At 40.9% G+C, this 57,671-nt stretch carries 58 protein-coding genes, 1 tRNA gene and 3 pseudogenes (1 of these 62 running past the window's edge); 48 read left to right on the top strand and 14 right to left on the bottom strand.

Annotated features, from left to right (window positions below):
- Both EDD57_RS05405 and EDD57_RS05400 read right to left on the bottom strand, forming a co-directional pair.
- Positions 1 to 163 carry the 5' end (the start) of a cysteine dioxygenase gene (locus EDD57_RS05405; RefSeq protein ID WP_131848462.1) on the bottom strand. 362 nt of this gene lie to the left of the window's left edge, so 163 of the gene's 525 nt are visible here — the first part of the coding sequence; its start codon is at positions 161 to 163; the stop codon falls past the left edge of the window.
- Positions 164 to 380: 217 nt separating this feature from the next.
- Positions 381 to 1,036: pseudogene (locus tag EDD57_RS05400) on the bottom strand (potassium channel family protein).
- Positions 1,037 to 1,075: 39 nt separating this feature from the next.
- Between EDD57_RS05400 and EDD57_RS14765 the strand changes: the two are divergent.
- Positions 1,076 to 1,225, top strand: a pseudogene (locus EDD57_RS14765) (Trk family potassium uptake protein); the annotation flags it as partial.
- A gap of 1 nt (position 1,226) precedes the next feature.
- Here EDD57_RS14765 and EDD57_RS05390 read toward each other — a convergent pair.
- A pseudogene (locus EDD57_RS05390) lies at positions 1,227 to 1,679 on the bottom strand (potassium transporter TrkG); the annotation flags it as partial.
- Between the two features lie 201 nt (positions 1,680 to 1,880).
- On the opposite strand from EDD57_RS05390, the gene EDD57_RS05385 reads away from it, so the two are divergent.
- The 9 genes from EDD57_RS05385 to EDD57_RS05345 all read left to right on the top strand — a co-directional run bounded on the left by EDD57_RS05385 (position 1,881) and on the right by EDD57_RS05345 (position 11,983).
- Positions 1,881 to 2,258: a DUF433 domain-containing protein gene (locus tag EDD57_RS05385; protein WP_131848460.1), complete on the top strand. Its 378-nt coding sequence runs from the start codon at positions 1,881 to 1,883 to the stop codon at positions 2,256 to 2,258.
- A 4-nt stretch (positions 2,259 to 2,262) separates the two neighbouring features.
- Positions 2,263 to 2,670, top strand: coding sequence for a DUF5615 family PIN-like protein (locus EDD57_RS05380; protein ID WP_131848459.1), 408 nt, complete (start codon positions 2,263 to 2,265; stop codon positions 2,668 to 2,670).
- A gap of 507 nt (positions 2,671 to 3,177) precedes the next feature.
- Entirely contained in the window at positions 3,178 to 4,824 is a 1,647-nt protein-coding gene (locus tag EDD57_RS05375; RefSeq protein WP_131848458.1) for a peptide ABC transporter substrate-binding protein, read from the top strand.
- 80 nt (positions 4,825 to 4,904) lie between these two features.
- Positions 4,905 to 5,834 carry an ABC transporter permease gene (locus EDD57_RS05370; RefSeq protein WP_131848457.1) on the top strand — a complete coding sequence of 310 codons (930 nt, stop codon included), beginning with the start codon at positions 4,905 to 4,907 and terminating at the stop codon, positions 5,832 to 5,834.
- A 4-nt stretch (positions 5,835 to 5,838) separates the two neighbouring features.
- Positions 5,839 to 6,768 (top strand): ABC transporter permease, encoded by a 930-nt coding sequence (locus tag EDD57_RS05365; RefSeq protein WP_131848456.1) that lies wholly within the window; start codon positions 5,839 to 5,841, stop codon positions 6,766 to 6,768.
- A gap of 15 nt (positions 6,769 to 6,783) precedes the next feature.
- Entirely contained in the window at positions 6,784 to 7,803 is a 1,020-nt protein-coding gene (locus EDD57_RS05360) for an ABC transporter ATP-binding protein (RefSeq protein WP_131848455.1), read from the top strand.
- The gene (locus EDD57_RS05355) at positions 7,800 to 8,768 is read left to right on the top strand and encodes an ABC transporter ATP-binding protein (protein ID WP_131848454.1); all 969 of its coding nucleotides are present in this window, start codon (positions 7,800 to 7,802) and stop codon (positions 8,766 to 8,768) included. Before EDD57_RS05360 ends, EDD57_RS05355 begins: the two co-directional genes overlap by 4 nt.
- A gap of 187 nt (positions 8,769 to 8,955) precedes the next feature.
- Positions 8,956 to 10,476, top strand: a complete 1,521-nt coding sequence (locus tag EDD57_RS05350; protein WP_131848453.1) for an aldehyde dehydrogenase family protein — start codon at positions 8,956 to 8,958, stop codon at positions 10,474 to 10,476.
- Between the two features lie 178 nt (positions 10,477 to 10,654).
- Positions 10,655 to 11,983 (top strand): amino acid permease, encoded by a 1,329-nt coding sequence (locus EDD57_RS05345; protein WP_131848452.1) that lies wholly within the window; start codon positions 10,655 to 10,657, stop codon positions 11,981 to 11,983.
- Between the two features lie 50 nt (positions 11,984 to 12,033).
- Here EDD57_RS05345 and EDD57_RS05340 read toward each other — a convergent pair whose 3' ends face one another.
- Complete coding sequence (locus tag EDD57_RS05340) at positions 12,034 to 12,570, bottom strand: hypothetical protein (protein ID WP_131848451.1); 537 nt, start codon at positions 12,568 to 12,570, stop codon at positions 12,034 to 12,036.
- A gap of 233 nt (positions 12,571 to 12,803) precedes the next feature.
- Here EDD57_RS05340 and EDD57_RS05335 point away from each other — a divergent pair, with 233 nt between their 5' ends.
- From EDD57_RS05335 to EDD57_RS05320, 4 genes are read left to right on the top strand one after another with little or no spacing between them, the layout of a single operon-like run.
- Positions 12,804 to 13,694, top strand: a complete 891-nt coding sequence (locus tag EDD57_RS05335) for an ABC transporter ATP-binding protein (RefSeq protein WP_131848470.1) — start codon at positions 12,804 to 12,806, stop codon at positions 13,692 to 13,694.
- A complete protein-coding gene (locus EDD57_RS05330; RefSeq protein ID WP_131848450.1) occupies positions 13,694 to 14,434 on the top strand; it encodes an ABC transporter permease in 741 nt (246 codons plus the stop codon). The genes EDD57_RS05335 and EDD57_RS05330 overlap by 1 nt, the downstream gene beginning before the upstream one ends.
- A complete protein-coding gene (locus EDD57_RS05325) occupies positions 14,431 to 15,519 on the top strand; it encodes a sensor histidine kinase (protein ID WP_131848449.1) in 1,089 nt (362 codons plus the stop codon). Before EDD57_RS05330 ends, EDD57_RS05325 begins: the two co-directional genes overlap by 4 nt.
- 7 nt (positions 15,520 to 15,526) lie before the next feature.
- Positions 15,527 to 16,141: a response regulator transcription factor gene (locus tag EDD57_RS05320; RefSeq protein WP_131848448.1), complete on the top strand. Its 615-nt coding sequence runs from the start codon at positions 15,527 to 15,529 to the stop codon at positions 16,139 to 16,141.
- 32 nt (positions 16,142 to 16,173) lie between these two features.
- Here EDD57_RS05320 and EDD57_RS05315 read toward each other — a convergent pair whose 3' ends face one another.
- Genes EDD57_RS05315 through EDD57_RS05295 form a run of 5 tightly spaced genes read right to left on the bottom strand, consistent with a single transcriptional unit; the run spans position 16,174 to position 19,704 of the window.
- Positions 16,174 to 16,491, bottom strand: a complete 318-nt coding sequence (locus EDD57_RS05315) for an antibiotic biosynthesis monooxygenase (RefSeq protein ID WP_131848447.1) — start codon at positions 16,489 to 16,491, stop codon at positions 16,174 to 16,176.
- A gap of 12 nt (positions 16,492 to 16,503) precedes the next feature.
- A complete protein-coding gene (locus tag EDD57_RS05310) occupies positions 16,504 to 16,938 on the bottom strand; it encodes an ankyrin repeat domain-containing protein (protein ID WP_131848446.1) in 435 nt (144 codons plus the stop codon).
- Positions 16,939 to 16,941: 3 nt separating this feature from the next.
- Positions 16,942 to 17,727, bottom strand: coding sequence for an ABC transporter ATP-binding protein (locus EDD57_RS05305; RefSeq protein ID WP_131848445.1), 786 nt, complete (start codon positions 17,725 to 17,727; stop codon positions 16,942 to 16,944).
- The gene (locus EDD57_RS05300; RefSeq protein ID WP_131848444.1) at positions 17,714 to 18,754 is read right to left on the bottom strand and encodes a FecCD family ABC transporter permease; all 1,041 of its coding nucleotides are present in this window, start codon (positions 18,752 to 18,754) and stop codon (positions 17,714 to 17,716) included. Before EDD57_RS05300 ends, EDD57_RS05305 begins: the two co-directional genes overlap by 14 nt.
- On the bottom strand, positions 18,754 to 19,704 hold the full coding sequence (locus EDD57_RS05295) for a helical backbone metal receptor (protein ID WP_243649447.1): 951 nt from the start codon (positions 19,702 to 19,704) through the stop codon (positions 18,754 to 18,756). Before EDD57_RS05295 ends, EDD57_RS05300 begins: the two co-directional genes overlap by 1 nt.
- A gap of 267 nt (positions 19,705 to 19,971) precedes the next feature.
- Here EDD57_RS05295 and EDD57_RS05290 point away from each other — a divergent pair, with 267 nt between their 5' ends.
- The 22 genes from EDD57_RS05290 to EDD57_RS05190 all read left to right on the top strand — a co-directional run bounded on the left by EDD57_RS05290 (position 19,972) and on the right by EDD57_RS05190 (position 40,990).
- Positions 19,972 to 21,162 (top strand): CpaE/TadZ family protein, encoded by a 1,191-nt coding sequence (locus EDD57_RS05290; RefSeq protein ID WP_131848443.1) that lies wholly within the window; start codon positions 19,972 to 19,974, stop codon positions 21,160 to 21,162.
- 18 nt (positions 21,163 to 21,180) lie between these two features.
- Complete coding sequence (locus EDD57_RS05285) at positions 21,181 to 21,639, top strand: prepilin peptidase (RefSeq protein ID WP_131848442.1); 459 nt, start codon at positions 21,181 to 21,183, stop codon at positions 21,637 to 21,639.
- Between the two features lie 83 nt (positions 21,640 to 21,722).
- Positions 21,723 to 22,475, top strand: coding sequence for a Flp pilus assembly protein CpaB (gene cpaB / locus EDD57_RS05280; protein WP_131848441.1), 753 nt, complete (start codon positions 21,723 to 21,725; stop codon positions 22,473 to 22,475).
- A complete protein-coding gene (locus EDD57_RS05275; protein ID WP_131848440.1) occupies positions 22,472 to 23,827 on the top strand; it encodes a TadA family conjugal transfer-associated ATPase in 1,356 nt (451 codons plus the stop codon). The genes cpaB and EDD57_RS05275 overlap by 4 nt, the downstream gene beginning before the upstream one ends.
- Complete coding sequence (locus tag EDD57_RS05270) at positions 23,827 to 24,750, top strand: type II secretion system F family protein (RefSeq protein ID WP_131848439.1); 924 nt, start codon at positions 23,827 to 23,829, stop codon at positions 24,748 to 24,750. The genes EDD57_RS05275 and EDD57_RS05270 overlap by 1 nt, the downstream gene beginning before the upstream one ends.
- 11 nt (positions 24,751 to 24,761) lie before the next feature.
- Complete coding sequence (locus EDD57_RS05265) at positions 24,762 to 25,661, top strand: type II secretion system F family protein (RefSeq protein ID WP_131848438.1); 900 nt, start codon at positions 24,762 to 24,764, stop codon at positions 25,659 to 25,661.
- 94 nt (positions 25,662 to 25,755) lie between these two features.
- Positions 25,756 to 25,980 carry a hypothetical protein gene (locus EDD57_RS05260; RefSeq protein ID WP_131848437.1) on the top strand — a complete coding sequence of 75 codons (225 nt, stop codon included), beginning with the start codon at positions 25,756 to 25,758 and terminating at the stop codon, positions 25,978 to 25,980.
- A 146-nt stretch (positions 25,981 to 26,126) separates the two neighbouring features.
- Positions 26,127 to 27,458, top strand: a complete 1,332-nt coding sequence (locus tag EDD57_RS05255; protein WP_131848436.1) for a VWA domain-containing protein — start codon at positions 26,127 to 26,129, stop codon at positions 27,456 to 27,458.
- A gap of 55 nt (positions 27,459 to 27,513) precedes the next feature.
- Positions 27,514 to 28,551, top strand: coding sequence for a hypothetical protein (locus EDD57_RS05250; protein WP_131848435.1), 1,038 nt, complete (start codon positions 27,514 to 27,516; stop codon positions 28,549 to 28,551).
- A gap of 68 nt (positions 28,552 to 28,619) precedes the next feature.
- Complete coding sequence (locus EDD57_RS05245; RefSeq protein ID WP_131848434.1) at positions 28,620 to 29,543, top strand: hypothetical protein; 924 nt, start codon at positions 28,620 to 28,622, stop codon at positions 29,541 to 29,543.
- A gap of 220 nt (positions 29,544 to 29,763) precedes the next feature.
- Positions 29,764 to 30,441: a DUF7847 domain-containing protein gene (locus EDD57_RS05240; protein ID WP_131848433.1), complete on the top strand. Its 678-nt coding sequence runs from the start codon at positions 29,764 to 29,766 to the stop codon at positions 30,439 to 30,441.
- 15 nt (positions 30,442 to 30,456) lie between these two features.
- Positions 30,457 to 31,011 (top strand): hypothetical protein, encoded by a 555-nt coding sequence (locus tag EDD57_RS05235; protein ID WP_131848432.1) that lies wholly within the window; start codon positions 30,457 to 30,459, stop codon positions 31,009 to 31,011.
- Positions 30,992 to 31,396 (top strand): TadE/TadG family type IV pilus assembly protein, encoded by a 405-nt coding sequence (locus EDD57_RS05230; protein ID WP_131848431.1) that lies wholly within the window; start codon positions 30,992 to 30,994, stop codon positions 31,394 to 31,396. Before EDD57_RS05235 ends, EDD57_RS05230 begins: the two co-directional genes overlap by 20 nt.
- 110 nt (positions 31,397 to 31,506) lie before the next feature.
- Entirely contained in the window at positions 31,507 to 32,322 is an 816-nt protein-coding gene (locus EDD57_RS05225; protein WP_165873680.1) for a VWA domain-containing protein, read from the top strand.
- An 8-nt stretch (positions 32,323 to 32,330) separates the two neighbouring features.
- Entirely contained in the window at positions 32,331 to 33,005 is a 675-nt protein-coding gene (locus EDD57_RS05220) for a hypothetical protein (protein ID WP_131848429.1), read from the top strand.
- A gap of 22 nt (positions 33,006 to 33,027) precedes the next feature.
- Positions 33,028 to 33,708: a VWA domain-containing protein gene (locus tag EDD57_RS14760; RefSeq protein ID WP_243649446.1), complete on the top strand. Its 681-nt coding sequence runs from the start codon at positions 33,028 to 33,030 to the stop codon at positions 33,706 to 33,708.
- Positions 33,677 to 34,276 carry a vWA domain-containing protein gene (locus EDD57_RS14755; protein ID WP_243649445.1) on the top strand — a complete coding sequence of 200 codons (600 nt, stop codon included), beginning with the start codon at positions 33,677 to 33,679 and terminating at the stop codon, positions 34,274 to 34,276. Before EDD57_RS14760 ends, EDD57_RS14755 begins: the two co-directional genes overlap by 32 nt.
- Positions 34,257 to 34,532 carry a hypothetical protein gene (locus EDD57_RS05210; protein ID WP_131848428.1) on the top strand — a complete coding sequence of 92 codons (276 nt, stop codon included), beginning with the start codon at positions 34,257 to 34,259 and terminating at the stop codon, positions 34,530 to 34,532. Before EDD57_RS14755 ends, EDD57_RS05210 begins: the two co-directional genes overlap by 20 nt.
- 40 nt (positions 34,533 to 34,572) lie before the next feature.
- Positions 34,573 to 35,412 (top strand): M23 family metallopeptidase, encoded by an 840-nt coding sequence (locus tag EDD57_RS05205; protein ID WP_131848427.1) that lies wholly within the window; start codon positions 34,573 to 34,575, stop codon positions 35,410 to 35,412.
- A 244-nt stretch (positions 35,413 to 35,656) separates the two neighbouring features.
- Positions 35,657 to 37,801, top strand: a complete 2,145-nt coding sequence (locus EDD57_RS05200) for an LTA synthase family protein (RefSeq protein ID WP_131848426.1) — start codon at positions 35,657 to 35,659, stop codon at positions 37,799 to 37,801.
- A gap of 36 nt (positions 37,802 to 37,837) precedes the next feature.
- Positions 37,838 to 38,725 (top strand): YegS/Rv2252/BmrU family lipid kinase, encoded by an 888-nt coding sequence (locus EDD57_RS05195; protein ID WP_131848425.1) that lies wholly within the window; start codon positions 37,838 to 37,840, stop codon positions 38,723 to 38,725.
- A 174-nt stretch (positions 38,726 to 38,899) separates the two neighbouring features.
- Positions 38,900 to 40,990, top strand: a complete 2,091-nt coding sequence (locus tag EDD57_RS05190) for an LTA synthase family protein (RefSeq protein WP_131848424.1) — start codon at positions 38,900 to 38,902, stop codon at positions 40,988 to 40,990.
- An 84-nt stretch (positions 40,991 to 41,074) separates the two neighbouring features.
- Here EDD57_RS05190 and EDD57_RS05185 read toward each other — a convergent pair whose 3' ends face one another.
- The 4 genes from EDD57_RS05185 to EDD57_RS05170 form a co-directional block, all read right to left on the bottom strand.
- Positions 41,075 to 41,536 carry a hypothetical protein gene (locus EDD57_RS05185; protein ID WP_131848423.1) on the bottom strand — a complete coding sequence of 154 codons (462 nt, stop codon included), beginning with the start codon at positions 41,534 to 41,536 and terminating at the stop codon, positions 41,075 to 41,077.
- A 422-nt stretch (positions 41,537 to 41,958) separates the two neighbouring features.
- A tRNA-Ala gene (locus EDD57_RS05180) sits at positions 41,959 to 42,034 on the bottom strand.
- A gap of 107 nt (positions 42,035 to 42,141) precedes the next feature.
- Entirely contained in the window at positions 42,142 to 43,398 is a 1,257-nt protein-coding gene (locus EDD57_RS05175; protein ID WP_131848422.1) for a dicarboxylate/amino acid:cation symporter, read from the bottom strand.
- Between the two features lie 153 nt (positions 43,399 to 43,551).
- On the bottom strand, positions 43,552 to 44,619 hold the full coding sequence (locus tag EDD57_RS05170; RefSeq protein ID WP_131848421.1) for a nitronate monooxygenase: 1,068 nt from the start codon (positions 44,617 to 44,619) through the stop codon (positions 43,552 to 43,554).
- Positions 44,620 to 44,715: 96 nt separating this feature from the next.
- Between EDD57_RS05170 and EDD57_RS05165 the strand changes: the two genes are divergently transcribed.
- Together EDD57_RS05165 and EDD57_RS05160 are read left to right on the top strand one after the other, a co-directional pair.
- Positions 44,716 to 45,939, top strand: coding sequence for an MDR family MFS transporter (locus EDD57_RS05165; RefSeq protein WP_131848420.1), 1,224 nt, complete (start codon positions 44,716 to 44,718; stop codon positions 45,937 to 45,939).
- 486 nt (positions 45,940 to 46,425) lie between these two features.
- Positions 46,426 to 47,121 carry a zinc metallopeptidase gene (locus tag EDD57_RS05160; RefSeq protein ID WP_131848419.1) on the top strand — a complete coding sequence of 232 codons (696 nt, stop codon included), beginning with the start codon at positions 46,426 to 46,428 and terminating at the stop codon, positions 47,119 to 47,121.
- Here EDD57_RS05160 and EDD57_RS05155 read toward each other — a convergent pair.
- A complete protein-coding gene (locus EDD57_RS05155) occupies positions 47,118 to 47,693 on the bottom strand; it encodes a thermonuclease family protein (RefSeq protein ID WP_131848418.1) in 576 nt (191 codons plus the stop codon). The genes EDD57_RS05160 and EDD57_RS05155 overlap by 4 nt on opposite strands.
- A 522-nt stretch (positions 47,694 to 48,215) precedes the next feature.
- On the opposite strand from EDD57_RS05155, the gene EDD57_RS05150 reads away from it, so the two are divergent.
- The 10 genes from EDD57_RS05150 to sph all read left to right on the top strand — a co-directional run bounded on the left by EDD57_RS05150 (position 48,216) and on the right by sph (position 57,544).
- The gene (locus EDD57_RS05150) at positions 48,216 to 48,542 is read left to right on the top strand and encodes a hypothetical protein (protein ID WP_131848417.1); all 327 of its coding nucleotides are present in this window, start codon (positions 48,216 to 48,218) and stop codon (positions 48,540 to 48,542) included.
- A gap of 312 nt (positions 48,543 to 48,854) precedes the next feature.
- A complete protein-coding gene (locus EDD57_RS05145) occupies positions 48,855 to 49,607 on the top strand; it encodes a DUF6060 domain-containing protein (protein WP_131848416.1) in 753 nt (250 codons plus the stop codon).
- 251 nt (positions 49,608 to 49,858) lie between these two features.
- Complete coding sequence (locus EDD57_RS14935; protein WP_279388938.1) at positions 49,859 to 49,990, top strand: hypothetical protein; 132 nt, start codon at positions 49,859 to 49,861, stop codon at positions 49,988 to 49,990.
- A 193-nt stretch (positions 49,991 to 50,183) separates the two neighbouring features.
- Positions 50,184 to 51,380, top strand: coding sequence for a C1 family peptidase (locus EDD57_RS05140; protein WP_131848415.1), 1,197 nt, complete (start codon positions 50,184 to 50,186; stop codon positions 51,378 to 51,380).
- 130 nt (positions 51,381 to 51,510) lie between these two features.
- Positions 51,511 to 52,677, top strand: coding sequence for a C1 family peptidase (locus EDD57_RS05135; RefSeq protein WP_131848414.1), 1,167 nt, complete (start codon positions 51,511 to 51,513; stop codon positions 52,675 to 52,677).
- A gap of 185 nt (positions 52,678 to 52,862) precedes the next feature.
- Positions 52,863 to 53,393, top strand: a complete 531-nt coding sequence (locus EDD57_RS05130; RefSeq protein ID WP_131848413.1) for an RNA polymerase sigma factor SigX — start codon at positions 52,863 to 52,865, stop codon at positions 53,391 to 53,393.
- The gene (locus EDD57_RS05125) at positions 53,393 to 54,559 is read left to right on the top strand and encodes an anti-sigma factor family protein (protein WP_131848412.1); all 1,167 of its coding nucleotides are present in this window, start codon (positions 53,393 to 53,395) and stop codon (positions 54,557 to 54,559) included. The genes EDD57_RS05130 and EDD57_RS05125 overlap by 1 nt, the downstream gene beginning before the upstream one ends.
- A gap of 79 nt (positions 54,560 to 54,638) precedes the next feature.
- Positions 54,639 to 55,589, top strand: a complete 951-nt coding sequence (locus tag EDD57_RS05120) for an ABC transporter ATP-binding protein (RefSeq protein ID WP_131848411.1) — start codon at positions 54,639 to 54,641, stop codon at positions 55,587 to 55,589.
- Positions 55,573 to 56,430, top strand: coding sequence for an ABC transporter permease subunit (locus EDD57_RS05115; protein ID WP_131848410.1), 858 nt, complete (start codon positions 55,573 to 55,575; stop codon positions 56,428 to 56,430). Before EDD57_RS05120 ends, EDD57_RS05115 begins: the two co-directional genes overlap by 17 nt.
- A 121-nt stretch (positions 56,431 to 56,551) precedes the next feature.
- The gene (sph, locus tag EDD57_RS05110; RefSeq protein ID WP_243649444.1) at positions 56,552 to 57,544 is read left to right on the top strand and encodes a sphingomyelin phosphodiesterase; all 993 of its coding nucleotides are present in this window, start codon (positions 56,552 to 56,554) and stop codon (positions 57,542 to 57,544) included.
- The last annotated feature ends 127 nt before the right edge of the window (positions 57,545 to 57,671 follow it).

Genomic DNA, 57,671 nt, shown 5'->3' with positions numbered 1-57,671 from the left:
GAGCAACAGGTGCAGTTAGATAAGGAGTAATTCGTTCAATCGTACAATTGGATGCTTGAATCAGACGGCACATAGCCTGATAGTAATGCGAAGCATCCTTGCGGGAATCAAGATTTACACCTTCTAAAGTCAAAAGATTTTGGATATGTTTGGCATACTTCATATCGATCTACCCCTTCTACTTGATTATGTTGACTAACATCCTCCCAAGTATCGAACTGACTATGAGACTAATATATGTCAATTTCATTCATTATGCGCACTAAAATCGGCATAACGAAAGGAAAAATTCATAAATTGATAGGTATGATATTAGATCGGAAAAGGGGGATTTAAAGGTGAAAGCATCGAGTAGAGGGGAGCATGCATGTGCTAGAATTCTAAGCCAAATCTGTAAATCTCTCTAAGTCGCTATTTTCTCCGATGACGACTAAGACATCATTTACCCCTAAAACGCGCTCTGGATGGGGTGCAATATCGATCTGGTCGCCTGAACGGATTGCGATCACGTTTAGATTGTACTTGGCACGTAAGTTGATCTCTCGTAAATTTCGATCTGTCATACTTCGAGGGACTTTGATTTCCTCTACGCTATAATCATCGCGAGTTTGAGGAAGTTTAGTACATTGGGAGACATGAGATGATGAGCGACGCGCTCTCCCATATCCCGTTCAGGGAAGACAACCATATCGGCACCTATCTTATAGAGTACTTGGGCGTGGCGTTTATTAAGTGTCTTGGCAACCACTTGCCTAATTCCTAACTCTTTTAAAACGAGTACCGTTAAAATACTCGCTTGAATATCGTCGCCGATCGCTACAATCACGGTATCGAAGTTGCGGATTCCGATCGCTCGAAGGGCTTCTTCATCCGTAGAGTCAGTGATTACCGTGTGCGATACCTGTTCCTTTATCTCATCAATTCGGGGTTCATCTATATCAATGGCTAATACCTCGTTACCCTCTTTATAGAGAGTGGTCGCGATACTAGAACCGAAACGCCCCAGTCCAATTACCGCAAAGTGTTGTTCACGCATCTGATCTACCCCTTTGTTTTTATGATTATCCGATCATCTCTATTGATCCTACTCATGTTTATCGGGGCTTCACCAGGATCCTTTGGGGGCGGGATTAAAACGAGTACATTTGCCGTATTAGTGGGGGCGGTTTGGTCTCAATCACAGGGAAGGCGGATGTTAGCTTTTTTAAGAGGCGGATTCCCTATCGATTTATAGTAAATGGGATGATAAGAAGGATTCCGCCAACTGTCTCGATGACAATCGTAAACATCATAATTCGTTTTACCAGCTTAATGATTCCATCTACAGAGAGATTGTTTAATGATTCTTGTAATAATAGACGATCCTGAAATGAGACTCGTTTTCCGAGCAAAATAGCAAATAAAGTAGCGAAGGTAATAAAGCCTAACCCACCTACTTGAATAAGGAATAAAATAATCATTTGTCCAAAGAGGGAAAAAGAATGACCTGTATCAACTACGACTAATCCGGTTACGCAAGTCGCAGAAGTGGCAGTAAAAAATGCATCGATCCACGGGATTCCCAGCCCGCTCTTGGAAGCAATAGGTAGAGATAGAAGAGAGGAGCCAATTAAAATGATAATGCCGAAACCAATAACGAGAATTGTAGGGGGATTTAAACGCTTACGAGTCCGATTCATGGAAACATCCTACTCTATATCTTAATTATCTAGTATTTCTATCTGACAAGTGTATAAGGAACTGATAAAATAGAACGTGTGGTATGTAGCCGAAAATGATGGATGAAATATGAGTTTATTGCATGTAACCATACTATGCCCAGTTGAACTTATTTTATTTGCTTGATGCTAGTGATGCAATGATGATTGGAGTTGTCACAGATGAAAGAAACCCAAGAGCCCACGTTACCATTCTCGTTGTTAGAATTGCTTGAAGATCCAAAGTGGGGGAAATGCATAAATGATTTCCTACACGACTATAATGGTTACCATCCAAATGACATGGGGATGAACCAGATGAAATCATTTCTACGCATGATTGTCTCTCATCAACCAGGAATTAGCATGGATCAAAAAGTCGTAAGCGAGATGCCTGTCATTCAAGGGACTCGTATTCAAGTGACGATGATTTTGGCATGCTTACGTGACGGGATGACTACAGAGGAGATTTGTGAGGATTACGGATTAACACGTGAACAGATTCAACAAGCACTTAGCTTTGCTATTCGAGTTCTAGATGATCCATTTATGGGGAGCTAAGGGAATGAGATTGTTTCTAGATGAAAATGTGACTCCGCGAGTGAAAGATTTCTTTGACACTCGTGGCTATGATGTAGAGACTGTTAGTTCTGTACAGATGAGGGGATATGATGATGAAGCGGTTTTCCAATACGCAGTAAAGGAGAAGCGAATCTTCCTCACACATAACGGCAAAGATTTCATCATTCAAATCCCTCCTATGGTTCATGGAGTCGTTCATAAGGGAGTGATATGGTTTCGCTTTCAAGTTACGAGGAAGAATGTAGGTCAAGTATGCCATAAGATGCACGATTTTTTTACCTTCTGGAAATCCATAGATAGATCGATATGGGAAGTAAATCAAAAACAAAGTAGTACCCAAATTTGTTTTATTCGATCATACCCCCCTCCTACGGAAGAAATGCATATATAAAGTTATTTTTTGCAAAAAATATCTCTTAATCGCTGTAATTTTTAGTTTATTAAACTAAGATAAAAAATTTAGAATGATATTTCTATATGTAAAATGTGGAAAGGGAAAAGAGGGAATTAAGAGAGATTTTACGAAATTAACTTGTAAGAATTGATGGATGGAATGTGGAGAAATCATAGAAACAACGCGCCTAAAAGACATATTCATTTGCGAAAAAGTATTTTTATGCATTAGAAAAACCAAGCTTCCATTCCTTCCGAAAATGAAAATGAATAAGGAGATGATAAAAAATACTCTTTACAAAATCAACACTTTTAAGTTAAATTTATAGCAATCAATTCCTAATCACAACAGACTGCCTAATGAAATTATCTAAATATATTCAAATCGTTTATTTGGATAAAGATATGCTTTCAGATGAGAGTCTTCAGTTAGCATAGACTGGTGATGTGGGTACAAGCAAAGAAAAATGTAGCTATTATTCTATCATTTTAAGGAGGAAGGTTAATGAAGAAAAGAAAGCTTGTTCCATTTCTTGCGGTTACTCTTGTAGCAAGCCTAGGTGTTACGGCATGTAGCTTTGGTGGAGACAAAGGTGCTAAAGACAAAGGTACGTTGGTTGTTACAGATCGAGCTGAACCACCAAACCTAGATAGTGCTATATCCTCGGACAGTGCATCCCGTAACGTCCTTGCCAACACTCAAGAAGGACTTTACCGTCATTCTAAGGATGGGAAATCAATCGAACCAGCCTTGGCTGAGGGAGAACCAAAGATCAGCCCTGACAAATTAACCTACACCTTCAAACTTCGTGACAGCAAATGGAGCGATGGAAAGCCTGTAACGGCAAAAGATTTTGAATTTGCTTGGAAGCGTGCGTTAGCACCTGAAACGGCTTCTGAGTATGCATTTATCTTGCATGCCCTTAAAAATGGTAAAGGTTATAATGAAAACAAAGGAAAAAAAGCAGAAGAGGTTGGAGTCAAAGCACTTGACGACAAGACTCTAGAAGTAAAACTAGAGCGTGTTACTCCGTACTTCTTAGATTTGGTAGCGTTTCCTAACTATCTACCACAGCGGGAAGATATTGTGAAGCAACACGGCGGCAAAGCCGGCAAATTTGCCAAAGAAGCAAACACAAACGTTTACAGCGGTCCTTTCAAATTGACCGAATGGAAGCATGAACAGAGCTACACGATGGAGAAAAATGATCAATACTGGGATGCAAAATCGGTCAAGCTCAATAAAGTTGTGACCAAGGTCATGAAAGATAGTTCGGCTACCATCAACGCTTATAATACCAATCAAGTCCAAGTTACACTATTGGGCACTGACTACATCCCAAAATATAAAGATAAAAAAGAAGCAGTATCAGTTGCTGAGGGATCATCTTGGTATCTGGAAATGAACCAAAAAAATAAGCTTCTTCAAAACAAGAAGATTCGTCAAGCATTGAATCTAGCGCTAGATAAGAAGGAGTTCCAATCGAACGTCCTGCAAGATAAGTCCGTTCCAGCAGGGGGATTAGTTCCACCAGAGATTAAAGCAAACGGAAACGATGCGAATAAGTTATATCGCGAAGCCTTCCCAGAGGAACCTAAGTTTGATGCAACAAAAGCAAAAGGTCTTTTTGAAGAAGGTTTAAAAGAATTGAAACTTTCTCAAGCTCCTGTTTTAGAGATGGTAACGGATGATACCACAGCTGCTAAACGTCATGGAGAATATGTGAAAGATGCTTACAAGAAAAATCTAGGCTTGGAGATCAAAGTTTCCTCTGTTCCATTTAAGCAACGCTTAGAGCGTGGGAAAAAGGGTGAATTTGACCTTTTAGCTTCTGGATGGCATGCAGACTATAGTGACTCACTAAGCTTTATAGATCTATTTGAGACTGGTGCTCCTTACAACCGTGGTAAATGGTCTAATAAAGAGTATGATGAGCTAGTGAAAAAGATAAGAGAGAATACGACTGGAAATGTTGAAGATCGTCTCCAAAATCAAAGAAAAGCTGAGCAGATCCTTCTAGAGGATGCTGGAATTGTCCCAGAGTACTACCGTTCTGTTTACTACATGGTGAAGCCAGAAGTAAAAGATATGGTATTTAACTCAGCAGGATTTGGTGAAGAGTACAGCTTTAAATGGGCTTACATCGAGTAGGGTGATGACAGAAGGTATATATCTTCCTACGATATATACCTTCTCTTTTTATTCCCCATCAGATGAAAGGAAGTGAAAATGTGGGACGTTATATCCTCAAGAGATTCTCTTTAATGATTGTTACGTTACTAGTCATTATTACAGCTACTTTTTTCCTCATGCATAGTTTGCCGGGTACACCACTCAAAAATGAAGAAAAACTATCCCCTGAGCTTCGGGCACAGATTTTAGAACAATATGGTCTAGATAAACCGGCCTATGTTCAGTACTTTAAGTTTCTGGGTCATCTCGTACAAGGTGATTTAGGGAAATCCCTTAACTATGATGGTCGGGAAGTAACTGATATGTTGATGCAGGGCTTTGGGCCTTCTCTTCTTATTGGATCACAAGCACTTTTATTTGGAGTTTTAATTGGACTTATATTAGGCGTTCTTGCAGCTTTAAAGAGGAATACATGGTTAGATAGTTTTGCTACAGGGGCTTCCATTATGGGTGTCTCGATTCCTAGTTTCGTCTTAGCCGCGCTCTTAGCCTACTTTGTCGGAGTGAAGTTAGGGTGGTTACCTGCTACTGGATATGACACTTATTCGGCCACGATTATGCCTTCCTTCGCGCTCTCTTTTGCGGTTATTGCTCAGATCTCTCGCTATGTACGAACAGAGATGGTAGAGGTATTGGAGCAAGATTATATGCGTACTGCGAAAGCAAAGGGAATCAACCGTTTCGCAATCTTAGTAAGACATGCTTTACGTAATGCATTGATTCCTGCCATTACGGTTATGGGCCCACTTGCTGTTAATATTATTACTGGGTCATTGGTAGTAGAAGGTATCTTTGCGATTCCTGGGATGGGGAAAATGTTTGTAGAATCGATTTTGAATAATGATTATACCGTTATTATGGGAACAACCATTTTTTATAGTGTTCTAATTGTCGTTACCCTTTTTATAGTCGATCTTTTATATGGAATTATCGATCCACGGATTCGTATCACTGGAGCAAAGGAGTGATCCCATGAGTACAGAAAAAACTTATACACCAGATCTTTTTGAACCGATTGGCCAGTTAGACAAACGAGCAGAACAACTAAATCGTAAGCAGGTAGGCGTTTGGAAAGATGCTTGGTTACGATTTAAGCAGAACAAAGGGGCACTCCTTGGATTGTTTCTAGTGTTGGTAATTGGTCTGTTAGCAATTTTTGGCCCGTTGATAAATGAATATGATTGGTCGACTCAAAATGTAACGATCAAGAATCAAGATACAGCGGTGGATGGTCACTATTTTGGTACCGACCATGCAGGTAGAGATTTATGGCAAAGAGTTTGGTATGGAGCGAAAGTCTCACTAATGATCGCTTTTTTAGCCGTTTTCTTAGATGTAATCATCGGAGTTACTATAGGTGGAATATCCGGCTATTTTGGCGGACGGGTGGATGCCATTATCCAACGTTTCATTGAGATTATCTACTCGATTCCAAACTTAATTATTATTATTTTATTGATTATGTTGATGGAGCCTGGAATTTGGGCTATTGCGATTTCCATCGCTATGACAGGCTGGGTACCGATGTCGCGGATTGTTCGGGCGCAAGTGTTAAAATTACGTTCTCAAGAGTATGTGTTGGCTGCTCGTACCTTAGGAGCTAGTCATAAGCGTATCTTACTAAAGCATCTTATTCCGAATGTAATAGGACCTATCATCATTGCGGTTACGTTTTCTATCCCATCTGCTATCTTCTTTGAGGCGTTTCTTAGCTTTATTGGCTTAGGACTTCGTCCACCAGAGGCAAGTTTGGGTGTTTTGATCAGTGAAGGAAATGGCTTTATGCAACTTTCTCCACATAACTTGATTTGGCCAGCTCTTGTTCTATCGATTCTTATGTTCGCGTTTAATATGATTGGTGATGGACTAAGAGATGCACTTGATCCACGAATGAAAAAATAGGAGGTAGAGATAAGGATGAGCAAAATTTTAGATGTACGCGATCTTCACGTCTCTTTCCATACCTATAGTGGTGAGGTTAAAGCAGTACGTGGAGTGAGCTTTGACGTAGAGAAAGGTCAGACCTTAGCGATAGTGGGTGAATCGGGTTGTGGAAAGAGTGTTACTTCACAAGCGATTATGAAATTGATCTTAACTCCTCCTGGGGAATATAAGCACGGAGAGGTTCTCTATAACGGAAAAGATCTTGTTAAGATGAGTGAAAAAGAGATGGAGCAGGTTCGTGGGAAAGAAATCGCGATGATTTTCCAAGACCCGATGACTTCATTAAACCCAACGATGACTGTAGGAAAGCAGATTGTTGAGGGGATTATCAAGCACCAGAAGCTCTCGAAAGCCGAAGCGAAAGAAAAAGCAATTGAGATGCTTAAATTAGTAGGGATTCCTAGTCCTGAATCGAGATTTACTCAATATCCGCATCAATTTTCAGGTGGGATGCGCCAGCGGGCGATGATCGCGATTGCTCTCTCTTGTAATCCAAATGTCCTGATTGCGGATGAGCCAACTACGGCGCTTGATGTAACTATTCAGGCACAGATTATGGACTTGATGAAAGACCTCCAAGCACGACTCGGCACTTCGATTATCCTTATTACTCACGATCTCGGAGTGGTTGCCGAAGCAGCTGATCGTGTCGTGGTGATGTATGCTGGGAAAGTAGTGGAATCGGGTACAATTGACGAGATTTTTGCAGAGCCACGCCATCCGTATACCTGGGGTCTAATGAATTCCATGCCGAAATTGAATCAGGATCGCGCGGAAGAGCTTAGTCCTATTCCAGGTGCGCCACCTGATTTATTGGCTCCTCCTAAGGGATGTGCTTTTGCGGCACGTTGTAAATATGCGATGAAGATCTGTCAAGAAGTTGACCCTGAACTAACGGAGCATAGTAAAGGTCACCGAGTAGCTTGTTGGCTAGAGCATCCGATGGCCGAAGCTTACCGTAGAGAAGCAGTAGAAGGGAGGCAATCGGTATGAGTGCAACAGAGAAAAAAGAGCCAATCCTTAGCGTGAAAAATGTAAAGAAGCACTTTGACGTGGGTGGTAAGAAGATCCTTAAAGCGGTTGACGGTATCAGCTTTGACATCTACCCAGGAGAAACTCTTGGTTTAGTGGGAGAGTCTGGATGCGGTAAATCAACTGTTGGACGTACTTTGATTCGCCTATACAATGCTACTTCTGGAGAAGTGAGCTTTAAAGGAAAGAATGTACACCAACTTAAAGGGAAAGAACTGAAACAATTAAACCGTAGCATGCAAATGATCTTCCAAGATCCTTATGCTTCATTAAACCCACGAATGAAAGTAATGGATATCATTGCTGAGGGAATTGATATTCATGGATTAAATGGGAAGAAGCGCGAAGACCGTGTGATTGAGCTTCTGGAAACAGTAGGTCTGAATAAGAGTCATGCAAGCCGTTTTCCGCATGAGTTTTCGGGTGGACAACGTCAACGGATCGGGATTGCACGTGCTTTAGCTGTAGAACCAGATTTCATCATTGCGGATGAGCCAATCTCTGCGTTGGATGTATCAGTACAAGCTCAAGTAGTAAACTTGATGAAAAAGCTACAGAGAGAACGTGGACTTACCTATCTGTTTATTGCTCATGACCTTTCTATGGTGAAATATATTAGTGACCGTGTAGGAGTTATGTATCTGGGGAATCTAGTGGAGTTGGCAGATAGCGATGAGATGTACGATAATCCACTTCATCCATATACACAGGCACTTCTTTCGGCAGTACCGATTGCGGATCCAAGCCTCAAGAATGAACGTGAGCGGGTTATTCTTAAGGGAGATGTCCCAAGCCCGATTGATCCACCAAGCGGTTGTAAGTTCCGTACTCGTTGTCCACAGGCGATGGATATTTGTGCGAGTACGATTCCGGAGTGGAAAGAGATCAAAGAGAAGCATTTTGTTGCTTGTCATTTATATAACTAGAAGTGAATATAGCAGTACCTCGATGGTTAGATAAAGCTAACAGGAGAGGTACTGTTTTTTTATATATACTTACATACTTATTTCGAGATTAATAGAAGGAATTTTCCTTATTTATGTTAAATATATTAATTGAAAGAATATATATTTTCAATCATTATTTTTATGTAACTAAAGGAGGAGTTCTACCATGAGTGTCTTTGTAAAACCAAATCTAGCTGGAAGTCTGATTCGTTTTAAGTCAAGGTACGAGAATTTTATTGGTGGAGAGTGGATTGTCCCGCTTAATGGACAGTACTTTGATGTGGTTTCTCCGGTGGATGGTCAGGTTTATACTCAAGTAGCACGCTCCCAAAAAGAAGATATAGAGTTAGCATTAACCAAAGCGCATGAAGCTAGAGAAGCATGGGGTTCTCGTTCTGTTGCTGAGCGTAGTAACTGTTTGTTAAAGATTGCCGCTCGTCTGGAAGAAAATATGGAGCAACTTGCATTAGCAGAGACATGGGGGAACGGAAAGCCTGTCCGCGAAACGTTAGCAGCTGATTTGCCACTCGCGGTCGATCACTTCCGATACTTTGCGGGTGTTATACGTGGGGAAGAAGGAGGCATATCTGAATTAGATGCCAAGACCTTATCGATTCAGATGAAGGAGCCTATTGGAGTTGTAGGGCAAATTATTCCTTGGAACTTCCCTCTTCTGATGGCTGCTTGGAAGATTGCACCCGCCTTGGCTGCTGGAAACTGTGTTGTTTTAAAGCCAGCAGAGCAGACACCTGTAACGGTTCTTATTTTCGCTGAGTTGATTTCTGATCTATTGCCTGCCGGGGTCTTAAATATTGTAAATGGTTTTGGCTTAGAGGCTGGACAACCGCTTGCTACCTCTCCTAGAGTTGGAAAGATTGCTTTTACAGGTGAAACCAGTACAGGTCGCCTCATTATGCAATATGCTTCAGAAAACATTAAACCCGTCACGTTAGAGTTAGGCGGTAAGTCCCCTAATATCTTTACTGAGAGTGTTCTACGTGCAAATGATGCTTTTCTGGATAAGGCACTAGAAGGTTTTGCTATGTTTGCTCTAAATCAAGGAGAAGTGTGTACCTGTCCATCTCGAGCTTTAATCCAAGCATCCATCTACGATGAGTTTATGGAGCGAGCCTTAGAACGTGTCAAGAAGATTACACTCGGAGATCCGCTTGACCCTAGCACGATGATGGGGGCCCAAGCATCTCGTGAGCAGTACGAGAAGATTCTTAGCTACCTAGATATCGGAAAAGCAGAAAGTGCCGCTTGTCTAACGGGTGGTAAGCCTTATACAAACGAATATTATCCGGATGGTTTCTACGTTGAGCCAACGGTCTTTGAAGGAAGTAATAAAATGAGAATCTTCCAAGAGGAGATCTTCGGTCCTGTCGTATCAGTAACCAAATTTGAGGACGAACAAGAGCTATTAGAGATCGCCAACAACACACCTTACGGCCTCGGTGCTGGTCTTTGGACTCGTGACATGCATCAAGCCTATGAGGTAGCACGAAAGATCGAAGCAGGACGCGTCTGGATAAACTGTTACCACCTGTATCCTGCCCATGCAGCATTTGGCGGTTATAAACAATCTGGCATTGGCCGAGAGAGCCACAAAATGATGCTCGAACATTATCGCCAAACCAAAAACATGCTAGTATCCTACGACCAAAACCCAATGGGCTTCTTTTAGAGTTTAAATGGATATAAATAAGCACACCAAGAATCAATTCTGATCCTTGGTGTGCTTTTCTTTTTAGTAAAATTTATTAAGATGCGCATAAATCAATTTAAAAAAGAAATACTTACCTCTAGAAAAAAGTGATTGATCGTGGTATGCTGTTATGCAATCGTAGAGGAGTTGAGCAGAGATGAGTCAAGGTTTAGCGCGTTCCTTATCGGCGCGTCAGTTGCGAATGATGGCAATTGGCGGGACGATCGGGGCAGGTATTTTTATGGGGAGTGCAGATACGATTAACCTAGCAGGTCCTGGGATTGTATTTGTATATCTCTTAGCAGGACTTTTGTTGTACGTTGTGATGGGGGCATTAGCTGAAATGGGAAGTGCCTATCCCGATCTCGATGTAAAAGGAATGATCCACCGGGCATTTGGAGGAAAAGTCTCCTTTGTGACTGGATGGTTGTACTATTTCAACTGGGTGCTTGTCTTAGCTGCAGAAGTGGTAGCAGCGGGTACATTTTTACATGTATGGTTCCCTCAGACGCCCATTTGGTTATTAAGCACTCTTTGTGCTTTGTTTATCTTAATTTTGAATTTAGCGAGCGTGAAGCTCTTTGGAGAAATAGAATTCTGGCTTTCGATTATTAAAGTCGTTACCATTTTATTATTTGTCGGATTGGGCGCATATCTTCTATTTGCGAATCAAGAAGTGGGACTATCTAACTTTACGAAGCATGGTGGATTTTTCCCGACTGGATTAGGTGGACTTGCCACTGCGGTGACGGTTGTTATCTTTTCCTTTGGTGGTGCAGAGTTATTAGGCCTTACTCTTCGCGAAACGAAGGATGCACATAAAGTCTTACCAAAAGTGTTACGTGGCGTAGTAGTACGTGTGTCACTCTTTTATATTCTTCCCATTCTCGTGATTGTCGGTTTAGTACCATGGAACCAAATCGGAAGTCAGGGAAGCCCATTTGTAAATGTACTACAAAACATTGGACTTTCCTCAGCAGCTGATGTGATGAATTTCGTTATGCTGGTGGCTGTTATCTCGGCAGCGAATTCGGGAGTATATGCAACTTCGCGAATGTTGTTCTCACTAGCTGGTGATGGAGAAGCGCCAAAGGCATTCCAACGCTTATCGAAAAGCCAGGTGCCAGTTTTAGGAATACTCGTTAGTGCGATCTTCTTATTTGGTGGAGCGGCTGTTGCATACTTCGCGCCTAAGAGTGTCTTTTCGATCTTAATGGGGATTCCAGCGATAACCGTACTGATTATGTGGATTATGATTTGTGCGGCGCAACTGAAACTCCGCCTTACCGATAAGGGATACCATAAACCAGGTCGCTTTTTATTAAAAGGGTTCCCGTATATTTCAGGAGCGACTCTCCTTGCATTTACAGTGATCCTAGCTATTATTTTATTTACTCCTGATAACCTCGCCAAGTCTCTCTTGGCACTGGGTGTGGTGGTTGTCTTATTTATCACCTCCTATATGGTAAAAGGGAAACAGACATAAGGGTTTGAGTAGGATAGAAAGACCAGATGAAGATTCCGTTCATCTGGTCTTTATTTTAGAAAAAATAGGGGTTGGAGAAGATATAGAGAGGGATAACGCTCCTCATTGGAAGTAAGAAGACCTCTAATATGACCAATCTTACTAACAGGATCAATATCCACAATAAGAAAGGAATCATAGTCCCAGTGTAATGGGTAAAGAATGTTTCGTGAATTGAAGACGATGCTCTCTTCCTCAAAGGTAAACAAACGCATTGGATTTTCATTCCAAGTAAATGAATAGCATCGAAAGGAGTTTCCTTGTAGAAGGGTAAGGAAACACTCTTTTCGCAATGAGATTTCAATTCCTGTTACATATCCTTCTGAGTCCAGATCGTTCTGATACTCATGAAGGAACTCTCCATCTCGATATGCATGGCTATAGATTTTCGAAGACTGTTGTAACGTGAGTAGTTTGTCTAAGACGAATTCATCTTGTAAGAAAGGAATTTGGTACTCGCCATTGCCTTCGTAAGAGATTAAATCGTCTTCTCTTGCTCTTAGGAACTTTAGACAATTATGTGGTTTTTGAAGATATATATATCCCATATTTATTGAAGAATCGCAAGTAATAATTATGTCTATCACCTCTGCAATAATAGTAGCTGTTTTATACGATAATGCCTTATATGGAGCCGGTTTTAAGAGTGTTCCCGGTACAAATTCAGATCAAACGTGACAAATGTAATATTAAATGTATGATACTCATTACTAATGATAAATAGGGGAAACCTTTAAGATAGATTGTGAGCCAGGCAATTTTAGAGATGAAGGCGAGAAATGTGGAAATGGCAATCCAATTGTCCGAAGTAACTAAGCAATATTCTGCGAAAAAGGCAGTTGATTATATTAGCTTTACGATTGGAAAAGGAGAGATCGTCTCGATTCTTGGCCCAAACGGTGCAGGGAAGACAACGACTATTTCTATGATGCTAGGACTAAAAAAGCCGACATCTGGATCGATTCAAATTTTAGGGGGCTTTCCGTCAGATCGAAAAGTAAAACAAGAAATTGGAGCGATGCTACAGGAAGTGAGTGTAATGGATACGGTGAAAGTATCAGAACTCATTCAACTGTTTCGTAGCTATTATGATAAATCTCTACCATACGAGTATTTGCTAAAGCTCTCAGGATTGGAGAAAGATGCCGAGGTCATGGCAACAAGCCTTTCTGGAGGGCAAAAGAGACGTTTGGGATTTGCGTTAGCGATGGCAGGTGACCCTTCTGTCCTCTTTCTCGATGAACCAACTGTGGGGATGGACGTTACATCACGATCTGAGTTTTGGGAGATGATTCGCTCACTAAAAGATGCTGGGAAAACAATTATCCTCACCACACACTATCTCGAGGAGGCAGATCGTTTATCTGACCGAATTATCATGATGAACCATGGAAAAATCGTTGCGGATGGGACACCAGAAGAGATTAAGAGTCATTTGACAGTGAAGTATGTAACTGTAACGGCAGATGCTTCCCTTGAACTTGATACACTCCGGACTTTTCCTGGCGTGACTGAGGTAGAGAGAGACGGAGAAAGGATAAAACTTTACGGTGATGATACAGACGCCATTTTAATTCACTTAGTGAGACAAAATATAGCGGTACGAGATTTTGATATTCATAAAGGAAATCTAGACGAAGCCTTTTCCAATTTGATGAAGGAGGGTGTCTGATGATGGGTGCCTATTTAGCGCAGTCTAAGATTGAATTATTACGGACATTTCGTAATCGAAAATCGATCTTTTTTACTCTGTTAATGCCGATTATTTTTTACTTTATTATGTCGCAAAATGGAGCGGAGAAGATGGGTGGAGTTGAGTGGAAGGCCTATTTCTTAATTTCCATGACCGCATATGGACTCATGGGTTCCTCTATCTTTAATCTATCCTTGAGATTGGTTCAGGAGCGTACACAAGGTTGGTCACATCAACTCAAAGTCACACCGCTACCGCCCATCGTTTATTTTATAGCAAAAGTGAGTGTACAGTTACTCGTTAATCTAGGTCAGATTGTCGTGATGTTTTTAGTGGGACACTTCGTTAACAATGTAGAATTAACAGCTGGACAATGGGTTGGTGCTGGTTTTTGGCTCTTGATCGGAAGCTTACCATTCCTCGCCATAGGGACATTATTTGGAACGATGAACAAGATCGAAACCGCGCAAATCATCAACCAGATTGTTACGTTAGGGCTTTCTTTCTTAGGAGGAATCTTCTATCCGATAGAGTTGTTCCCGGAATGGTTGCGTAAGTTTGGAGAATGGACTCCTTCTTATTTAATGGCGAGTGAACCCCGAAATATTCTTGGAAACCAACCGATTGACTGGGGGAACGTGGTGATTCTAGCTGTATACTTCCTCTTATTCACAGGACTTGCATCCTATATTTTAAAGAAGAAAGAAGTATATTCATGAATAGAAAGAAATCACCTTTTATCTATCTTTGGCTGATCTTCTTGTTCTACCCCTTGTATAGTTTTTGGACTCAGACTACCCATGCTATTCTAGGCACTTTTCTCGTTTTAGCTTTGATTATTGCGTTTCTTCTATATACTCGATCTGGAAGACTTATTTATGTCATTGCTCAACTGGCTCTCGCATTTGTTATTTGTTCGTTCCTTTCGTTCCAAGTCATAACGACTTTTTGTTATCCGGCTGCCTCTGTTGGCTTTTTGCCTAATCGAAGAAAATTTTTAATCGGGTATGCCATTTTGCTTAGCTTGGTTATCATAACGTTCTTCTCCTTTTACGATTTAGTTGAGTTGGGTAAAGTAATTTCCTTTGCTTTTCCTTATCTGATATTGCTCTTTACACTTCCTTTTGTGGGTCGGATTCAAGGGAGACGGGATGCGATTCAAAGTCAGCTTCTACTTGCTCAAGAGCAAATTGTAGAGATGGGTAAGAATGACGAGAGACAACGAATTGCGAGAGACTTGCATGATACGCTTGGACATACGCTCTCATTAATTACCTTAAAAGGTCAGCTTGCAGAAAAATTAATCCACAAAGACCCCTCTAGAGCGGAACAAGAGGCAAGAGATATTCAGACAACAGCTCGTAGTGCTTTACAGCAGGTGCGGGAGTTGATTTCAGATATGAATATTGTGAAGTGGAATGATGAAGTGAACCGCTCTAGACAAATATTAGGTGCAGCCGAGATTCAATTTACCTCTAGGGACGGAGGAGTGACACTTACTCCATTTGTGGAAAACATATTTGCGATGTGCCTGCGCGAATTAATTACCAATGTTGTGAAACATAGTAGGGCGACAATGTGTCACCTGCAATCGGGAGAAGAAGAAGGTCATTTCTTTCTTCGTGTGACAGATAATGGAACTGGATTTTCTCCAGAGAACCAGAAAGTAGAGAGCCATGGATTAATTGGGATGAGGCAGAGATTATCGTTGGTTGAGGGGATTTTATTAATCGAATCTACTAATAAAGGAACCATGATTGCCATCCAAATCCCGAAAGTGATCAAACATAAAGAGAGAAAGTAGGAGAGAGATGATCCGGGTTGTGATCGCAGAAGATCAAGGAATGTTGCGTAGTGCGTTGGGGGCTTTATTGGATCTAGAAGAAGATATTACGGTGATTGGGCAAGCAGAAAATGGAAAGGAGGCTTTAGAACTGATCCAGCAACATCAGCCTGACCTTTGCATCGTAGATATAGAGATGCCGATTATGAGCGGTTTGGAAGTAGCAGAACAGCTAAAGGCGAAGAAGCATCCATGTCGGGTGGTCGTCTTAACCACATTTGCTCGTCAGGGTTATTTTCAACGAGCCGTGGCGGCTGGTGTTCAAGGATACTTGTTAAAAGATCGGTCTAGCGATGAATTGACCAATTCACTCCGAAATATCATGTTAGGAAAACGGGAGATTTCCCCTGAATTAATCGAGATTGTATGGGAAGAAAAAAACCCCTTAACCTCAAGGGAGCAAGAGATTCTCTTACTAGCAGAAAAAGGGCTCACAACCAATGAAATAGCAGGGCAACTTTTCCTCTCATCGGGCACGGTTCGTAACTATCTATCGGAAGTAAATAGTAAAATGAGTACCAGTAATCGTTTGGAAGCGATCAAGATTGCCAGGAGCAAAGGATGGATTATCGAAACCCCCTAACCATAAGGCTAGGGGACGTTTGGTATTTCGTATTAAGCTGGCAAATGTTCAACTACAACTTCATACGTATGGAGGCTGTTACCTAAAATGTTGGAAGGCTCGCTGGACTCTCTTCTCTTCGCATGAGCGCCTTTAAACGAATCGCTCTCTACCCACTTATCAAAGAATTCTTTGCCCTCCCAAGTGGTGCTCACCACATATTCCTCATACTCGGTTGTATCTTGCGTCTTTAGTAGTTGCATTCTTACAAATCCAGGGAACTGATGAACCGATTTCGGATTACGGAATCTTTCTTCTAGTTCATGTCCATGTCCAGATTTTACACGAATGGTATTTGTAACGATAAACATAATAATCTCCTCCTAATTTGACTGTCCTTGCTCTTTCTCTAGACTAATCAAGTAATCAAACACGTTTTTTGCTTCTTCTCCACCCATCTGAGCGTGGACGATCAACGGAATTCCATGAGGTCCTTTCGCATGGATCATCTCTGGAAAAGAATCGAGCATCGTTTTCACAATATCTAAGTTACCTAACATGGCCGCTGTAAAGATATCGATACGGGCTCCTTTTTCAATTAAAAAGAGAGCGATATCTTTTCTACCTACATGGCTTGCCGCCCCTAAAGCTGTTTCCCAGTCCTCATTTCCCCAGTTCCATGCGGCATAGAGTAAGCCGGGTTCTTGCTCCAGCATCTCTTTAATTGTATCAAAATCCATATGTGCAGAAGCTACGAAATTCCGTACCATCTCATCAGGAATTCTCACTTTTTCTTTCTTGTTTTCTGCTGTTGTCATCTATTATTTCCTCCCTTGGTCACAGCAAGTTCTCATTGGGATGAAGGTCGGTTTATCGGAATGCTGAATCGATACTTCAATGCCAAACACATCTTGAAACATACTCGGCTGGATTACCTCTTCGGGACTTCCATCCATATGAACCCGGCCATTCTTCATCACCACTAGGCGATCACTATATAAGGTTGCTTGATTAATATCATGTAACACCATTACAACGGTTAGACCAAATTCCTGATTTAGCGTTTTTACGAGCTCCATCACTTCTAATTGGTGAGCAATATCCAAATACGTCGTCGGCTCATCCAGAAGTAGGATGTTCGAACTCTGTGCTAACGTCATCGCAATCCAAGCGCGTTGTCTCTCGCCACCTGATAGGGCAGTGAGTGGACGATCTTGAAAGTCCTCCATCTTCGTCACTTCTAGCGCCCAACGAATGACTTTCTCATCTTCGGATGATAAGCGTTTGTACCACGTTTTATGGGGATGCCTGCCGAACTCCACAAGTTCACGCACGGTCCATTCAATCGAATGATCATGAACTTGTGGCAACATCGCTAATCGCTTGGCGATCTCACACCCGTCCCACTGCGACAAAGGGACTCCATCTAACAAGATTTGACCTGATGTAGGATTCCACAATCTCCCTAGCAAACGAAGTAAAGTTGATTTCCCTGATCCATTTGGACCAATAATACTTAGGATCTCCCCCTGTTTTAGCTGGAGATGAGGAACTTGTAGTTGAAACCTTTGAGAGTGCTGATAGGAAATCTCTTTAGCTAGTAGCATTTTTTCGCATCCCCTTTAGTAGAATGAATAGGAAAAACGGTCCTCCTAAGATGGAGAGGAAAACTCCTACAGGTAGTTCAATTGGATCAAACCAAGTTCTCGCAAAGGCATCTGCTAGCGTTACCAATAATGCCCCGCCTAGTGCAGATGCAGGGAGTAAATACCTTGCATCATTGCCTATTATCATTCGCAGGATATGAGGGATCACTAGGCCTACAAAGCCGATTAATCCCGACACACTTACCGCGATCGCCGCTAATAAACTACTTAGTAGAATCAGAAAGAAACGACTTCTCTCCACACGATGCCCCAGTAGCTTGGCCACCTCATCACCCAAACTGAGAACACGCAGATGATGTGCGGCAAAGAAACTAAGTACGATAGCGATTAAAGCATATCCGACCACCATCTGAAACTGGCTCCAACCGACCCCGCCAATTCCACCCGAAAGCCAAGGAAGTACAGACTGAACTCGGTCGCTAAACAACAACATTAATGAAGATAGAATCGCTCCAATTAATGCGTTAATCGCGACTCCTACTAAAATGATGCGATGGGAGGATGCCCCTTGATTCCATGACAGGAAGTAGATTAATAGAGTTGTCCCAAAAGCACCTACAAAAGCACCAATCGGTAAAAAGGTGGCTGCCGTTGTTGGGAAAATGATTAACATCGTTGTCGCAATGACACCAGCTCCCGAGGAAACGCCGATAATCCCAGGGTCGGATAGAGGATTACGCATCACACCCTGCAAAATAGAGCCAGATAGCGCCAAGCATATTCCTACAATTAAACCAATCAGAATTCGAGGAAGCCGTAAATCCCATACAATTCGCTTTGCCATATTATCTTGTTGATGGAGGACTCCATCGATCAATTCCGTTGATGTGAAGGAGACAGGACCTGCGAAGACCGCATAACACACAGCTCCAAGTAACCCTAAAACTAACAAGATTAAAACAATGACTCTCTTCCTAAATAAAGGATGCGTTGTTCCCTTACTTTCCTGTGCAGACAAACCTTCCATTACGATCCAGTCGCTTTCGCTAGGCTATCCTTTAGGAAATCTAAGCTTTCAATTACTTTTGTTCCTGGATTTGAACCAAATAGGTGAGATGGTAGAACTACGATCTTCCCATTTTTCACAGCGGACAAGTTATTCCAAGCGGAGTTTTTCTTCATCTCTGCTTCAAATGCTTTCTGAACAGCTGCCGGATCACCGTGGGTAATCAGATAAACCACATCTGGGTTGCTTTGCACGATTCTCTCTGTACTTAGTTGCGCATATCCAGGCATTTCTTTGGAAATAGGGAATTCTGCTGCAATATTTTCTCCCCCTACTTTGGATAAGAGATCTCCAGATAGAGACGATGGCAATGCAATCATATACGAGCCCGGTGCTCCGTATACTAGCAGAGCCTTTGCCTTTTTAGTAGGTTGTTCTTTTTGTAGAGATTGTAATTTATCAGCTATTTGTTTGGTCCATTTTTTCGCTTCATCTTGTTTGCCTAACAGAGATCCATAGTTTTCAATAGATTTTTGTATGCCATCCACAGAACTACCTTTTGCGATATAAACTTGAATTCCTTGTTTCTCTAAAGTAGGAATATGTCTTTCAAAGCCACTATTTGCAATTAATACGTCTGGTTTAACTGCGGCTATCTTTTCAAAATTAGGACTGTGTGGATTTCCGATTTCTGTTGCTTTTTGTAGCTCCGGATTGGAAACAGGTGCCTGTGTCGTAGGACGTCCCACAATCTCTCCGCCTAAAGCATGAATGATATCCATATCGCCTGAACTAAGAGCCGCTACCTTCTTTGGTTGTTGTTTAAAAGTAAGAGTCCGATTCGCAGCATCCGTAACAGTTATCTGTGCTGATGATTTTGGAGCAGATGCTTCTGGAGCCTTCGTCTGACAAGCTGTCATAATCCCCAAACAAAGGAATGAAACCCCGATTAACTTAACTACTTTCTTCATAAATAAATCCCCCATATATATGATAATGATAATTAATCTCATTTATACCGTCATTGTAATAGAGAATGATAATTATTGTCAATTAGAAAGTATGAAATAAAAACCATAGTTTTTAATTACTTATATTTACAATATGAAATAATATTTTATACAATTAGTCTTATTGTGTTGGATTTATCATTGTGTACTAATAATCTTATTGTGTATAATTGATCGGAGTTTCATATAAAAACTCCACTAAAACTATTAGAAGAAGGGAGAATATAGATGAAGGATTTAAGTTTGGTAATCGTAACAGAAGAATATATGGTTGCCGAAGATTTAACTCATAGGATGAAGAATGTATTCTCTAGCGTGACGCCAATCCCACCAGGGGAGGTACGAAGAGAAATTTCCCGCCTAGAGCCTGACATTGTTATCTTGCATGAAAGCCAAGGTCAGTCATTGGTACAATTAATTCCCTACATAAAAAAAGAAGTCAAAAAGACAGAGATTTTATATTTGACGGATATAAAAGACTCTGCCCGAATTCGAGATGCTAGCCGAGTTGGTGCATTTGATATTCTATTTTTCCCAGACGAGATTAACGTGCTAGAAGACGCTGTAACCAGAGCGATCAAGGCGCTTCAATCGGAAGGACATGAAAAAGAGGCTGTACACAACAGTGCTTGGGGTAGAGGACAAATTATTACCTTATATAGTGGAAAAGGTGGAGTTGGAAAGAGCCTCATCGCATCTACATTAGCCCAAACTTTGCAACTAGATTCGGATTCAGGTGTTTTACTCATAGACCTTAACCTTCAGTACGGAGGAATCGATACTTACTTAAACGTGGAAAGTGAACGAAATATTTATGATCTTACTCCAGTTCTGAAAGAACTAAATGATAACCATATTCGTAACGTAACGATCATCGAGCCTAAGTCACAGATGAGTGTGTTGCCTAGTCCAGCGAATGTAGAAATTAATGAACAAATAACGGAAGAACATGTAGAAAGATTACTTCGTACTGCCCGACTATACTATGACTTTATCATTGTAGACTTGCCTTCTGAATTAAACACACTTTCTTATATTGCCTTAGAAGAATCCGACAAGATTTTTTATGTATTAAATCCAGACCTTGTCTCACTCCGTACGATGAACCGAGTAATAGGTGCATTTGGAACCATTGGCGTAGATCCAACGGATCGACTTGAAATTATCTTAAATCGTACAAGCCGCAATACGGAGATATCAGCTAAAGAAGTAAAAAAGCGTTTCCCATATGAAGTGATAGCAGAGCTACCTGATGATCCTAAGGCACTCCATAACTATATTAATCGCGGACAAACCATCCGTTCTGGCGGTAAAGAGAAGAGACTGATCCCTCTTGCTAGACAGATCCAAAAGCTAGCGAAAGTCGTCCTCACTTATAAAGGAACATCATCTGTAGAAGAGACGAAGAAGAGGAAGTAATCTAGAAGAGAGGCTTGGTTGACATTGCCCTACCTCGAACACGCATTATATGGGATTCTGCTTATTTTATTGGGATGTGCAACCTATACTGATCTGAAAAAACGGTTGATCTATGACCGATTTATCTTGATAGGGGCATTGGCAGCTATTGGGATCCGTGCGATAGAAAGACCTGAGCCATGGTGGAACTATCTTCTGACATCCATCATTACACTATTTATTTTGCTACTAATTGCGACTGTAACAGGTGAACAATCTATTGGCGGCGGAGATATTAAGCTCTTTGCTATGTTGGGACTAGCGGTTGGATTTCAAACGTTTTTAGTACTCTTCTTTTTATCCCACATACTAGCGGGCTTGTATTTCTTAGTACGGAAGTTGATTAGCTGGAAAGAGACAGGCCGAAAAACAGAAATCCCCTTTGCTCCATTTATTACAGTAGGTTTGATTTTGATCTATATCGGTAAAATACAGTAGAATTGCATGAATAGACATTTAAAATACATTATTCTGTCTTTAAAGAGAATGATTAATTTAGATATGAGGGTGTGAATACAACGATGCAAGAAGCAAAACGGAGGGCACTCCTCTTTATCATGATTGCCTTAGCCTTAGCGACAGTGGCTGGCTATATGTTCTTAGAAAAATTAAGCTCAGTAGATTCAAGATTAGGTCAGATGGTGACTATTTACGTAGCAAAGAAAGATATCGCACAGCGTCAAGCACTGCAACCGGATAACTTTGAAGCGAAGCAAGTTCCCAAGCAGTTCTTGCCTAGTTCGGTCGTTACGGATCTAAATCAGATTAAGTTAAGTGGTAATCGGCCGCTACCGATTCAAGTGCTAACGTCCATCACCCCACTAGCAAAAGGTGATCTATTAACGGCTAACATGTTAAAAGAGAACTCGGATATTAAAGATCCAAACAAACGGATTATCTTAGTGCCAGCTGGTAAAAATACAAGCTTTGATTCCATTTTTACTGCAAACGATCGGGTTGACATCATCGTTTCGCGATCAGATAAAGAAACCAAAAGAATGTGGCAAGATATTTTAGTTGCAGGGGTAGGTAAAGGGGAAGATGGAAGCGTTGGGATGGTCGCTCTCGAGATGACGATTGCTGACGCAGAGAAATTCATTCATGACCAGAACTTTGCTCCAGCGATTCGAATCTTAAAGGCTCCTGCTGTAAAAGACGGAGGATCGCCATCCTCTGAATTAGTATTACCGAAGCAAAAAGAAAAAGATGACAAGAAAAAGCCATCTGATGCTGACAAGAAGGATAAGGCAGATCTCGAGGTTGATCACGAATGACGAATCGATTTTCTACCAATCAAAGACGTTTGCCACGTGCCAAAAGTGAAGCAAAAGAGATTACACGCACCGTTGATCATAATCGGATTAATGAGCTAGCACAGCATTTTAAAGCGAGACTCCTTCGAGAGACAGACTTAGAGAAATTAACGCAGATGCCTTCCGCAGAGCAACGCGTTACGTTAGACCGGATTATCGGAAGATATTTGGCAGAAGAGCAGGTCGTTATCCCGGGACAAGACCGAAATCGCCTTATCTCGCGCATTATTAACGAGTCAGTTGGGTATGGACCGCTTGAGGCTTTGCTAGAAAATGAAGACATTACAGAGATTCTCGTAAATGGACCCTATGAAGTTTTCTATGAAAAAAGAGGGAAGTTGGAAAAAACCGATATTCAATTTCGAGATGAGGAAGCACTGCGTCACGTTATTGATCGCATCGTAGCCCCGATTGGCCGACGAGTCGATGTTAGCTCTCCTATGGTAGATGCACGTCTGCCAGATGGAAGTCGTGTGAATGCCGTGATCCCACCGATTAGTTTGAAAGGCTCATTGCTTTCTATTCGTAAGTTCCGTAAAGAACCGATTTCGATTGACGATTTAATCCAGTTTCAAAGCTTAACCAAAGAGATGGCCCAGTTTCTGACCGCCCTAGTCCAATCGAAGCTCAATCTCATCATCTCAGGTGGTACTGGTTCAGGAAAAACGACCTTGCTCAATGCATTGGCGTGTAAAATCCCTGCTGAGGAACGGATTGTCACGATCGAGGATATGGCAGAGTTGCGTATTAATCATGGGCATGTGGCTGGGATGGAAGCACGTCCTGTCAACGTAGAGGGTAAAGGGGAAGTTAGCATTCGCCAATTAGTGAAAAATGCTTTGCGGATGCGTCCAGACCGGATCATTGTCGGTGAGGTGCGTGGTTCCGAAGCGTTCGACATGCTCCAAGCGATGAACACAGGTCACGAAGGGTCCCTTACCACTGTCCATGCGAACTCGCCGAAAGATGCGATGAGCCGGCTAGAGGGGATGGTGATGATGTCAGGGATGGACCTTCCTTCCACAATCATCCGCCAATATATCGTGTCCGCTGTTGACTACATCGTACAGATCGGTCGTCTTCCTGATGGACAACGTAAGATGCTAGCTATCTCCGAACTGCATGAGAAAGAAGATGGAAGCGTGGAGATGGTCGATATCTTCCGGTTTAACCAAATCAATGTTCAATATGATGGTGCCGTAGAAGGGTATTTTGATGCCACGGGCGTTATTCCATCATCCCTGGCGCGATTACAAGCATTTGGTAATCGGGTTGATAAACGGATCTTCACACCTCGAAAGGGGACGAGCTAATGGGTGCAGGGTTAGTCTTTGGGGGTTCTGTTTTTTGCTTCGTCATAGCCATCTACTTCTGGTTGCGAGCTCGTCAATCGAAAAAAGAAACAAATCAGCAAATCGAAAAATACATGGATGCCATCGTAGAAGAGCGTTGGTCCGATCGTTTGGTAGATCGACTTGACAGGCAGAGCTGGGCGGTTCAGTTGCAACCGTCTCTAGAGCGGGCTAGCATTAGTCTTCGTCCTGGAGAGTATGGCGCATTGTTAGTAGTAGCTGGGGCTGTTGTGATGTTTCTCATCAATCGTATGTTTGGATTACCGCTCTACATAAGTCTGCTCCTAGCAACTAGCCTAGTTCCAGTTGCTTCGAAGTTCTTCCTGAACTCGAGAAGAAGAATTTATATCAAGCGCATGGACGATCAACTAGGGGAGGTTTGCCGGCTCCTTAGCTCTGCTGCCCGTGCGGGTATGTCCATCCATCAAGGATTGGAGCTAGTTGTCAAAGAAATCTCGAATCCCATGCAAAAAGAGCTTGGTGTCGTTGTTCGCGAGATACAGCTGGGCAGGGACTTGGAAGTCTCTCTCTATGAGTTATTAAGAAAAGCAGACAGTAAAGACTTGAGGGTATTTGTTAATGCATTAGTTATCCAGCGCCGAGCGGGTGGGAATCTCTCACAAGCACTTAACGAAATGGCGAGAACGATGGAAGAACGCAAGATTATTAATAAGACTGTTGATGCTACAATTGCCCAATCGCGGATGACGGCTTATATGTTACCGTTTGTGTCTATGGCTGCTATTCTGATGATTAGTCAATTGATGGGAGACTTCAAGCAATTTGCAACTTCAATCTTTGGGATTCTATCTATCCTAGTCTTTGCCGTAATGCAGATTATTGGCTTTATTCTCATTAAGAAAATTTCCGACATTAAAGTATAAGGAGGGAGTATATGGCTCTATTAGTTATTAGCATCTGGTTGTGTTTATTATTTGCTGGAATCTCCTATTATTCTTATGTATCAGAGCACAAACAAGTAGAACAAAAGCTAGATTACTACATCCCTCCGTGGCGGGTGATGAAACGAAAGAGACGGTATGATCGCTTATGGAGCTGGGTTGATCGTTTTGCGGAAACTGGGGAAAAGATTTCCATCCTCAGTGATCCTGTAGAGATTGAGGAGTATCTGACGAAAGCGGGTTATCCCTATGGTCTTAACCTTCGCAGGGTGCATGGTGCAAAGATTTTAGGTGCAATTTCGGGATTTGGAGCAGGATTTTTCTATGTATTTCTCGGTTTACCATTTGGTCCAGCTCTATTTCCAGTTCTAGTTTTTTTAGGCTACTCATATCCGATTCTTTTGCTTCGAGTCAGGGCAAAGCAAAGGCAAGAGCAACTGCGACTCGATCTACCTAATTTTTTGGATATGATGAGTATTACTCTCCAAGCAGGGATGGGGCTAGATGAGGCAATTCGATACTATATCGAGACCAGCGAGGGACCATTAACAGAGGAGCTAGCAAGATTGAATCAGGAAATTCGGTTTGGTGTTCAGCGAGAAGCCGCCTATCGAGCTTTAATTAATCGGACGGATTCTCCTGAACTAGACATACTCGTTCAATCTCTTATCCAAGCCCATATTCTTGGAACTTCGGTTGCAAAGACCTTCACCGAGCAGGCTGATGATATGAGGCAAATGCGGGCTGAACAAGCGAAGGAAAAAGCGGGTAAAGCAACGCCTAAGGTGTCTCTTGTGACAGGAGTCGTTATTTTCCCATCTATTTTACTTTTGATCGGGATGTTTATTATTTATACCAATTTTATCTCGAAGAATATTTTTTCGGGATTCTAGTAGGAGGTGATGAATGCAAAAGTAACTGCAATTGCTGATTTGAAAATTGTCCTTATTTATTTGTAATACGATTTAATATTAGGAGGCTATTTGAATGAATGAATCATTGCTAAAGTTGAGTGCGGAGTATGAAGTTATGAAAGTTAGAATGAAGCGTGCATTTAAAAGTAAAAAAGGATCCCCTACGATGGAGTATGTGATCATAATAGGGATCGGGGCTGTTTTCGCAGGGCTATTAGGATGGGTATTTACCGATGATGGTGCAGCCACGAATATCAAAGATGCTTTTAAAGATAAAGTGATGAAAATATTTGAATAAGATTTAATAATTTTTCTTAAAAACAGTAGATCCAATATAGTAATTTAGAATTCAATTCATATGTAAATTCTGCTCCTTATCTAGTCGTGAGGGGAGATAAGGAGCATTCTATAGTGTTTGAATCTAACCGATAGGATGTGAAGATAGTGTTAAAAAAATCCGTGCTCGCTTGCATAAGTATGTTTTTACTCGTTTTGTCAGCGTGTTCAATTAAAGAAACACCTGCTAAGGAGAGTAAACAGGAAAATGATATAAAGCCTACTACCAAAGAACTTGCTACTGATTTAGATGGTTATCTCAAAGAAGGACCTGGTAAGTATGCAGGGGTAAAGTATGACGAAACCAAGGTGAAGTCAGAACTGGATAAATTGCCAAATGATATATCTGTCAAAGATGCCCAGAAAGCCATTATTGATTTATTAGCTGAGGACTATCAACCAGTGTTAAAGGAGATCGACAACTTTAATACAACCTTACATATTGATGTAGTAGATCCAGAGAATCAGGCTACTGATATACCTAATGAGAAGCAGAAGCCCGTTAATGCCTATATTCTCTTAGATTCTAGCGGAAGCATGGTGGGTAAAGTAGGTGGACGTACCAAGATGGATCTAGCAAAGGCAGCAGTAAATCGCTTCTCTTCTTCACTACCTAAAGGGGTAAATGTTTCGCTACGAGTATATGGAAATAAAGGAAGTAGTGCGGATAAGGATAAAGATGTTTCCTGCAAAAGTACAGAGGAGGTATATCCATTAACAGCCTATGATTCACAAAAATTCGGCCAGTCACTTAATCAGTTTAAACCGACCGGTTGGACACCGATCGGCTTAGCTTTAACACAAGCGAAGAAAGACTTAGAAGAAAAAGGAGCAGATACTGAGAATATTGTTTATGTAGTAAGCGATGGAATCGAAACGTGTGGTGGAGATCCTGTACAAGCAGCAAAAGAACTGAACCAATCTGGGGCGAAAGCAATTGTCAATATTATTGGCTTTGATGTAGATAATGCTGGACAACAAGCTCTTAAGAAAGTAGCTGAAGCAGGTGGAGGAGAGTACAGTACTGTTCAGTCTGAGAAAGATCTCCGGGAGTACTTTGATAAGAAAAATCGAGATATGTATTGGAAATGGAATAGTTGGGGAACAAAAGCTTCCCTTAGCCTGCATTCTCAAAGGCTTAGTAGGAAGGGGGAAAGTGAAAAATTGTTGTTTTCAGTTTCAAGTGGCTTCTGGAAATTAATGAAAAGTGAAGAGAAAAATATGAAGATGGCAAGAGAATACCTAAAGGAAAAAGGGAAGATATCTGAGAAATCCCGCTTGGATATGGGTCAAATATTTTTAAAGAGATACATAGCTTTAGCAGACTATAAAGACAAAAAGTGGTCTGAAATAAATCAGGAAATTGATCGAAATTTCGCTGAACTGAACGAATCAGCTGAACGGAAAGAAAAAGAGATGAAAGGGAAGTATGGAAAATAGAAATTTTGAAGTTAAATCTTCAGATTGAATTTACAAAGGTAGCGAGGGTAGGCAGATGATAAATGGGAATCGTCGAAAGTATTTTGCAATAAGTGTATTGATTATGTTCGCCTTTATCATATTTTCTCCTTACATTGTTTTGGCAAAAGACATAACGACTGGAAGTTCATTTGGACAGTATAGTTTAAGTGTAGGAAAGTTTCCTACACTGGATGCGGAAGATCTTCCTACGCTAGATGCGGAAGATCTTCCAAAATTAGATGAGAAAGACCTCAAGAAGATGGATAAGCTACCAGAGCTTGACAAGATTCCTAAAGGTGATAAACAGCCATCAACCACTTCTAGTAACCCACAACAAGAGGAGCCAAAATGGTATAGTATCGACTCAAGTAGTTATAAAACATTTAAATATGTCCTAAATGACACGTTAAAGGGTTTAGTTAGTAAAGCGGATGGATTGTATCTTGCAGATAATTTGTCTCGTATCACAGCTCCAGAAGGTACAAATCCCAACTTTGTTGGTCTTACTCCCAAGGATGTGGTCAAGGGTTCATATTTTTTAAGTTCTTCACTTGTTCGTGGAGGAATTACCCTTGGTCTTGATGGGATAGTAGATAAAGATCAAAAGGCACTCTATGAGGCGGGATTAGATGGATGGTCTGCAATCGATAATGGATGGCAATCATGGGATTTTTTTAAGAGCACGAGAGATGTTAAACATATTTCGGATTTTTCAGAAAGATCTATACAGGCAGCGGGTCAGTCTGGTTCTTATCTTGGAAAATTGTTCTCCAAAGTAACACCGGTGACTGCAGTAGTTGGTGGATTATTTGCGGGTTATGAGGCAGTTCAAAATGTAGGTAAAATATTTAACGCTAATACTGTTGACGATGGAATAGATGCATCAGGGGATTTAGTGGCTAACGTAGGAGAGATGGCTATGGCAGTAGCTCCGTTTTTAGGGCCTGTCGGTGGGGTTGTTGCGTTAGCAGGGGCCGGTGTATTTGCAGTAGGAAAAGTAGTGCGCCACAGGAAGGCGATTGGTGATGCACTTTCTTCTGGATGGAATAAAGTAAAGGGATGGTTCTCGTGATTTGGAATGGTAAGCTAATCTCAATGATAATCTGTTACCAAAAGTTCGTAATCTAGGAGATTGATTTATTGGAGGGCAAAATAAGGAAAGCAACTGGGATAGCAGTAGAGAAGGAACTAAATGCAACAATTGCAGAAATAGGAAAAGTAGTTGGTTGGCTGGTGATTTGTTTAAGTGATCGATACGAAAAGGAGTCTGGAGAGATGTCAAATGCTGTCGTACCAGAAGCAGTCGTACAATCGGTAGAGTCGAAGAAATTACAAGGTGAGACCTATATAATAGGTTATCGAGCGATTGATGGTGGACAAGTATTTTATTACGCTCTTTATCGTAAACCGATAGAGGGACCAAAGGGTGTTTTAATCACCGATGAGTATGGTGCAATCGTTTCTCTTAAACAAGCTAAAAGAATAGTAGAGCTTACTTTTAGGGTTGATCATGCTTTTGATCGTGTTGAAGCAGGTGAACGACAAAAGTTTATCTATTTGGTTGATGTGTTTAATTTACTCCTATTAAGTAGCTTGGGTCTAGTAGGGAAAAGTAGCCTAGATCCGGAGGAACGTAGATGGTATGAGGAATTTGCGGAATATCCGAGGAATCTTAAAGAAAGCAGAAAGACATTATCTGATAGTGTCAAGTGTGGGAAGAAATTTTTTAAGTCTTTGGTCATACGTCCACTAATAGAAGTAGATTTAGAAAAAGCAATAGTATTTTATGAAATGGGAGAAATTATACATTATCAAATTTGTTATCGCTTTAAAGGTGCCATGGACGTGGAAGAATCAGCGAGGAAATTTATGAAAAGTTATTATGGAGGTAAAAATATCTGGCGGATCTATCGAATCCCGAATCTACTTTTGATGTGGTTCAGTTACTCAGCGCTACTTCCTAAGAAAGAAGATCGATATATGTTTGAGGATTTCGATGAGAAATCAAAAAAAGAGTTTACAGTTGATCATTTGATGCACAGAATTCGAAATCCGAGAGATTAATAGAATTTATCTAAGGGAATGCAAGGGTGATAAGTAATTCTATGTAATCAGAAAAGAGTGAATGAAAATATCCCATTCTTTATAGGTGTTAGCGATTGTATACCAAATGAATGGGAAGGGTTGAAAATGGATCCTCAACGAAAATTTTATAATCTCCCCAGAAAAACTGGGGAATTACGAAATATGATCCTACTGAAAAGAAAGAATAGGAGTTTGCTTCATGGGTATCTCAACATTTCAAATAATAAAAGAGCATTGGCGTAAATTAATCATGATTCAGCTAATTTTATATCTCCCCCTATATATCGGGCTATATTTCGTCGTGAATATTTTTTTAATCCAAGCTAATCTTGCGGGGCTTGGATTCTTAGGGCCTATTTTTAATATGATTTTCACCTTAATAGCTTGGGGAATGGTGCAGATTCCACTAGTCCTGCTGGTGGCAAGTGAGTATAAGGAAGAACAGGTCACAGCAGGCTCTATTTTGATTCGGTCTATTGAAAAGACATTTTATGTGTATTTATTTGCAATTATATTTTCTTTGATGGTGATTTTAGGTATGATGCTGGTTATTCTTCCTGGTCTGATTGCCTTTATCTTCTTTTTCTTCTATCCACAATTTATATTGTTGTACGGGCAAAAGGGATGGCGGGCAATGAAAGAGTCCGCACGTTTTATGCAAAAGAACTTACTTAAATCTCTCGGATACCTAATCATCTTCGCAGTGGTTATTGCGGTGATTGAGGCGATTGCTTTATTTGTTACGTTACAATTTTCTAATGCGGTGTGGGCAGTCGTTCTTGTACAAACACTAATGAATATGACTCTTTCTACCTTATTAGGTATTGCTTTATCTATATTTGTAATTAATAACTCTGATTACGAGGTCGAAGATTGAGCGAGGAGACATCGGATGAACTGGAAGAAATTATCAAATAAAAAGGGCACCATTACCAGTCTATGGTTCAGTAGTCTCCCCATCTATTTTATTCTATTTGGCGCGATTTTGACTCTAGTAGGACTATGGATTAGTATGTCCTCCCTTCGTGTAGCTGGAGACGCGGCGAGTGTTGCTGTTTCTAAGAAGCTAGACGAGCTGTTGCATGATGAAATTGAACGCAAGATGGATGAAGCATTTGATAATGGACATTTCAACAGCTATGAGTATGTACTGGGTACAGAGAAGAAGAAGAGAGACTTGTTACAGGAAGTCATTAAGAACAAAAAGGGCCAACTGACTGCTGCTGCTAAGAAGTATTTAAAGAAAAACAATGCAGCCGAACGTGGAGTATTGATTTTTGATGGTAAGGATGGTCGAGTGAAGGTGCAGGCAAAACGAAGTCTAGATGCACGTGTTTTTGAGGATGCTCTTGAAAAGTTGGATGTGATCGCACTCGGTCGTGGAGCTAAGCGAAGCTATCTAGAGTGGTTGGGGGATGGTGAACCGTTTGAAATTACGTTTCCTTAGAGAGAAGCAAGGAAGTACTACGTTAGAGTTTGTATCCCTTCTACCGATTGTCGCATTGATGAGTATGGTGATCTGGCAGATGGCTGTGTTTACGATGGCAGTGATGGATACGCAATCCTTTGTGAGGGAAGAAGTTCGGGTTGCGGCAGATGATGGAGATGCCAAGAAAGCAGAAAAACGTGGGGAAAAATCATTCCCTCAAACCGATAATGTGAAGCTCGCATCGTATCAGGTGAAGAAAATAGAAAAAGAGGAAAAGAAAGATAAACAAGGGGTAAAAAGGTCCTACATGGAAGTAACGGCCAAGATTAAAGTAAAGATCCTGTTCCTTTCAATCGCTCCCATTGAATATTCCTATAAAGCACAGTCACGGATCATTGATTAAATAGAATAGCTAATGTAAATATATTTAAATCAGTTAAGTTAACGATCATTATAGAAGAAAGGGACTACCATGAATTATAGACATAAATATTTACTTACCTTCTATGCATGATGCTTGTCCTCCCGGGTTGTTCGCTTTTCGGGCAACAAGGAGATAAAGGGGAAAAGAAAGCAGAGAAAAAGCAGGAAGTTACATATCAGCCACCTAAGCCATCGACCAAATGGGAAGAGATTGTAAAAGATGATGGGCAGGGGACCTATGCGGCGAATCGATACGATATGGATGCCGTGTGGAAAGAGCTAGACAAAATGAAAGAAGGATTAACCATCGATGAGTACTACAAAGAGGCGTTGAAGCTGGTAGGGGAATCGTACCATCAAGAAGAGAAGCAATTTGAAGAAGTGAAAGCAAGGAAGTATAGGACGGAGTTGCTGGAGTTAGATCCTGAGTCACCAGAGGCACAGAAGAAAGTCCAAGAATTAAATCAGGTACCGAAGCAAAATGTAGTGATTCTACTTGATGCAAGTGGAAGTATGAATGGTACAGTTGGGAGCCAGAAGAAAATAGATTTGGCGAAATCAGCAGTGAATCGATTTGTGACGAAGCTTTCTCCGAATACGAACCTTTCTTTACGTGTCTACGGTCATAAAGGCTCTAATGATAAGGGTGGAAAAGAAGCATCTTGTCAAGCTACTGAAACCATTTATGGGCCTAAAGCGTATGAATCATCCTTTCAATCTTCGTTAGACAAAGTAAAGCCAGCTGGTTGGACTCCTTTGGCACGTGCGATGCAAGAGGCAGGCAAGGATCTGAGCAGTTCGCAAGATAAAGACGTTGAAAATATTGTCTATATTGTCAGCGATGGACTTGAAACGTGTGGCGGAAATCCTGTATCGAAGCCTACCAATTGCACCAATCTAATGTGAAAGCGGTCGTGAATATTATTGGATTTGATTTAGATGGGAAAAGCAAAGAGGCGCTAGAAAAAGTATCCAAAGCAGGCGGAGGTGCTTTTCAGGCAGTCGATAGTGATAAGGATTTTGATAAAGCATTTGATCATTATATAGAATCTCTGAAAAAGGAAAATGGTCAGTGGTTTAATAGAGAGATAACAAAGTTGAAAAATAACTATAATAGTGATTCTTCGTTAATTGATGATTTACATAAGCAAGTGGTTTTGAAGGTGAAGAAAGAGCATGCTCGTCTGCTAAATGCTTTTGGATACCTATCTGTAACGAAAAAAATTGATAGTAAGAAATGGGTAGAACTCGCACAGAAAGCGGATAGTCGTTGGTCGGATTTGGGCGAACATATGGATAGTCAGTTTAGTAGTGGTGGAGATAACGTAACCGGTCAATGGAATGACTTAGTGAGAGAGTTAGATAGCCAATTCTATAAAAATAAAAGGAAGCTTACCAACTCGTTTCTCAATGGGTATCCCCCAGTCCGTCTACCAGAAAATAATGTATATAGATCCATGGATCTTCAAAAATGGTTTATACTCCCGGCTCGTTTTACCCAATCTCCTCCAGAAACTTTAGAGAAATTGAAAAAAAGTATAAAGTTGGCGAAAAGGAACCAGATAGTGATTCATAATAGTGCTAGATGAAAAAAGTAGGACAGGAGCTACCATGAAACATACATATAAGCTATTTCTTACCTTACTCTGCACAATGCTAGTCCTACCGGGCTGTTCGCTTTTAGGTCAACAGTCGGATAAGCAGAAACCAGAGAAAAAACAGGAAATTACATACAAACCACCTAAGCCATTGACCAAGTGGGAAGAGATTGTGAAAGATGATGGAAAAGGTATCTATGCAGCTGATCGATATGATATGGATGCTGTATGGAAAGAGTTAGACAAAGTGAAAGAAGGCTTAACTGTAGAGGAGTACTATGCGGAGGTTTTAAGACTAGTAGGGGATTCGTACAATCAAGAGGAAAAGCAGTTTGAAGAGATTAAGGCTCGGAAGTATCAAGAGCCGGAGTTACTTACGTTAGATCCTCAATCTCCTGATGCGCAAAAGAAAGTACAAGAGTTGAGTCAGGAACCGAAACAAAATGTAGTAATCCTACTCGATGCAAGTGGAAGTATGAACGGTACTGTTGAAGGCCAGAAGAAAATGGAGTTGGCAAAGTCGGCAGTGAATCGTTTTGTGGCCAAGCTCTCTCCGAATACGAATCTAACTTTACGAGTTTATGGTCATAAGGGTTCAAATGATAAGAATGGAAAGGACGTATCTTGCCAGAGTACAGAGGCTATTTACGGTCCGAAACCCTATGAATCTTCCTTTCAATCTTTCACTAGATAAAGTGAAGCCATCTGGCTGGACACCCCTCGCACGGGCAATAGAGGAATCGACAAAGGACTTAGGATCTGCTCAAGAAGCAGGGGTGAAGAACGTTGTCTATATTGTCAGTGATGGATTAGAAACGTGTGGGGGAAATCCCGTATCGGAAGCTTATAAATTATATCAGTCTAATATGAAAACGATTGTTAATATTATCGGATTTGATCTGGATGCAGAGAGTAAAAAAGAGTTAGAGAAGGTATCCAAAGCAGGTGGGGGTAATTTTCAATCAGTAGATAACAATCATAATTTTGACAAGGTATTTGAATCCTATATAGATTCTTTGAAAGCAGAAAATAGTCAGTGGTTTGATAGAGAGATAGATAAGTTAAAAAAGAGTTACGATAGCGATTCTTTACTAATTGATAATCTGCGCGATCAGGTTGTTGGGAAGGTGGAGAGGGAGTACACTCGTGTGTTGAATGCCATCGGCTACCTAGCTGTAACGAAAAAAATTGATAAGTCTAAGTGGGTGGATTTAGCCACAAAGGCGGATAGCCGTAGAACATATGGACAAGCAGTGGAGTAGAAGTGGTGATAACATAGTAGACCAATGGAATCATTTGGTTGATAGATTGGATCAACAATTTGACAAGAACCGAAAGAATCTCAGTAAAGACAGTCCATTTTATGTAAGTTATTCATTAACTCGTATACCCAAGAACAATATTGGAAGAACGATTATCTCGATGCAACCACATTGGTTAAATCTGAAACAGCGCTTTAGGCAATCCCCTCCTGAAACATTAGAAGAGTTAAAAGGAAAGAAAGAGGAACAAAAGTGACCAATTAGTCAACACGATTCGCAGATGGGAGTCAGTCATCATGAGGTGGTTTCATAAAATCGTTTGCTGGAGTCAATCCAAACGAAAGGGTTCTGCAACCCTTGAGATGGTAAGTATGTTACCCTTATACATTCTTCTCGCTCTACTAATCTGGCAACTAGCAATTGCAGGATTAGCTGTTGTGGATGCACAATCAGCCATGCGGGATGCTCTTCATGTGGCAGCTCAGACAAGAGATGAAGAACAGGCGGAGAAAGATGGAAAGGCTGCATTTGGGGAAGGAAAGCAATATCAGCTAACGAAATTAAGCGTGGATATAAAAGGGGAAGAGGCGACCGCAAAAGCGGAAATCAAAATCCCAATTATCTTTATGGATGATACAAGTCCGATTACGTATGAGTTTGAATCTACTTCTCCTTTAGACCGAGAATTAATAGTAGGAGGGATGGGGCCAGGAGGAATCGCAGGGCTTCCCTTTCTCTCGGGAAGTGGAGATTTTAACCTCCCTATTAAAAGCCCAACGATTAGTTCGGGATTTGGGACTAGGATTCATCCTATTTCGGGTAAGGCTAAGCATCATAACGGAATCGACTTTCCTAAGCCTGTTGGAACCCCGATTTATGCAGCAGAGAGTGGGATTGTCAAAAAAGCGGGTCCTTCTAAAGGCTTTGGGAACCTGATCGTAATCGACCATGGCGGAGGCGTAGAAACGTGGTACGGGCATATGTATTCGAATATGATCTATGTTCGTGAAGGTCAAACTGTAACGAAGGGACAAAACATAGCAGGTGTTGGGAGTGCAGGTGGTTCTACAGGGCCCCATTTACACTTTGAGGTACATATAAATGGAACTCCCGTCAATCCGGCGATTTATTTGTAAGGAATGCAAGATTCGTTTTTTCAATACTGGATAAATATAGGGAAATAGGCTAGAGTATAACTCGTGAATTGCTACATCATTAACATATCCAAAGTGTTGTGGAATATGTTGAATCCTACAATATTTGTTGTAGAGAAAGACTAAATGTGGATAAAGTTGGAACGTATCCAGAATTGCATTCGTGATACAATATTTTAGGTTATAATAGAAAATAATTTTGTAGACGTAGGAGATAATATGATATATGGAACAGAAAAAAGAGCGTTTTTTAAATTATATTAAGTCTCGATATGCTCTGTGGATTTTAACTCTAATCCTTGTATTCATGATAGAGTTATTAAACCGAGGAAAAGTCCAAGACTTAACGAAATGGGTTTTCAAAGAAGAATCATTCTTCCCTGCTTTTGTACTTACGTATGGGATTGTTTATGGGATCCTTTCTTTGTTTATTGCCCTAATCGGACGGGCACAGATTGCTTATTGGACGATAAGTACGGTTTTAGTTCTTATCGCGTTCATTAGTGGGATCAAATGGAAACTGATTGAAGTACCGTTGATGCCTTGGGACGTTACCATGACAGATGAGGCAATGGATCTTTCAGGGTATCTACATGAGGTCCCAATTAAAATGGTGATTGCTATCCTTGCTTTTGTGGCAGTGGGCATTTTACTTTTCAAGAAGTTACCACATGTTCAAAGGAAGTTTAGCTGGAAAGAGAGAGGTCTCTTTCTCGCACTGTCGATTGTTTTGTTAGGAGTGATCACTACAGATAAACCGATCGCGATTAAGAAGCACTTTGGAATTGAGTATTCGAGAACGATACAAGATCTAAATTATAAGAAAAATGGATTTTTGATTTCTACTATTTTAAATGTCGATCAGGCAATTGTGGAAAAGCCAAAGGGATATAGTGAAGAAAAAATTAAATCATTGGTTGGTAGTAACTCGAAAAGTGGAAAAGTAGATCCGAAAGTAAATCCCAATGTGATCGTAATCTTGAGTGAATCCTTATGGGACATGACTAAGATGAAAGATGTAAAGCTTAGTAAAGATCCACTTAGTTTCTATCACTCCCTACAGAAGAAGTATTCGAGTGGTGAGATGTTAAGTCCAGCTTATGGTGGGTGGACAGCGAATGTGGAGTTTGAGGTGTTAACTGGGAATACAGTACGCTTCCTTCCACAAGGTGCGATTCCTTATAATCAGTATATTAACCATGGAGTTGATTCCTTAGCGAGTATCTTAGGAAGACAAGGGTATAACACGACGGCTATTTCTCCAACCCACAGTCGTTTTTATCAGGCTAACAAAGTATATCAAAACTTTGGTTTCTCTCGCTTTATCAGTGGGGAGTTCTTCGAAGATAAGAAAAAAGGGCCCTATATCGCGGATGAGGAAGTAGCGAAAAAGATTATCGAGACAACTGATAAGAGCTCCGGTTCCGACTTTATCTTCGCTAATACGATGGAAAACCATGGATCGTATATCGACAAGTATAAAGATAAGAAGACAGTCAAAGTAGAAGGTCAGATGTCAGCAGAAACAAAAGATATGCTAGAAAATTACGCTACGGGTGCTGCAGATGCGGACGAGATGCTGAAGCAGTTGGTGGAGCATTATCAGAAGAGCAAGGAGCCAACGATTGTTGTGTTCTTTGGTGACCATCTACCGCCTCTAGGAAGAAACTATTCTGCATACAAAGATGCTAAGTATATTGACAAAGATAGTGGTCCAGACTTCCTTCCGTCTGCAAGTACTGACTATGGAGATCAGACAAAGGGAAGTGTGAAGGAGTTAGACTTCCTTAACAAGATGTACCGTACTCCTTTGATGGTATGGAATAACTATCTGCCAGAGCATCAAGACAAATTAGATATCAGCCCTAATTTTATTGGTCCTTATGTGCTAAATTTAGCGCAGAAAGAAGGAACGTACTACACCAACTATCTCTATAATCTGTCGAAGAAATATCCGATGATCCCGCCGCAAGAATACTATTCGCAGATGAAAATCAAGCCGGAGGATTTGGCAGATTATCAGATGATGCAGTACGATGTGATGTTCGGTGAGCAGTATGGCTATGGTAAACTAAAAGATCAGATTGCGACTAAGAAAATGATCTTCGGTTACGGAGATATGACAATTGAAAATGTTGAGTTGCAACTATCTGGTTCGGAGAAAACGATCCACGTTACTGGGAAAAACTTTTCCGGTGGTAGTGAGATTTATCTAGATGGAAAAGCGATCGAAACCAAATACCAATCAGATGGTAGCTTAATCGGTGTCGTGAAGGATGAAGGAAAAGTAGCAACAGCTAAAATTCAAGTGAAAAACGGACCAAAGGGAATTGATCTTGCGGTTTCCAATGTGTACCAGATGAAAAAATAGAGATAGATAGTTTATCGAGGGAAGGGTGGGCTTTTTATGCCACGTGCTCGCCTTATCTATAATCCAACAGCAGGACGAGAATTGGTGGAGAGAAACCTTGCCAAGATTCTCAATCGGTTGGAAGACGCAGGTTATGAGACATCTTGCTTTGCAACCAAGTGTCGATGGAGTGCAGCGGAAGAGGCAAAACTTGTTGCGGAAAGCGGCTTTGATCTAGTAGTCTCTGCGGGTGGAGATGGAACCCTTCATGAAGTAGTAAACGGATTAGCCAGTCATCCGAATCCGCCTAAACTCGCGATACTACCTGCGGGAACTGTGAACGATCTTGCTAGAGCCCTTGAATTACCACGAGATATCTTGGCGGCAAGCGAAGTAGTAAAGATAGGTAAGACCAAGCGAATTGATGTAGGAAAGTATGGAGAACGTTATTTTATTAACGTTGCAGCTGCGGGAAGGATTGCAGAAGTTACCTATGAGGCGCCAAGTAAGCTGAAAACGGTATTGGGACCGCTTGCTTACTATGCGAAGGCAATTGAGAAATTAGGTACTCTAAGCGAGCCTTTCCCGATCCATATCGAGACACCAGAGGGAGAGTGGGAGATTGAAGTCCTACTCTTCCTAATCGCGAATAGTGTTTCAGTAGGTGGGTTTCAAAAAATCGCACCTTCTGCAACTTTGCATGATGGATTACTTGATGTGATTATTGTGCCAAAGACGAAAATTCCAGATCTCTTACATTTAGCTGCCCTAGCGTATCGTGGACAGCATGTACATGACTCACGGGTCATCTATTTTCAAACACAGAGTCTTAATATCAAAACACCAGAACCGCTCAACTTAAATTTAGATGGAGAGTGGGCTACTGGTGAGTTGGCAGGTCGATTTGAGATCCTACCAGGACACTTAGAAGTATTTGTTCCGTAAATAAAAAGCTCCTCTCTGATTGTCAGTTGAAGGTATCAACTGCTATTAGAAAGGAGCTTTTTGCGTCTTTGTTGGATGAAATTGGAGTTCATAAATCATTTCATTTCCATGGTATAATCATTTGGTCTATATTAAATGTCTATACTACATTATATATATGGGAGATATAATTGAATGAAACAAAAGTTAAATTACTTATTAAACTATATGAAATCTCGATATTCTTTATGGATTTTAACGTTGCTTCTCGTTGTGGTGGTAGAGCTACTCAACCGGGGAAGCTTTCGATCGTTAGCAGGATGGCTATTTGATATTCAGGACTTTCCTTCTGTGTTACTCACTTTTTTGATTGTGTATAGCTTGTTGTCTTTTTTGATTGCTCTGATCGGACGGGCACAGATCGCGTATTGGATTATGGGTGCGGCTTTGGTGGTCGTTGCGTTTATTAGTGGTATTAAATGGAGGACGATTGATACTCCTTTGATGCCGTGGGATGTGTTACTTGCAAGCGAAGCGTTTGATCTTAAAGGATATATACAAGAGGTTTCGCTTTATATGATTCTGGTAATACTCGGCTTTGTGATCGTAAGCATCGTGTTAATCAAGAAACTACCTCATTTCCAAAAGAAGTTTTCTTGGTTTGAGAGGGGCTATTTTCTGGTTTTATCGATCCTATTGCTAAATGTGGCTTATACAGATAAGCCTATTCCGATTAAAAAGATGCTAGGAATCTCTCATTCCTCCGTTTATCCAGCCAATAACTACATTCGAAATGGCTTTTTGGTTTCGACCATGTTAAATATTGATCAGGTGTTTATTGAAGCGCCAAAAGGATATAGCGAGGGAAAAATTAAGACTTTGATGGATCGTACCCCGAAAAACGAGAAAGGTATTTCGAAGGTAAATCCGAATATTATAGTGGTTTTAAGCGAGTCTTTGTGGGATCCGACTAAGATGAAAAATGTAAAGTTTAGTAAGGATCCAATGGCATTTTATCATTCGTTACAAAAGAAATACTCGAATGGAGAGATGCTATCCCCTCAATTTGGTGGATGGACAGCGAATGTGGAGTTTGAGGTGTTGACAGGGAATACAGTTCGTTTCCTTCCATCTGGATCAGTCGCGTATAACCAATATGTAAATAGTGGTGTTGATTCTCTCGCAAGTATTTTAGGACGACAAGGATATAACTCTACTGCGATTTCTCCAACTCATAACTGGTATTATCAGGCGAATAAAGTATATCGCAACTTTGGTTTTACTCGTTATATTAGCGGGGAATTTTTCGAACAGAAGAAGAAGGGTCCTCAAATCGCTGATAGTGAAGTGGCGAAGAAAATTATTGAGACAACGGAGAAAAGCTCTGGGTCTGACTTTATCTTCGCTAATACGATGGAGAATCATGGAGCTTATCAAAATAAATTTAAAGAGAACGAAAAGACGGTTACAGTAGAAGGTCAGATGTCAGCAGAAACAAAGGATTTGCTAGAAAATTACGCTACAGGTACTGCTGGTGCCGATGAGATGCTGAAGATGTTGGTAGAGTATTATGAGAAGAGTAAAGAACCGACGATTGTCGTTTTCTTTGGGGATCATTTACCAGCACTTGGGGCTAATTACAAAGCATATAAAGAAATGAACTATATAAGCGGATCAGATGATCCCGATTTTCTTAACAAGATGTATCGTACTCCGCTCATGGTATGGAATAACTATTTACCCGAGCATCAAGATAAGTTAGATATTAGTTCTGCTTTTGTCGGTCCTTACTTGCTAAACTTAGCCCAAAAAGAAGGGACCTACTATACCGATTACCTCTATAATCTGTCGAAGCGTTTTCCTGTTATCCCACCGGAAGATTCCTATAAGAAGGTAGGAGTGAAAGCGGAGGATCTAACGGATTATCGGATGTTACAATATGATATTCTTTTTGGTAAACGTTATGGATACGGTAAGCTAAAAGATCAAATTGCGAGCAAAAAGTATATTTACGGTTACGGTGAAATGTCAATTGATCATGTCGCTCTGCAGGGATCGGGGAAAGAAAAGTCAATCATGGTGACGGGAAAAACCTTCTCAGGTCCAAGTAAGATTTATCTAAACGGAGAAGAGCTGGAGACTACGTACCAACCAGACGGTAGCTTAGTGGGAGTTGTGTCAGAAGAGCAAGCAAAAGGACTCGGAAAAGCAAAGATTCAAGTGAAAAATGTGGATACCAAAGGAATTGACTTAGCAGTTTCAAATGTTTTTCAGATGAAAGATTAAAAGAACGAAAAAGCTCCTCTCAAGTAGGCAGTTGTCACCATAAACTGCTAACTGAGGGGAGCTTTTCTATTGTCGGGCTTCTTATTAACGAACAGGAATTGCGCCTTCAATAAGATGTCCGTGTACTTCATTGATTTGATATTTAGTGTTATCAAAAGAAAGAACTACAAACTCTGGGCTTGGCATTAGCTTTCTTGTTAAGGGATTCAATTCTGCTTGAACCAATAGAGAAAGATTGCCATCTTTAATGACAGAAGTTTTTACATTGAAATCATATACTCCACCTTGAGTGCCGAGTGATAGATATACATATGTTTTTTTACCATGCTTCACCATAGTTGTACCTTCTACTTTAGTATCTACTTGTGCAGACACTACTTGAGGAATAGAAGAATGGTGCTCTACTTTGTAAGCAGCATTTTCCCATTCACCTACAGATACTTTACTAACTTCAGCTGCTTGAGTAGTAGCTGGAGTAGCAAACCCTGCGCCTACTACCATAGCTCCACATGCGATCATTCCTACTACAAAACGTTTTGCGTTCATGAACAACAACCCCTTATTCAAAGTTTATCAAACAATCAAATTGTAACACATAAAAAAATAATTTTATATCTTTTTAATTGTAATTTTAGTTAAAATTTTATTATAAATGTTTCGTATATGTATAGAATGTTGAATTGTAACCATAATGCACATTTCGATTATATATTTTTAGTTAATAATAAAGGGTTTGTGGATCATTTTGTTTTCTGTAGTAAAGTATTGTTGGTTTTAATGAACTTTATTGCTATTTAGTTTCAAAATAAATTCATTTATATTATTTAAAAATATATGATGTGAAGTGTAAAAATAGGGATGGATCTAACTGAATTAGCAGGTTTGACAAAAAGCACTTAACTAGCTCGTTAGGAGCTTAGTTAAGTGCTTTTAACAATAAAAAACCCTCGAATAATCGAGGGTTTGGATGGTGGAGCATAGCGGGCTCGAACCGCTGACCTTCGCACTGCCAGTGCGACACTCTCCCAGCTGAGCTAATGCCCCATAACAAATACATCATACAATGAAACGAATAGAAAGTAAATAATCATTGGCTCATTTTTACAACACCCCATCGGTAGAGAGTGGAGTGCTGTATCATTGGAAGTCTACTAAGATGCTTTCATTTCTGCTAATGCCCGTCTGTTTTGTTCTTCATCAAACTCCCCTTCACTTTTGGCAACTACGACTGTAGCGATTCCGTTGCCGATTAGGTTGGTAATCGCACGTGCTTCGGACATGAAGCGATCGACGCCTAGTAGTAATCCGAGGCCTTCCAGCGGAATTACGTGCAGGGCTGATAGAGTGGAAGCTAGAACGATAAATCCAGAGCCAGTTACTCCGGCGGCTCCTTTAGAAGTAATCATGAGAATTCCGAAGATCGTAATCACTTGCCAGATACTGAGATCGACACTAAATACCTGAGCGAGAAAGAGTACGGCCATCGATAGGTAGATAGAGGTGCCATCTAGGTTAAAGGAGTAACCAGTCGGGATCACAAGGCCGGTAACGGATTTAGAGCAACCAAATTTCTCCATTTTGTTTAACATTCTAGGAAGTACTGTCTCAGAAGAGGAAGTTCCAAGGACAATCAATATCTCATCTTTGATAAACCGCAAAAATTTGAAGATGCTAAACTTATACAGCTTGCAGACGATAGCCAAAACAACGAAGATGAAAATGGCCATGGTCATGTAAACAGAGAGCATGAGCTTACCTAAGGGCATCAAGGTTTTCAGTCCAAAGTTCCCAATCGTATAAGACATCGCACCAAAGGCACCAATCGGAGCGACACGCATAACCATTTGGACAATACGGAAGAAGACATTGGATAGCTTTTCGGATAAGTCGATGATGGGTTTCTTAAAGTCATCGCTAAAGCTAGCAAGCGCAAACCCGAAGAGGACTGCAAATAGAACGACTTGTAGAATATCACCTTTCGCAAAGGCACCTACTACGTTTTCGGGAACGATGTGAATGAAAAAGTCCACCCAATCCATCTTCTCGCCTGCTTTGGTAAATTCGGATACATCCCCTGATTTGATAGATGCCAAACTCACATTTGCCCCAGGTTGAATGAAGTGTGCAACAAGAAGACCAATCAGGAGAGCGATAGTCGTAATAATCTCAAAATAGAGCAAAGCTTTTCCACCAACTCGTCCGACTTTCTTCATACTCCCCATCTTGGCGATCCCCAAGACGATTGTAAGGAAGATGATAGGAGCAATTAACATTTTTACTAAGTTAATAAAAAGTGTTCCTAGAGGCTTCATCTCTTTTGCGACACTTGGCATTAAGAAACCAAATAAAATTCCTAGAAAAATCGCAATGAGGACCTGAAAGGTTAGGTTAGAAAAAAGTTTCTTCATAAATATGAGCCTCTTTCTCTTTGTTTTGATAAGTATCGGTAAAAATGAAATTTAATAATATACTATCTAAAATTATACGAAAAGTAAACGTTTTCTTAAGAAGGATGGCAATAGTAAGAATGATTCTGCCGAAGGGAGATAACCCCTGATTTCTCAAGGGTTTAGGAGTTGAGTATTCAACTCATTTGATTCATTTTCACGGACCTGCTTCATTAGAAGATGGACCAACTCTTCTACAGGGAGTTCTTGTGCGGATTGATAACCTAGTCCTGCCCATAAAGACATACACTCTGGATCGTTTGCTTGCCCAGCAGCCTTGCGAAGATTTTTCGTTACATGGTGCACATGTGGGTATGCATAGGGAGCTGTGTCATTATATTCGAGCATAAAACGATTTACTAAACCTCGGGCACGCCGACCTGTGAAGGCGTGAGTAATGGCGGTAGAAGTGAAATGCGGATTAGTTAGTGCGGCTTTGTGAACAGGATGTGCTCCGCTTTCGGGACAACGAAGAAAAGCGGTACCTAGTTGAGCCGCGCAAGCTCCGGCTGTGAGGGCTGACACGATATCCTTTCCATGCATGATTCCGCCCGCAGCGATTAGAGGTAGGTCTACGACTTTACTGATTAAGCCTAATAGTACTAGCAGAGGAGCATCTTCTTCTTGTGAATGAAGATGATTGTGTAAAAATGTGCCACGATGCCCACCAGCTTCGATTCCTTGTACACTAAGAGCATCCGCACCGGATTCTTTAGCAATCAACGCTTCTTCTGGTGATGTAACGGTGACGATGATGTAGGATCCATTCTGTTTTAATTTGTTTATCACTTCAAACGAAGGGCAACCAAAAGTGAAGCTTACAACCGGTACTCGAAGTTCCGTGATGACGGTTAGTTTGGCTTCCCATTCATCATCGTCTGCCAAAGGCTCTTCTAGTCGGATTCCAAATCGGTCCGCTTCTTTTTGGATCTTTTCTCGATAATCATTTACTTTCTTTAAATCAACCACGTCATTACTTAGTACAAATAGATTGATTCCAAATGGGGATTGAGTTTGTTGATACATAGTGAGGATTTCTCCTCGCATCTCCTCAGCGGTCTTGTAACCCCCTGCAAGAAAGCCAAGGCCGCCTGCTCGGGAGACTGCTAAAGCAAGCAGAGGAGTAGATGCACCGCCCGCCATAGGGGCTTGGATGATTGGAATAGAAAGCGATTGTAGCATTTGGGTCCCTCCTATCTCCTCTATTATTTCATATTATGTTAATATGAAATAATGTTATCTTTAATTGTTCAGACTCTCACAAAAGGAGGACAAAAGATGAAAAATCTAAAAGATATTCATCCAATCGGTTGGACCATCATCATCGGTACGATGTTTGGTCGGTTCTCAACCTCGATGAGTATCCCTTTCCTAGCCATTTATCTGACGAATGTCCTTCATGCAACTCCTTTTGAAGCGGGGCTGGTGATTGCTGCTAGTGCGGGCATCGGGATTCTAGCTAGCTTCTATGGAGGATTTTTAGCAGATAAAATAGGACGAAAAAAGGTTATGTTGGTATCCGTCTTTGGCGGAGCTTTTGTTTTTTTAGGGTTTGCTTTTAGTCACAGTGTCCTTGCATTTTTCCTAGTCAATGCGCTTAATGGCTTGTGTAGATCCATGTTCGAACCTGCGTCTCGGGCGCTTTTATCCGATATAACGGAGGAAAAGAAGCGACTCCTCATTTTTAATCTACGTTACGCGGCTATTAACATAGGTGTTGTTTTCGGACCCTTAGTAGGTGTTGTACTGGGATCATCGAAAACAACGACTCCGTTTCTTTTTGCTTTTGTAGTGTATGGCCTCTATGGCTTGGTGTTAGTCTATCAATCTAAAGCCTACGCGAAACTCTTCCAAAAGCAAGCTTCTTCAGAGTGGATTAGCTTACGGGGAGCTTTTCATGTGACCAGAACGGATACCGTGTTCTTATTCACCATTCTGGGTATTCTCTTTTGTGCATTTGGTTACGGGAGCCTTACTGCGACTTTTCCACAGTACTTCGCGACACTTCCTGGCTTTGAAGATGGAGTAAAGATATCCTATTTAATGTCTCTTAATGCGATTTCTGTGCTGGTATTTCAGTATCCAGTGGTACGGATTGCGCAAAAATTTTCACCCTATACGATTTTAATAGTGGGAAATCTACTAATCTGTATCAGTAATTTGAGCATGGCATTTACGACCCACTTCTTTGCGCTTGGGGTGGTGATCATCCTATTTACCATTGGGGAAATTCTCGTTTTTACGTTGACGGATGCGTTAGTCGATTCCATTGCCAAACCTGAGTTAAAAGGTACTTATTTTGGAGCTATGGGATTTTCACAGCTCGGAAATGTGTTATCCCCTATTGTAGGTGGGTGGTTGTTAGGTTACTTCGGGGCAAAGCAACCTTTGATCGTCTTTGTAGTGCTTGTTCTGGTTACATTAATTGGAATTCCGCTTCTTCTACGGGCAAAATACTCGCTTGCAAGTAAGGAAAAGCATACTATCTCAAAGGTGGCATAGTCGATATTATATAGAAATAGTAAATAAGCAAAGGAAATCTCATCAGAGGTTGTCTTTTTTATTTGAATCAAAAAGGGGTTTTCCAACATAAATTGGATTAATGAATATGCGCTTGAACGGGAGTGGAGAATATGGCATTGGCTTATTCCACTTATCTGGGTGGAAGTGATCAAGACCAAGGTTTAGGGATTTTTGTAGATAAAAGGGCCATGCGTATGTGACAGGATTTACGGTATCTGCTAACTTCCCCGTTACAGTAGGGGCTTTTCAAACGAATCTTGCAGGATTTCAAAATGCCTTTGTTCATAGGGGATGCGACTACTCCTTCTGATCCAGATATAGAAAAAGCGACTGTGTCCATTCAAGTGCTTCCTTCTCGGAAATAAAAGGATATTTAACGAAAAAGTGTTCTCTCTTACTAAAAAAGGGGTACACTTTTTTATATGATATAATTTTTATATAACATAAAAACTCGGAAGGAGTTCCATGCTCGTGAATCTATTACTCATTATGTTATCGCTCGCCGCATTTGCCCTGACTATCTGGGCACAGTTTCGAGTGAAAGGAAGCTTTAAAACATGGTCTAGTTATCAAGCTAGTTCGGGTGCAACGGGTGCAGAGGTGGCCCGTCATATTCTAGATCGTAATGGATTGCGTGATGTTCCTGTTGAGCCTGTTCCGGGTTCGTTATCAGATCACTATGATCCAATCAGTCGTGCGGTTCGATTATCAGAGCCTGTCTACTATGGTCACTCAGTTGCCTCTGTTTCTGTAGCGGCACATGAATGTGGACACGCCTTGCAACACAAGGAGTCATATGGAGCGCTGGTTCTGCGTCATCGCATGTTTCCGGTTGTAAACTTTACATCGGGGGTCGCTCCGTTCCTTCTATTAGCTGGTTTTATATTCAAGGCGATGGGTCTCATGTTAGTTGGGATCATCTTTTTCTCGGTTGCTGTTGCTTTTCAATTGGTTACATTACCAGTTGAGTTTAATGCGAGTAGTCGTGCTAAGCAGATATTGGTAAGTGATGGATTTATTCGCAGTCATGAAGAAGAGCATGGTGTGAACAAAGTATTAAATGCCGCCGCTCTTACGTATGTAGCAGCAGCGCTCTATTCTGTGATGGAGTTACTCCGTTTTGTATTCATGTTCCTCGGTTCTTCTTCGGATGATGATTAATAGCGGGAAGGCTGGCTTTTTGGGATTTGGTTGGTGTCAAAACCATTTGGTTGCACATAACGATCCCATTGCCAGACTCCGGCTTTCTTTTTTTGCGCTTCTTTTTGAATACTCCGAAATTCATATTCGTATCGGATGTTTGGCTCGTATACATAAGCAACTCGGGCTAGGCCGTTTCGGAGCAATGCTTCCTGTAGGCACTTTCCGTCAACGTAGATATAAGCAAGTAATCTTCCGTATTTATCCCGTTTTGACTGATCGTATTCTAGTTCAATCTGTTTGGCTTTTTTTATCTGAAGATGGGTGAAGTGTTTGGCTTCTTCTGCTAGAGGTTGCTTTGCTAGGTTTGGATGATTGGTTTCGGGGGTGTCTATGAGTAGGAGCCGAATGGTCTCTGTTTTTCCTTTTACTTGGGCTTGGATTGTATCCCCGTCGATGGTTGAAACGGAGTGGATGGGGATTTTTTCGGATGGTTCATTTTGTAGGGGTGTATTGTTGGTAGTGTTACAGCTGGTGAGGATGAGGGGGGAAAGGATAGATAGGATCGTGGTATGGATCGTTTTTTGAGACATGTTGGGTAGAACCTCCTAAATAGAATTGGGCAGTGATGGATGGTCGGTGTTGGAAGCAGTCCCGAGGCATGTATCTGACCACAGCTCAATAGTGAGCCTGCGAAGATGTGGGGAGTGTCCGCTACGTTATTCTCCGCTTCGGGCAAGTGGCAAAACTCGCAAAGAACGCTCAAACATTGCCACAAAACGCCCTAGCTTCGAATAACTTCGCTAAGTAAGCTCACTAACATCGCTGTGTTCAGATCCATTGCCTCTATTCTGCTTTCATTTTCCTTTCTCCTTCTCCCTGCTCAGACTCTTGCTAAGGAGAGAAAGTCAAAAGAGGAGGTTGCAGTGATTCAGATGGTGAAACATCATGAATCTGAGATTCATAAGAGTATGAAAGAGTTAGGCTGGATTCGATGAAACATCAAGAGTTAACTTTAACCGGTGATGTAAGAGATGCAAAAAGACAAGAAAAGTTTTTACCTTTCAAGATGGTTCACGTGCCAAGATCGTACTAGGTGAAGCGAAACCGCAAGGATGTGGCTCTGGTTACTGTACGTAACAAGGGAAGTAGCAGGATTTAGCTCATTTCCGACGAATGCTGAGTATATGGCAACATACACTTATGTCAATCAAGGCTATGACATGATTGAAAGTGTGTATAATACGCTCTTTCGAGCTGGAGCAGGCTCTGTAACAGATAAACAAAATGCAGTAGTATCCCAAAGGGTAGAGAATTCCAGTAAATGGGCAAGGGCGTACTGTTCATGGACGTGGGTTTCGTATGGGGGTGCCTTCTCTTATGATCACGTGCTACGATTTTTCGTTGGGAAGGATACCTATTCAGTTAGTTTGGTCTACTAGCATATAGTGACGAGGTGACATGGTTGAATGAAATGAGTTTAGCTTTCTCTGTAATCTTATCATATCTTCAATTATCTCTTATGTTACTATAAACTTGGAGATCTCGTCTGCTTAATTGGCGGGATCTTTTTTACAATAGAATCGGATTAGTTTATTTCTAAAATATATAAATTTAATTAAATAGATTTCATATTTTATTTATAATGTGCAATTTTGCGAAGTGCAAAAATTAGATTCTTAACCTTAATATTAAATAGTATTCTAAATAAAACATCCATTCTAAAGATGTACATATTCAGGAGGAATGAAAAGGTGAAGTTAAAGAAAATTGTTGGGGGATTTTTAGCATTTGCTACAGTGTGCTCCATTAGTTTAGCGCAAGCGCCAATGGCATCTGCTCAAAATGATTCTCCGAAAACGAAAGTAATTGATTTTGCAAGTGAACGTAACTACGATCCGATCAATAAGGTATACGTGGGAGCTGTGTACAAGCCTAATAAGGATGGAGTTTTGGAGAAGGTAGACTTCAAAGAGTACATGGAAGATGTTAAAAAGTCGAAAGAGCAACAGAAAAATTTGCCTCAATCAGGATCATCTGCTCCATCGGCTTCAAATAAGAGTGTAGAAGAGGGAACACCTCCTTATTCAGAATTTGAAAAAACAGGGGAATATACGTTTTCAAAAGGTCTACAAAAGGTTAGTAATACAATCGACTGCCGCAATGTAGTATCTTGTTCGATTGCTCAAAACTGGTCTATTAGTCAATCTTACACAGTTAATATTGGTCTCTCTAGAGAAATGTTTCAAAAGGTAACAGCAAGTGTTGGTTTTTCATGGCAATATTCAGCTTCGGCTTCTTCCATCTATACATTTAACCTCGCATCAGGTACCAGAGGATATATTGCCTTTAACCCTAGATTTGGACAAGTATTAGGATGGGCGAAAACGTGGAAAACGATTGATGGAGATCCTGTAGGGGAACCAACGACACATTGGGTAGATGCTAGATACCCGAAAAAAGTGAATGGACAACTTGATGGATATGTAACATTTGTTCATGAATAAAAAGGATTTACTCTGCTCCCTGTGTGTTAAGGGAGCTTTTTTTTACGGACAAAAAGCTTACTCTGTATCGGTGACAAAGTATGCTTCTTTTTGCATGCAAACTATTTTTTCTATCTAGATTTCGTTCATTTCTTAAAACAAAAATATGCAACTTTGCGAAGTTTATTTTTTTATTAAATAAATTTAAAATAATGTTGTTGGATGTTATTAACTAAATAATTCTTACGAAATGATGACGAGGAGGAAAAATCATGCGTAAATTAATTGCAGGTGCTTTAGTTGCTATGTCCCTATTTTCTTTAACTATCACTGTCACAAGTCACAACTATGATGATAATGAGTGTGCGTTTATGAAATATACAAGACAACCTTGTATACATTAGTCTATGATATTATGAAAGCAAATCAATGAAGGGCCTCGATGGGTATCGGGGCTTTTTTCTATTATGAAAAATCTTACTTTACATATAAAAATAAAAATTTAGTTGTTTTTGTTCATAAAAAACATTGAAAATTTACAATAAAATTCATACAATGTACATGCTAGTCATTTTCAACATAGAGAGGAAGAGATGAATGAAGAGAGCGTTATTATGGATGCTGGCTTTAGTCGTCACGCTAACGAGTACCCTATTTGGGTCAAGTGCTGAGGCGAAACTGGAGCATAAGCCGTTTAATCCAAATGATTTTTCTACATATGGTACAGGTTTGAAAGATGGTCCTAGACCGGAAGGTTTAGAGGAGTATACTCCTGCGAAGAGATTTGTAACGAAGGATGAATTGAAGAAGCAGGGGAAGAATAAACAACAGATTAATCCAGATCAGATTCTTCCGCAAAAGGTAGATCTTCGTCCCTATTTTGCACCAATTCGCAGTCAATCTAAATTTGGCACTTGTGTGGTTTTTGCGACGACTGGCTTGCGTGAATACTATATTGGAAGACATACAGAGGCAAAAGGAAAAGATGTTACGCACTTGTCTCCTTCCTATATCTACTATCCGAGTGGTCCGGATGAAGGATTATCTTTCTATACGGCATTTGAAATATTGAGACGAGAGGGAGTTCCTCCAGAAACCGAGCGCCCGTATGATCCAGATCGTAGTAACACGGATCAGTTTAAAGCTCCGAAAACGGTTCTACAACGGGAAAATGCAGCTCCGTATAAGATTGATTCGTTCCGCTTTATCAGAGATAACAGCAGTATGGTTGATAACGTGAAACGAGCAGTAGCAAACGGAGACCCAGTTATGTTTGGGATTCCGGTATATCCAAACTTTGATGCGACTCCATCTACAGGGATTATCCCAGCCGTAGAAGAGAAGAAGTCTCGTGGTGGACATGCCCTTGTAGTGGTTGGTTATGATGATGAGAATGAGTGGTTCATCATCCGAAACAGTTGGGGAGAGAAGTTTGGAGATAAGGGTTATGCTTATATGGGATATGATATTTTCAAAGAGATGAACGATGATTTTGGATATGTAGCCAATATCCGAAACAACGATTATCCGCCACAAGGCGTGAAGTTATCGGTGTCCGCTTCAACGAGTACGACGATGATGTTGGACGTGTCCGCAATCAATGCAACGAGCTTTGATTTATACCGTGATGGTAAGTTTGTAAAGAGCTTTACTGGAGCTACGGTAAAGGATGAAGGGCTTAAAGCTGACGCTACATATAAATACCATGTAGTGGCGAAAAATGGTCGCGGTGGTACGCGCAGTGTGACAGTTGAGAAAGTAGCTGTAGGTGTGGAACTAGAGAAAGCAAGTTAAGTGATGAAGAGGTTTCCTGTTATAAGGAAATCTCTTTTTCTTATATACTGAAAATAATATTGAAAATATACATAAAAATTAGTATAATAACAATGTTTAAACCATTTTTAGTTTTGAAAGGGAGAGATGGATGAAAAAATCATTGTTATGGGTTTTGGCTTCGGTATTTACATTAACGAGTACCTTAATTGGGACAAGCAGTGCTGGGGCTGAGCCAGCGCAAAAGCCGTTTAACCCAAATGATTTTTCTACGTATGGTACGGGCTTGAAAGATGCTCCGCTACCAAAGGATATGCAAGCATATACGCCTCCAAAGAGATTTTCGCCACAAGCTCTTCCAACCAAAATTGATTTACGTCAATATTTTGCACCTATTCGTAGTCAATCTAAATTTGGCACTTGTGTAGCTTTTGCGACGACTGGCTTACGTGAATACTATATCGGACGATATACAGCTGCAAGAGGTAGCGATGTTACGCACTTGTCGCCTTCTTATATTTATTATCCAAATGGGCCAGAAGATGGGATGTCGTTTTACAGCGCTTTTGACACGTTGATCAAAGAGGGCACGCCCCCAGAAACAGAGCGTCTATATGATCCAAACCGTGAAAATAAGGACCAGTTTAAAGCCCCGATTACGGCATTACAACGGAAAAATGCGGCTCCTTACAAGATTAGCACGTTCCGTTATATCTACAAAAATAGCAACATGGTTGCCAACATTAAGCAATCTGTGGCCAATGGGGACCCTGTCATGATCGGGATTCCAGTGTACCCAAACTTTGATGCGACTCCATCTACAGGGATTATCCCAGCCGTCGGGGAGAAAAAATCTCGTGGTGGACATGCTTTAGTAGTAGCTGGTTATGATGATGAGAATGAGTGGTTTATCGTGCGGAATAGCTGGGGCGATAAATTTGGAGATAAAGGTTATGCATATATGAAGTATGATATCTTCATGGAAATGACCAACTCATATGCATATGTAGCAACAGTGAACAATAATCAATACCCACCACAAGGTGTGAAATTCTCTGTTGCTTCTAAAACAGATACCACCGTTACTCTAACTGCATCTGGACTGCAAGCAGTTAGTTATGACTTATACCGTAATGGTAGGTATACGAAGAGCTTCACAGGTGGTAGTGTAACAGATGTCGGTCTTGAGCCTGGTGCTTCGTATGAGTATTATGTAATGGCTAGAAATTATCGAGGCGATACTCGTAGTTTCAGCGTAACAGAGCAGACTGTACAAAACATACAACCAGTTAAAGTAAAGCTAGATAAAGCTAGTTAATGAGAAAAGGGATTTCCTATTACAGGAAGTCCCTTTTTGTGCATACTTGAAGTAAGTGGAACTATACTCATACATAATATCATCTTCTACATAAAACACCGTCACAAATCGTTCACATATTTACCTGTCACAAAAAGACCCTTTCCGGTGTCTACCTTACAAGACAAGCGGGGAGGAGGTTTTAAATGGAAGAGTTGATATCGATGCAAGATGAACCTGAAAAGGATGACTTCGAGTCTTTATTTAAAAACCACTATCCGATGGTTGTGCGACAAATTATGCGGATCGTTCCATCTGAATCAATTGCGGAAGACATCGCTCAAGATGTTTTCGTCCGCTTTTACCGGATGGATCGGTCAAGCATTGAGCACATACCAGCTTGGCTGATTAAAATGGCGATTCATTCGTCTTATAACTATGTGAGATCTGAGAAGCGGCATTTGGCACGGATTGAAAAACAGTCCCTCCACGTGACAGGAACCATCCCTTCTACAGAAAGCAGATGGCTTGAGAAGGATGAAATTGCTACAGTGAGAAATATCCTTGCCCAGATGGATGAGCGCGAACGGAACTTATTACTTATGAAGTACTCGGGATTTAATTATGACGAACTGGCAGAAGCCGTGAACATAAAAAAGGGATCAGTTGGGACTCTTCTATCTAGAGCCAAAGAGAGATTTCGAAAAAAATACAAGCAGATAAGGGGGGATGACTGATGGTATGTAAAGATGAGATGCTCATGCAGGCTTATTTAGATGGAGAGCTAACTCGTGACGAACGCAAGCAGATTGCTTTGCATATCGAAAAGTGCCCCGAATGCCTCGCGCGGATGAATGAGATGAAGGATTTAGAGGATTGGGCCCGAATCCATATCACAGATAGCTTTCCTCGTGTGGATGAAGCTTTATCTATAGATGTTGATCGAGCTTGGGTTGGCGTCAGTGAGCAGATTGAGATAGAAGAGAAACAGATGAGACAACCAATTCAAATACAAGAAAAAAGTGTGAAAGGGAGATGGACGAACATGAAAAGAAATACAAAACGTTGGATTTCGGGTGTAGCGGCAGCAGCTGTTGTGATTGGAGGGTTTAGTATCCCGCAAGTACAAGCAGCAGCGAGTGATCTACTATCCGTTTTCCGGGTGAACAAAGTGGAAATGGTTAAATTGACTGAGAAAGATCTTCAAGATATGGAGTCTTTCCTTCAGAATAAAGAGCTAGGTAATCTCGATTTAAAAGGAATGGGTAAGATTTGGACGGAAGGTGAGCAAAAGAAAGATCGCGATCGCCAGTACGATACGTATGAGCAGGCAGTGAAAAAAGGTGAGTCCCTGCCAAAGAAACCAGAAGGGTATGAGGTAGAACACATCAACGTAACCGACCCTATGAAGGTTAACTTTCAGTTGAACACAGAGAAGGTAAACAAAGTGCTAAAGCAATTGGGTGCTAAGGTGGACTTGGAAAGCAAACTGAATGGGAAAACGTTTAGTGTAGAAGTTCCTAAAACAACTGAGATGACTCTAAAGGCAAAGAACCACGATTTCCGCTATATGGTAGCAAGTACGCCACAACTTACAGTAGATAAAGATGTGGATGTGGCGAAACTCAGAGATTCCATCCTATCTTTACCGTTTATCCCAACCGATCTGAAAAAGCAATTGATGGCGATTCAGGATTGGCAAAATACACTCCCGATTCCAGTAGTAGAGGGAATGGGGAAAACGACTGAAGTACAGGTTAACGGAACGAAAGGCTTAATGATGAAGGAAGAACGTGGAGCTGCCGTGCTACTCTGGCAGAAGGATGGAAAGATCCATACTCTATCGGTATATCAAAATGGATCGGACCAGTTGATCGAACTAGCTAAAAAATTGGATAAGTAAGCGAATCTAAAGCAGAGTGACCTCGAAAATGAGGTGGCTCTGCTTCCATTTATATGGATAAGTAGAGGAGGAGAATGTAGTGGGGGATTATGTGATTGAGACGAACCAATTAACCAAGTTATATGTGGGGAATAAGGGATGTCAGGATATTACGATTCAAGTACCAAAAGGGAATGTATACGGATTTTTAGGGCCTAATGGAGCGGGAAAAAGTACATTTGTCCGCACACTATTGGGATTGATTAAATCTACCAGCGGGACAGGTACGATTTTAGGTCATCCGATTTCCTCACTTGAGTCAAGGAAGAAAGTAGGATATTTACCCGAATTATTTCGCTATCCAGATTGGATGACAGGGAGACAGTTGCTACAGTTTCACTCGGAAATGTGTCAATTGAATAGTAAACAGCAAAAAGTGCGGATTGAGGAGTTGCTGGACTTAGTCGGTTTACATAATCGAGGGGATGAACGAATTAGTGGTTACTCCAAAGGGATGCAACAGCGAATCGGGATTGCTTGTGCTTTGGTTTCCGATCCGGAAGTGATTTTTCTAGATGAGCCTACTTCGGCCCTCGATCCAATTGGGAGAAAGGAAGTTCGCGAGTTAATTCGTGACTTGCAGATGAAAGGGAAGACGATCTTTTTAAATAGTCATCTGCTGAGTGAAGTGGAAACAATTTGTAACCATGTTGCGATTATTAATAAGGGTCGCTTAATTGTGCAAGGGGACTGGCGCGAGCTTTCTTCGATTGAGACACAAGTGGAGATTACCTTGTCAGGGATTGAAAATCTCTCCTTTGGCTCTATGTCTGAGATGGTGCTGGATAGCGAGAAGATTCGTACCGAAAAGAGCAAGGAAAGTTGGCGGCTAACCTTGAAAGAAGAAGAGAGCATTCCTGAATTAATTTCTGCCCTAACGGCTCAGCAAGGGAAGCTATACCAATTGGTCAGACAAACACAAAATTTAGAGGATATCTTTATGTACTGGATCAATCGTCAGGAGGAAGCGGAACATGTGGCCAATCGCTAGGTTAACGATTAAAGAAATCATCTATAAACGTGTTTTTCTTGTTATTTTCCTGATGTCGCTAGCACTACTTATCTTTTATGGAATCGGAACCTATTATGCGCAAGGTCAAGTGGCTAATATGAATAGAGGTCCTATGGGCGCTTTGGCACAAGGGTTTATGTCTACACAATTTTACGGAATGGGACTATACTTTGCCGCTTTCATTACCTCTTTGTTGGCAATCTTCAGTAGTGTAGGAAGTATATCCAAAGAAATTGAGAGCCGGCAAATTGATCCCATGATGGCAAGGCCTATTTCAAGAGCTTCATTTGTGATGGGGCGATTCGTTGGATTAAGTATCCTAATGGTTTCCTATTCAGCCTTCTTATTCTTAGGGATTACGGCAGTTAACCAATTTCTCGGGAATCAATTAAAAGTAGTCGTGTCGATGTCTCAAATTCTTCAAGCAGGTAGTTTGTTTGTACTGCAATCTATCATTATTGTAGCGGTTGCACTCTTTTTTAGTACCCGTTGGTCTACGTTAAATAGTGGTATTGTTTTGATTATGTTATATGTAACGAGTATGTTAGGTGGATTTATCGAACAACTTGGTGGAATTACCGAGATTAAGCAGATGCTTAATTTTGGAATTGTGACGAGCTTGCTTTTCCCGGTTGATACGATATTCCGCACGATGACAATCAGTTTGTTTGAGTCAGCGGACGATCCTATCTCGATGGCAACGCAAGGGATATTTGGAAGTGCGTCAGCCCCTAGTACGGGGATGTTGATCTATATTGGCTTATATGGCGTAGTAGCCCTTTTATTCGCGATTCGTTCTTTCCAAAAAAGAGATCTCTAAGTATCTTCAGCCTGTGAATCTAGAAGGGTTCACGGGCTTTTTTCAATTCTAATAAAAGTTAATGCATAACATTTACTGAAAATTAAAAATGAATTGGTATAATAGAGATAGGAGGGGTATTATGAGCAGAGTTATGCGTGTATTTTTACAGATATGTGTGATGGTTGTTTGGTGCTTGACGCCTCTGTTTTCGGTTATGTCGGTACCGGTATCTGCTGCAAATGGTTCATATCCCAATGATGTAAAGATCCTTGTTCACAATGTGTATATGTTACCTCAGTCTCTTTATCCCAATTGGGGACAAGTAAAGCGGGCTGACTTAATCTCGGAAGCAGCCTACATAAAGAGCAATGATCTGATTATTTTCAATGAGCTGTATGATAACGAAGCTTCTACAAGGCTACTCGGAAAGATTAAAAACCAATACCCTTACCAAACGCCTGTACTCGGACGAGGGGAAGATGGTTGGGATTCGACGCAGGGAAGCTACTCTCGTTTTACGCCTGAAGACGGGGGTGTATCGATCGTAAGTAAGTATCCTATCTTAGAAAAAATCCAACATGTATACAGTAAAGGATGCGGCACCGATTGGTATGCGAATAAGGGCTTTGCTTATGTGCAGATGAAAAAGGATAACCGGATTTACCACGTTATCGGAACCCATATGCAGTCGGATGATGAGGGTTGTTCAGCTGGAGAAGCAGCGTCTATTCGTAAGACGCAGATGAGTGAAATGAGACAGTTTATTGAGAAGAAGAAAATACCCGCTGAAGAGGTATTATTTATAGGTGGGGACCTAAATGTGATTAAAGGATCTTCCGAATACCCTTCGATGATAAACGATTTACATGTAACGGAACCTACTGCATATACAGGTTTTTCATCCACGTGGGATCCAACGACAAATGGGATTACGAAATATAACTATCCCAATTTGGCTCCTCAGCACCTCGATTATATCTTGGTAGAAAAAAATCATGCTAAGCCACAGAATTGGTATGTGGAGTCCTTATATGCCAAATCGCCCGAATGGAGCGTAACATCTTGGTTTAAAAAATACAGTTACACGGATTACTCCGATCATTATCCAGTGACAGGGTTTTCAAAGCCGTGATTGTTTGAGTTATAGGACAAGACTGCTCATTTTGAACTGCACCCCAATTGTTGGACACGAAATTAAAACCCAACAGTTGGAGGTGCTTTTTCTATGGCTAAATATTCATTAGAAACAAAATTGAAAG

The organism is Baia soyae, from assembly GCF_004341445.1.
In the GTDB taxonomy this organism is placed as follows: Bacteria; Bacillota; Bacilli; order Thermoactinomycetales; family Thermoactinomycetaceae; genus Baia; species Baia soyae.
This window is presented reverse-complemented; position numbering and strand designations above follow the sequence as displayed.

What these genes read in the sequence shown, in the direction of transcription:
- sph (WP_243649444.1), top strand. Translation starts at nt 56,552, where the DNA reads ATGAGCAGAGTTATGCGTGTATTTTTACAGATATGTGTGATGGTTGTT.
- EDD57_RS05265 (WP_131848438.1), top strand. Translation starts at nt 24,762, where the DNA reads ATGGCTCTATTAGTTATTAGCATCTGGTTGTGTTTATTATTTGCTGGA.
- EDD57_RS05375 (WP_131848458.1), top strand. Translation starts at nt 3,178, where the DNA reads ATGAAGAAAAGAAAGCTTGTTCCATTTCTTGCGGTTACTCTTGTAGCA.
- EDD57_RS05275 (WP_131848440.1), top strand. Translation starts at nt 22,472, where the DNA reads ATGACGAATCGATTTTCTACCAATCAAAGACGTTTGCCACGTGCCAAA.
- EDD57_RS05325 (WP_131848449.1), top strand. Translation starts at nt 14,431, where the DNA reads ATGAATAGAAAGAAATCACCTTTTATCTATCTTTGGCTGATCTTCTTG.
- EDD57_RS14760 (WP_243649446.1), top strand. Translation starts at nt 33,028, where the DNA reads ATGAAACATACATATAAGCTATTTCTTACCTTACTCTGCACAATGCTA.
- EDD57_RS05170 (WP_131848421.1), bottom strand. Translation starts at nt 44,619, where the DNA reads ATGCTACAATCGCTTTCTATTCCAATCATCCAAGCCCCTATGGCGGGC.
- EDD57_RS05190 (WP_131848424.1), top strand. Translation starts at nt 38,900, where the DNA reads ATGAAACAAAAGTTAAATTACTTATTAAACTATATGAAATCTCGATAT.
- EDD57_RS14755 (WP_243649445.1), top strand. Translation starts at nt 33,677, where the DNA reads ATGAATCTTCCTTTCAATCTTTCACTAGATAAAGTGAAGCCATCTGGC.
- EDD57_RS05350 (WP_131848453.1), top strand. Translation starts at nt 8,956, where the DNA reads ATGAGTGTCTTTGTAAAACCAAATCTAGCTGGAAGTCTGATTCGTTTT.
- EDD57_RS05165 (WP_131848420.1), top strand. Translation starts at nt 44,716, where the DNA reads ATGAAAAATCTAAAAGATATTCATCCAATCGGTTGGACCATCATCATC.
- EDD57_RS05365 (WP_131848456.1), top strand. Translation starts at nt 5,839, where the DNA reads ATGAGTACAGAAAAAACTTATACACCAGATCTTTTTGAACCGATTGGC.
- EDD57_RS05345 (WP_131848452.1), top strand. Translation starts at nt 10,655, where the DNA reads ATGAGTCAAGGTTTAGCGCGTTCCTTATCGGCGCGTCAGTTGCGAATG.
- EDD57_RS05205 (WP_131848427.1), top strand. Translation starts at nt 34,573, where the DNA reads ATGAGGTGGTTTCATAAAATCGTTTGCTGGAGTCAATCCAAACGAAAG.
- cpaB (WP_131848441.1), top strand. Translation starts at nt 21,723, where the DNA reads ATGCAAGAAGCAAAACGGAGGGCACTCCTCTTTATCATGATTGCCTTA.
- EDD57_RS05330 (WP_131848450.1), top strand. Translation starts at nt 13,694, where the DNA reads ATGATGGGTGCCTATTTAGCGCAGTCTAAGATTGAATTATTACGGACA.
- EDD57_RS05130 (WP_131848413.1), top strand. Translation starts at nt 52,863, where the DNA reads ATGGAAGAGTTGATATCGATGCAAGATGAACCTGAAAAGGATGACTTC.
- EDD57_RS05250 (WP_131848435.1), top strand. Translation starts at nt 27,514, where the DNA reads ATGATAAATGGGAATCGTCGAAAGTATTTTGCAATAAGTGTATTGATT.
- EDD57_RS05310 (WP_131848446.1), bottom strand. Translation starts at nt 16,938, where the DNA reads ATGACAACAGCAGAAAACAAGAAAGAAAAAGTGAGAATTCCTGATGAG.
- EDD57_RS05125 (WP_131848412.1), top strand. Translation starts at nt 53,393, where the DNA reads ATGGTATGTAAAGATGAGATGCTCATGCAGGCTTATTTAGATGGAGAG.
- EDD57_RS05315 (WP_131848447.1), bottom strand. Translation starts at nt 16,491, where the DNA reads ATGTTTATCGTTACAAATACCATTCGTGTAAAATCTGGACATGGACAT.
- EDD57_RS14935 (WP_279388938.1), top strand. Translation starts at nt 49,859, where the DNA reads ATGCGTAAATTAATTGCAGGTGCTTTAGTTGCTATGTCCCTATTTTCT.
- EDD57_RS05270 (WP_131848439.1), top strand. Translation starts at nt 23,827, where the DNA reads ATGGGTGCAGGGTTAGTCTTTGGGGGTTCTGTTTTTTGCTTCGTCATA.
- EDD57_RS05240 (WP_131848433.1), top strand. Translation starts at nt 29,764, where the DNA reads ATGGGTATCTCAACATTTCAAATAATAAAAGAGCATTGGCGTAAATTA.
- EDD57_RS05150 (WP_131848417.1), top strand. Translation starts at nt 48,216, where the DNA reads ATGTGGCTCTGGTTACTGTACGTAACAAGGGAAGTAGCAGGATTTAGC.
- EDD57_RS05295 (WP_243649447.1), bottom strand. Translation starts at nt 19,704, where the DNA reads ATGAAGAAAGTAGTTAAGTTAATCGGGGTTTCATTCCTTTGTTTGGGG.
- EDD57_RS05385 (WP_131848460.1), top strand. Translation starts at nt 1,881, where the DNA reads ATGAAAGAAACCCAAGAGCCCACGTTACCATTCTCGTTGTTAGAATTG.
- EDD57_RS05210 (WP_131848428.1), top strand. Translation starts at nt 34,257, where the DNA reads ATGGACAAGCAGTGGAGTAGAAGTGGTGATAACATAGTAGACCAATGG.
- EDD57_RS05200 (WP_131848426.1), top strand. Translation starts at nt 35,657, where the DNA reads ATGGAACAGAAAAAAGAGCGTTTTTTAAATTATATTAAGTCTCGATAT.
- EDD57_RS05380 (WP_131848459.1), top strand. Translation starts at nt 2,263, where the DNA reads ATGAGATTGTTTCTAGATGAAAATGTGACTCCGCGAGTGAAAGATTTC.
- EDD57_RS05235 (WP_131848432.1), top strand. Translation starts at nt 30,457, where the DNA reads ATGAACTGGAAGAAATTATCAAATAAAAAGGGCACCATTACCAGTCTA.
- EDD57_RS05195 (WP_131848425.1), top strand. Translation starts at nt 37,838, where the DNA reads ATGCCACGTGCTCGCCTTATCTATAATCCAACAGCAGGACGAGAATTG.
- EDD57_RS05305 (WP_131848445.1), bottom strand. Translation starts at nt 17,727, where the DNA reads ATGCTACTAGCTAAAGAGATTTCCTATCAGCACTCTCAAAGGTTTCAA.
- EDD57_RS05290 (WP_131848443.1), top strand. Translation starts at nt 19,972, where the DNA reads ATGAAGGATTTAAGTTTGGTAATCGTAACAGAAGAATATATGGTTGCC.
- EDD57_RS05340 (WP_131848451.1), bottom strand. Translation starts at nt 12,570, where the DNA reads ATGGGATATATATATCTTCAAAAACCACATAATTGTCTAAAGTTCCTA.
- EDD57_RS05155 (WP_131848418.1), bottom strand. Translation starts at nt 47,693, where the DNA reads ATGTCTCAAAAAACGATCCATACCACGATCCTATCTATCCTTTCCCCC.
- EDD57_RS05115 (WP_131848410.1), top strand. Translation starts at nt 55,573, where the DNA reads ATGTGGCCAATCGCTAGGTTAACGATTAAAGAAATCATCTATAAACGT.
- EDD57_RS05360 (WP_131848455.1), top strand. Translation starts at nt 6,784, where the DNA reads ATGAGCAAAATTTTAGATGTACGCGATCTTCACGTCTCTTTCCATACC.
- EDD57_RS05300 (WP_131848444.1), bottom strand. Translation starts at nt 18,754, where the DNA reads ATGGAAGGTTTGTCTGCACAGGAAAGTAAGGGAACAACGCATCCTTTA.
- EDD57_RS05160 (WP_131848419.1), top strand. Translation starts at nt 46,426, where the DNA reads ATGCTCGTGAATCTATTACTCATTATGTTATCGCTCGCCGCATTTGCC.
- EDD57_RS05260 (WP_131848437.1), top strand. Translation starts at nt 25,756, where the DNA reads ATGAATGAATCATTGCTAAAGTTGAGTGCGGAGTATGAAGTTATGAAA.
- EDD57_RS05140 (WP_131848415.1), top strand. Translation starts at nt 50,184, where the DNA reads ATGAAGAGAGCGTTATTATGGATGCTGGCTTTAGTCGTCACGCTAACG.
- EDD57_RS05175 (WP_131848422.1), bottom strand. Translation starts at nt 43,398, where the DNA reads ATGAAGAAACTTTTTTCTAACCTAACCTTTCAGGTCCTCATTGCGATT.
- EDD57_RS05225 (WP_165873680.1), top strand. Translation starts at nt 31,507, where the DNA reads ATGCTTGTCCTCCCGGGTTGTTCGCTTTTCGGGCAACAAGGAGATAAA.
- EDD57_RS05355 (WP_131848454.1), top strand. Translation starts at nt 7,800, where the DNA reads ATGAGTGCAACAGAGAAAAAAGAGCCAATCCTTAGCGTGAAAAATGTA.
- EDD57_RS05185 (WP_131848423.1), bottom strand. Translation starts at nt 41,536, where the DNA reads ATGAACGCAAAACGTTTTGTAGTAGGAATGATCGCATGTGGAGCTATG.
- EDD57_RS05135 (WP_131848414.1), top strand. Translation starts at nt 51,511, where the DNA reads ATGAAAAAATCATTGTTATGGGTTTTGGCTTCGGTATTTACATTAACG.
- EDD57_RS05320 (WP_131848448.1), top strand. Translation starts at nt 15,527, where the DNA reads ATGATCCGGGTTGTGATCGCAGAAGATCAAGGAATGTTGCGTAGTGCG.